Consider the following 57671-nt stretch of genomic DNA (forward strand, 5'->3'; position numbering starts at 1 on the left):
AACCGGATGATCGAGGCGGGGCTGCGAGGGGTCGAGTTCATCGCGGTCAACACCGATGCGCAGGCACTGCTGATGTCGGATGCCGATGTCAAGCTGGACATCGGTCGCGAGTCGACCCGTGGACTGGGTGCCGGGGCCGACCCCGCGAAGGGACGTCAGGCCGCGGAGGAGCACGCCGAGGAGATCGAGGACGCCCTCAAGGGGGCCGACATGATCTTCGTCACCGCGGGTGAGGGGGGTGGCACCGGAACCGGGGCGGCGCCCATCGTGGCGAAGATCGCCCGTTCGCTTGGAGCCCTGACCATCGGTGTGGTGACCCGTCCCTTCTCCTTCGAGGGACGTCGACGTGCCACCCAGGCCGACTCCGGCATCGAGCAGCTGCGCGAGGAGGTCGACACCCTCATCGTCATCCCCAACGACAAGCTGCTCCAGATGACCGACCACCAGATCGCCATCGTCGACGCCTTCAAGCAGGCCGACCAGGTGTTGATGCAGGGTGTCTCGGGCATCACCGACCTCATCACCACGCCGGGTCTGATCAACCTCGACTTCGCCGATGTCAAGTCGATCATGAGCCAGGCAGGCTCCGCCCTGATGGGCATCGGTTCCGCCCGTGGCGAGGACCGGGCGAGGGCCGCTGCGGAGATGGCCATCAGCTCCCCGTTGCTGGAGGCCAGCATCGATGGTGCCCACGGCGTGCTGCTGTCCATCGCCGGTGGGTCCGACCTCGGGCTGTTCGAGGTCTCGGCCGCCGCGCAGCTCATCGAGGAGGCCGCCCACGACGAGGCCAACATCATCTTCGGCACCGTCATCGACGATGCCCTGGGTGACGAGGTGCGGGTCACGGTCATCGCGGCCGGGTTCGACGGTGGCACCCCGCACCACACCCGCCTGCCCCGGGTGGAGCACACCCGCGGGCAGCAGCGCACCCCGGCGGCACCTCCCGTCGCCCCGGCACCGGTGGCGCCCCGCGCACCCCAGGCCGCGCCGATGCCGTCCGCGCGTCCCGAGCCGCAGCCGCGCCCTGCACCCAGGATCGATGACGACGAGCTGGATGTTCCCGACTTCATGAAGTGACGGCGTGTCGGCTCCGTCAAAACGGTGCCGCCCCTTCGGCACCGGGTAGTCTTCTTCCGAGACGAAAGGGAGGGAGACACGTGGGCGTTCGCAAGATTGCCGAGTGGATGGGCCTCGTCGAGGACGGTCGTTACAACGACGTCAGGGACGAGTTCTCCGAGGAGTACGTGGCCGAGGAGTACGAGGAGTACGAGCCCTCCGAGGCCAAGCCGGTCTCGCGCTCCGTGCAACGCCGTCCCCAGGCACAGCCTCAGACCCAGTCACAACCCGTGGTCACCGAGACCCCCAGCACCCCCCAGGTGGCAGACATCAGCCGAATCGTCAGCGTCCGTCCGCGCAGCTACAACGAGGCCCGCGCCATCGGTGAGAACTTCCGCGACGGCATTCCGGTCATCATGAACCTCTCCGACATGGAGCCGGGGGAGGACAAGCGTCTCGTCGACTTCGCCGCGGGTCTCATCTTCGGTCTGCGCGGCAACATCGAGCGCGTCTCCAGCCAGGTCTTCCTGCTGTGCCCCCACAACTTGGTGGTGGGGCCGGAGGACAAGGAACGTCTCGCCACCGGCGGCTTCTTCAACCAGAGCTGACCGTTGATCACGCTCATCCTGGTCTGGATTCTCAGGATCTACCTGCTGGTGCTGCTCGGCCGGGTGATCCTGTCGTGGGTGCCCCTCCTGGCCCCACAGTGGACCCCGAGGGGGCCGGTGCTGGTCCTGGTCGAGGGCATCTACTTCCTCACCGACCCGCCGGTGAAACTGCTCCAGCGTCACATCAAGCCGGTGCGCATCGGGCACGTCGGCCTCGACCTGTCGGTGCTGCTGCTGTTCCTGCTGGTCCAGCTGCTGATCTGGGTCGTCATCCTGCTGCCCCTGTAGAACTGGGTCACCATCCCTTGAGTTCACCTTGAGGTTCCGTTGGACGTTCGGGAACATTAGAGTAACCTGAACGTTGACCCCAATGTTTCTCAGCATTGGGCCCGAAGGTATCTACGACTGGGAGATGAGAATGAGCCTGACCCTGGAAGAGGTTCGCCGAGTCCGGTTCCGGATGGCACGGCGTGGGGCCACCGGTTACGAAGTGGGGGATGTCGATACTTTCATCGACAAGGTGGAGGAGTCCTTCGCCCAGTTCGAGAACGAGCGTGATGTCCTGCGGCGCGAGGCCGAGGCCGCCCGCAACGCCAGTGTTGCCCCCGGTTTCGACGACCGTACGATCGCCGTCAAGGACCAGGAGATCGAATCGTTGCGCGCCGAGGTGGAGCGGCTGCGCGCCGAGGCCAGCAGTCACACGCAGACGCAGGTGATGGCGCCGCTCGCCCCCACCGATGACGGTCGGGTGCAGCAGCTGTCGCAGGACAACCAGCGACTGCGTTCGGAGAACGACCGGCTGCGCCGTGAGCTCGACGAGGCGCGCACGGCCCAGGTGAGCCAGATCTCCGGCAAGGCCGAGACCCTCACCGTCGCGACCCGCGAGGAGGCCACCCCGGCCGTGGTCCGGCTGGTCTCCCTGGCCACCGAGCAGGCCGAGAAGCTGGTCGAGGAGGCCAACACCGAGGCACAGCGCAAGCTGGACGAGGCCAAGCGCCAGGCCTCCGAGATCACCATCGACGCCCGGACCAAGGCGGAACGGGTGGAGTCCGAGGCCCGCGTCAACGCCGAGCAGATGACCCGTGACGCCCGCGACCGTGCGGAGCGGGTCAACGGGGAGGCCGATCGCCGTCGCGCCGAGCTGTTCGCCGACCTGGAGCGGGAGCAGGCGATCCTCACCCAGAAGGTCGCCGCGTTGCGTGGCTTCGAGGCCACCTACCGCGACAACCTGCGCACCTATGTTGGCCGCCATCTGGAAGGGCTCGACCGTGACCTGCCGGAGCCGCTGGACGTTCCGGAACTCGCCGAGCGTTCCCGGACCCCGCGTCTCGACGCACTCGCAAACCAGGATCTGCGCGCCTGAACCGCAGCTGGCTCACTGTCCGGTGGAGGTGTAGTCTCCACCGGACAGTCTTTCCTTCCGCACTTCAAGGATGAACATGGCAACCACGACAACCGAGGAGCCGAGGGCTCCGAAGTCGCTGCCCGTCAGGGATGGCGAGGACCCCTGGACCGATGAGGAGATCCAGGAACAGCGAGAGGCCCTGGCCGAGGAGCTGGAACGTCTCGAGAAGAAGGTGGCTGCCTCGGATCAGGAGTTGAGTGACCTGCTGCTGCAGGGCAACGACGGGGCGGGGCGGGACCCGGCGGATGTCGGCTCCTCCAACTTCGAACGTGACCAGGAACTGTCCCTCGCCCAGAACGCCCGGGAGATGGCGGATCAGGCACGCCTGGCGCTCCACCTGTTCGACGAGGGCAACTACGGTCTCTGTGAGGTCTGCGGGGAGCCCATCGGCAAGGGACGTCTCCAGGCGTTCCCCAGGGCCACCCTCTGCGTGGCCTGCAAGCAGCGCGAGGAACGACGCTGAGTCGTCGTGGGTTGATCCTGCTGGCCGCCGGTGTGGGGCTGCTCGGACTCGGGATCGACCAGGCCACCAAGGAGGTCGTGCTGGCCGCGTTGACCCCTGCCGTTCCCCACGAGGTCCTGGGGGTCCTGCTGCGGTTCACCCTCGTGTTCAATCCCGGGGCGGCATTCGGGCTCGGGACGTCGTTCACCGTCGCCCTGAGCATCTTCGCCGTCGTGGCCCTCGCGGCCTGCCTGTTCGTCGGGTTGCCGAGGATCCGCACCGGGTTCCAGGCCGTGGTGCTGGGACTGCTCATGGCGGGCATCTCGGGGAACCTCCACGACCGGCTGCTCCGACCACCGGGCGTGTTGCGCGGTCATGTCGTGGACTTCATCCAGCTGCCGAACTTCGCGATCTTCAACGTGGCGGACATCTGCATCACGTTCGCCGCAGGACTCATCATCCTCAGCTCACTCCGGAGCCCGCGGCCCCAGGACCAGGGTGAGCGGGTCGAGGAGTTGTCATGAGCGTCTTCCTGGTGCCCGAGGCACTCGCGGGGGAACGCGTCGACGTCGTGGCGGCGAGGATCACCGGGCACAGCCGCTCCCGCATCGCCGAGCTGATCTCGGAGGGGGGAGTGCTGCTGGACGGGGTGCCGGTGACCAGGGCCTCCCGGAGTGTGACCGCCCAGGCGATGCTGGAGCTGGTCACGGCTCCCCGGCCCGACCACGTGGTGGTGCAGCCCCGACTCGCCGACGGGCTGGCCGTCGTGCACCAGGACAACGACATCGTGGTGGTGGACAAGCCGGCGGGGGTCGCCGCCCACCCGAGTCTCGGCTGGGACGGGCCCTCGGTGACGGAGCACCTCGCGGCCGCGGGGATCACCATCGCCACCTCCGGGGCCCCGGAGCGACAGGGGGTGGTCTCCAGGCTCGACGTCGGCACCTCGGGTCTGATGGTGCTGGCCCGTTCGGAGCAGGCCTACTCCGTGCTCAAGCAGGCGTTCCGGGACAAGACGGTGGACAAGACCTACCAGGCACTGGTGCAGGGGCACCCCGACCCGTTCGTGGGCACCATCGACGCCCCGATCGGAAGACATCCGGGGCACGAGTGGAAGATGGCCATCGTGCAGGGGGGACGCGAGAGCGTCACCCACTACGAGGCCCTCGAGGCACATCGTGCCGCAACCCTGCTCGAGGTCTCCCTCGAGACGGGACGGACCCACCAGATCCGGGTCCACATGGCAGCCATCGGTCATCCCTGCTGTGGCGACCCACTGTACGGCGGAGATCCGGAACTGGCACGACGACTCGGGCTCGACCGGCAGTGGCTCCACGCCACGGAACTGGGGTTCCAGCACCCGGTCTCACGGGAGTGGGTGAGCTTCGGATCGCCCTTGCCGCCAGACCTTGCGGAAGCGTTGCGCGTCGTACGGGAGGGGTAGCTTTTCGCGATAGGCTGTCCTCGTGCGCAAAGCTAAGATCGTATGTACCCTGGGGCCGTCCGCGAACACGACGGACCGCCTCGTTGAGTTGATCAACGCGGGAATGAACGTCGCCCGCCTCAACATGAGCCACGGCGACTACGACGAGCACGAGGGCCGCCTCAATGCCGTCCGCGAAGCTGCCATGCTCACCGGTCGTACCGTCGGTGTCCTCGCTGATCTGCAGGGGCCCAAGATCCGGCTCGGCAAGTTCGCCGGTGATCAGAAGTACTTCCTGGAGCGCGGTGACAGGTTCACCATCACCATCGAGGACATCCTCGGTGACAAGGAGCGCTGCTCCACCACGTTCAAGGGACTCCCGGGGGACGTCAAGCCCGGGGACCACATCCTCATCGACGACGGCAAGGTCGGCCTCCGGGCCATCCAGGTCAGCGACACCGACGTGGTGTGTGAGGTCACCGTCGCGGGCACCGTCTCCAACAACAAGGGCATCAACCTGCCCGGTGTCGCGGTCTCCGTGCCCGCGATGAGCGAGAAGGACGAGCGGGACCTGCGCTGGGCCCTGACCAAGGACATCGACCTGATCGCCCTGTCCTTCGTCCGCTCCGGCGACGACATCAAGCGTGTCCACGAGATCATGGACGAGGTCGGCAAGCGGCTGCCCGTCATCGCGAAGCTGGAGAAGCCACAGGCCATCTCCAACCTGCAGGACATCATCGACGCCTTCGACGCCTTCATGGTGGCACGTGGTGATCTCGGCGTGGAACTTCCGCTGGAGGAGGTGCCGCTGGTCCAGAAGAAGATCATCCGTGCTGCTCGCAAGTGGGCCAAACCGGTCATCGTCGCCACCCAGATGCTGGAGTCGATGATCTCCTCGCCGCGCCCCACCCGCGCGGAGGCCTCCGACGTCGCCAACGCCGTCCTCGACGGTGCCGACGCCGTCATGCTGTCGGGTGAGACCTCCGTCGGTGACTACCCGGTCATCACGGTGCAGACCATGGCCCGGATCGTGGAGAACACCGAGCGCGAGGGACATGCGGAGATCAACACCATCGAGTGGGACCCGCACACCACCGGTGGCGTCCTTGCCAAGGCCGCCGTCGAGGTGGCCCAGCGGGTCGGTGCCCGCTACCTGGTGGCGTTCACCAAGTCCGGTGACACGGCTCGTCGACTGTCCCGACTGCGCCCCTCGATCCCGCTGCTGGTGTTCTCCCCGGAGAAGTCCACCCAGCAGAACATGACCCTCACCTGGGGTGTGGAGGCCCACATCACCCCGAACTTCACCGAGCAGGAGCAGATGGTCGAGACCGTCGACTCCTACCTGCGTGATCGGGGGATGATCGAGGTGGGGGAGCGCATCGTGATCCTCTCCGGTTCGCCGATGGGTGTGCCGGGCAAGACCAACAACCTGCGTGTCCACAAGGTCAAGGTCAAGGGCGAGATCGATCTCTGATCCCGACCGTGGTGACGGGGGAGGGCCTGCGGGCCCTCCCCCGTCGGTCGTGCCACGGAGCCTGTGGCAGGACCGCAACTTCCTGACGTTCTGGAGCGGTCAGGCGCTGAACCAGTTCGCCTCCCAGGTCACGCCCGTGGCGATGTCAACCCTGGCGATCCTCACGCTGGGGGCCAACGAGGCCCAGGTGGGACAGCTCAGGGCGGCATCCGTGCTGGCATTCCTGCTCATCGGGCTTCCGGCGGGGGCGTGGATCGACGGGATGCGGAAACGTCGGGTCATGATCGTCGCCGACGGTGTGGGTGCGCTGCTGCTGGGGCTGGTCCCCGTGCTGTTCTTCCTGGGACGGCTCGAGTTGTTGCACCTCTACGTCATCTCGTTCCTGCTGGGTGTCGGCTCGGTGTTCTTCGACGTGTCGTACCAGAGCTACGTGCCCGGACTCGTCGGACCTGCACGGATCCCCGAGGCGAATGCGAAACTCGAGACGAGCCAGCAGCTGTCGCGCATCGCAGGGCCGGCCGTCGCGGGGTGGCTCGTCGCCCTCCTGGCTGCTCCCGTGGCGTTGCTCGCGACCATCGGAGGCATCCTCGGGTCGCTGGTCGCGTTGTCCCGGACCCGGGACGATGAGCGCCCCAGGCCACGACGCGAACGCCCCTCGGTCCGGGCAGCCATCCGGGAGGGTCTGGTCTGGGTCTTCGGGGATGAACGGCTGCGGCGGATCGTGGCGACCTCCTGCCTGTTCAACTTCGGTCAGACCATGGTGGGCACACTGGTGGCGGTGCTCATCCTCCGGAACCTCGGAGCCGGGCCACAGATGATGGGGCTGTTGTTCGGACTGGGCGGTCTCGGTGGGCTCGTCGGGGCGGTGACGAGCAGGCAGCTCTCGCTGCGTCTCGGTGAGGGACGCATGATCGTGGTGGGTGTGAGCGGTGCGGCACTCCTGCTCACGTTGCAGCCCTTGGCCGCGGTGACGGGTGGGCGGGGCGCCCTGGTACTGCTGGCGGTCCAGAGTTTTCTCGGCAGCGTCTTCATGCTGCAGTACAACATCGCCCAGGTGAGCTACCGCCAACGCATCACCCCCACCGATCTGTTGGGGCGCACCAATGCGAGTGTGCGTTTCGTCGTGTGGGGGATCGTCCCACTGGCCGCCCTCGTCGGTGGCGGGCTGGCGGGCTGGGTGGGGATCGCCCCGACCATGGCCATCGGCGTCTTGTGTTGCCTGGTCGGGGTGCTCCCCGTCGCGACGGGCCCGTTCTGGGGTTCGGGGAAACCGCTCAGCGGATCCGCGTCGCCCTGAACTCCATGGCGGGTTCGGCGAAGGCGTCCTGGGAGGCGATGAGCTGCAGTTCCCGGGTGTCGGCCCTCAGGGTCCGCTCGAGCATCGTGAAGACGCTCGAGGTCGTGCGTTCCAGTGCCTCCGCCAAGGAACCGGTGCGCAGCCAGTGTGCGGTGAACAGGGCCGCCGTGACGTCGCCGGAGCCGTTGCGCTTCATCGGCAACCGCGGCGTGGTGATGAGCCAGGCCTCGTCCCGGTCGGCAGCGATCATCGAGAGCTTCTCCTCGCCGAGGTCGGGAAGCTCGACGGAGGTCACCAGCACCGTGCTCGGACCGATCCCGAAGGCCGTGTCGACGGCGGCGAGTGTGGAGTCCAGGTCGAGGGGGGTGGTGCCGGTGACGAAACCCAGCTCGAACTGGTTCGGCGTGATGAGGTCGGCGCGGGGTACCACACGGTCACGGATCAGGTCCTGGACCTCCGGGGCGACATGGCACCCCGATCTCGCGTTGCCCAGCACCGGGTCACAGGCATAGACCGCGTCAGGGCTGTGCTGCTTGACCTTCTCGACGGCCTCGAGGATCGCATCGCCGATGTCGTTGCCGCCCTGGTAGCCCGACAGCACCGCGTCGACGTCGGTCAGAGCACCACGTTCCTCGATCCCGGTGACGATCTCACGGATGTCGTCCCCCTTGAGCATCGGGCCGCGCCACGCACCGTACCCGGTGTGGTTGGAGAAGCAGACCGTGTGGACGGGCATCACCTCGACACCGAGCCGTTGGAGAGGGAACACTGCTGCGGAGTTGCCGACGTGGCCGAAACTCACCGATGACTGGATGGAGAGAAATCTCATGGTCACATCGTGCCACCTCCGGTGACCGCGTGTTCAACCCGGTACCCGGCAGGGGACTTGAACCCCTACGACCCTGCGGTCAGTTGAGTTTGAGTCAACCGCGTCTACCATTCCGCCAGCCGGGCAACGCCGACCATTGTGCCACACGGATGTCCCTCAGGGCACCTTGTCCGATTGGCCGAAAGTAGACATTTCGGTGCTGCGGTGGTGTATGGCGTGGTCAGGCGCGCTAGGATGCTCCACGAGATTCCCTATCAAGTGACCTGAGGGTCCACTCAAAGGAGATTGGAGCTTGGACATGGGCCAGACCCGGCCAACCAAGGTGCTCGTCGCGGAGGACGAGGCGCTGATTCGTCTCGACCTGGTCGAGCTCCTCACGGACGAGGGATTCGAAGTGATCGGACAGGCGGCTGATGGCGAGGAGGCCGTGAAGCTGGCCCGTGAGCTCGAACCCGATCTCATCATCATGGACGTCAAGATGCCGAAGCTCGATGGCATCACCGCTGCGGAGGCCATCGCGGAGGAACGGATCGCCCCCATCGTCATGCTGACGGCGTTCAGCCAGCGTGATCTGGTGGAGCGGGCCCGCGACGCCGGCGCGATGGCCTACGTGGTCAAACCGTTCGACGCCACTGATGTCGTGCCGGCCATCGAGATCGCGATGGGCCGGTTCGCCGAGATCAAGGCCATCGAGGAGGAGCTCGCCAACCTGGAGGATCGCTTCGAGTCGCGCAAGATCATCGATCAGGCCAAGGGCATGCTGCAGGAGGGGCTCGGGCTGTCGGAGCCGGAGGCATTCCGTTGGATCCAGAAGACCGCCATGGATCTGCGCAAGTCGATGCGTGAGGTGGCCGAGGGTGTCATCTCACACAAGAAGAAGGGCTGACCCTCACCGGGGGAGCAACTGGCAGGTCAGCCGTCCCACGGCCGTGGGACGGCCCTGCTCATCGGTGACCTCGACGGTGTAGACGGCGGTCCCGGACCCGATGCGGACCGCGGTGGCAACCCCGGTGACCACGCCGCCGCGGGCGGGACGCAGGTGGGTCACGTTGAGATCCACCCCCACGGGCAGGCGGTCCGGCTGCCCGGCGAGCCACGCCGCCACCGACCCCAGACCCTCGACCAGGGCGGCCGTCGCCCCGCCATGGAGGAGACCAGCGGGTTGTCGGTTGCCGACCACCGGCATCCGGCCGACGACACGCTCGGCGTCGGCCTCGAGGATCTCGATCCCGAGACGACGATGGAACTCGGCATCGGGCGGCAGGTCTGTCATGGATGTCAGTCTCGCACAGTAGATTGGGGGGCGTGAACCGACTGCTGCTCATCGACGGACATTCCATGGCCTACCGGGCCTTCTTCGCCCTGCCGGCCGAGAACTTCACGACCTCGACGGGTCAGCACACCAATGCGGTGCACGGTTTCACCTCGATGCTCATCGGGCTGCTCACCACCGAGCAGCCCACCCACGTCGCCGTCGCCTTCGACGTCGGGCGGGAGTCCTTCCGCACCGAGTCGTACCCGGACTACAAGGCCACCCGGAGTGCCTCCCCGGTGGAGTTCCGGGGCCAGGTGGAACTCATCAAGGAGGTGCTCGACGGGCTGCGGATCACCCACCTGGAGATGCCCGGCTACGAGGCGGACGACATCATCGCGACCCTGGCCACCGAGGCCGGTGCCAAGGGGTTCGAGGTGCTCATCTCCTCCGGTGACCGGGACGCCCTGCAGCTGGTCACCGACGCGGTGACGGTGCTGTACCCGCGCAAGGGGGTCAGCGACCTGGTGCGGATGACCCCGGAGGCGATCCAGGACAAGTACGGTGTGCCGCCCCACCGATACCCGGAGCTGGCGGCGCTGGTGGGGGAGACCAGCGACAACCTGCCGGGGGTGCCCGGGGTCGGACCGAAGACCGCGGCGAAGTGGATCGCGAACTTCGACGGGCTGGACAACATCCTGGCCCGGGCGGAGCAGGTGCCGGGGAAGGCCGGCGAGTCGCTGCGGGCACACCTCGACGACGTACGCCGGAACCGTCGGCTCAACCACCTGGTGCGGGACCTGGGGTTGCCGGTGCCGGTGGAGCGGATGGGACGCCGCGACTGGGACCGTGATGCCATCACGCAGTTGTTCGCCGCCCTGGAGTTCCGTACCCTGCGGGACCGGCTGGCCCAACTGTACGGTGGCCAAGCGGTGAAGGACCCGGCAGGACAGGCCCCGGCCTTCCGGGTCGACGGTGTGGAACTGGGGGAGAACGAGGTGCAGGGCTGGCTCGAGGCCCACGCCGCGGGTGGGGCCGCGCTCGCCTTCGTCGGCACCTGGGGTTCCGGGACCGGGGACCTGCAGGGCATCGGGGTGGCTGCCCCGGACGAGGTCGGCGCGTGGATCGACTGCGCGCGGTTGTCACCCGGGGACGAGTCCGCACTGGTGGCATGGCTGGCCGATGCGGACATCCCCAAGACGGTCCACGCCGGGAAGGGACCGCTGCTCGCCGTCTGGGAGCGGGGCTGGGAACTGGCCGGTGTGGTTCTCGACGTGGCCCTGGCTGCCTATCTGCTGCGTCCGGACGTGCGTGGGCAGGAGCTGACCGATCTGGTGCAGCGACACCTCGGCCGGGAGCTGTCGGCCGAGGGCGGTGGTGCCCAGGAGTCGCTGTTCGACGCCGATGAGTCCACCACCGCGCGGGACGCGATGCTGCGTGCCCGTGCCGTCCTCGAGCTGGCCGAGGTGCTGCGTCCTGAGCTCGACACCCAGCCCGCCGGGGAGCTGATGCAGAGGATCGAGCTTCCGCTGCAGGTGACCCTCGCCCGGTGTGAACGCAGTGGCATCGCCGTGGACCGGGACGTGCTGGACGAGCTCCGGCAGGAGTTCGACGCCGCCGCACTGACGGCACAGCAGGCCGCCTGGGACTCGATCGGGCACGAGGTGAACCTCGGTTCCCCCAAGCAGTTGCAGACCGTGCTGTTCGATGAGCTCGACATGCCGCGGACGAAGCGGACCAAGACCGGCTGGACCACGGACGCCGAGGCGTTGGAGTCGCTGTACGCGAGGACGGAGCATCCGTTCCTGGCTGCCCTGCTGGCGCACCGGGACCGGATCAAGCTGCGGCAGACCGTCGACACCCTGCTGGCGGCGATCCGTGACGACGGACGCATCCACACCACCTACGCCCAGACCATCGCCGCGACCGGTCGGCTGTCATCACTGGACCCGAACCTGCAGAACATCCCGATCCGCACGGAGCTGGGACGCAGGATCCGCTCCGCCTTCGTGGCCGGTCCCGGGTATGAGTCCCTCATGAGTGCGGACTACTCGCAGATCGAGATGCGGCTCATGGCGCACTGCAGCGCCGACGAGGGACTCATCGCCGCCTTCGCCTCGGGACGGGACTTCCACGCCGAGATGGCCGCCACCGTGTTCGGGGTCGATCCCGGGGAGGTGACGGGTGAGATGCGGGCCCGGATCAAGGCGATGAACTACGGGCTGGCCTACGGGCTGTCCGCCTACGGGTTGGCCGCGCAGCTCGGGATCTCCACGGCGGAGGCGAGGACGCTCATGGATGACTACTTCTCCCGGGTCGGGGGAGTGCAGCGGTACCTGGCGGAGGTGGTCGAGGAGGCCCGCAGGGTCGGCTACACCGAGACCCTGCGGGGGCGTCGTCGTCACCTGCCGGATCTGGCCTCGACGAACCGGCAGCGTCGCGAGATGGCGGAGCGGGCAGCGCTCAACTCGCCGATCCAGGGGTCGGCGGCCGACATCATCAAGCTGGCGATGCTCGGTGTGGAGGGCGCCCTGGGCAGGGCGGGGCTCAGCAGCCGGATGCTGCTCCAGGTCCATGACGAGCTGGTGCTGGAGATCGCTCCCGGGGAGCAGCAGGCGGTGGAGGAACTGGTTCGGACGGAAATGGGCACCGCCATGGAGTTGGCGGTGCCCTTGGAGGTCTCCGTCGGGGTGGGTGACTCCTGGTTCACGGCCGCCCACTGAGGGGCGGCCGTGGGTGGGGATCAGGAGGCGTCCGTGACCGGCTTGAAGCGGAAGAAGACGCGGGAGTCCCAGTCGTCGGTTCCTTCCTTGTGGTCCCAGCAGATGATGATGGCCAGGGCCGGGTCACCCTCGAGACGCACCATGAGGTCGGAGTCCGGGTTGTAGTCCTCGACCATGATCTTCTCCGCGTCGACGTACTCGTAGCAGGCGGTGCGCCCCTCGGCGTCCCACAGCTTGATGGTGTCCCCGGGCTTGAGCTGGGGCTCACCACCCTCGTAGAGCTGGTTGCCGACGGCACCGCCGTTGCGGTAGGTGTGGATGGACATCACGACCTGACCGGCATCCGATGCCGGGGCGGGGCCACCGTTCCACCAGGAGGCGGTCTTCGGCTGGTTCTTCGGCGGGGCCGCGATGAGGCCGGCGTCGTCGACGTTGAGTGAGAGCACATCGGCATCGACGCCGAGGGACTCGATGGCGTAGCGGACCGGGATGAACCCGGTGCCCTCCGGTGGGATGCACGTACCGTCCGAGGTCGGGGTGGGGTCTTCGGCCGCCGGTTCGGTGGCGGGGGTGCTCTCCTCGGGGGTGGCCACCGCGGTCGTGTCGTTCGTGGAAGGGGTGGACGACTGCGAGGTCGGTTTGAAGATGAACAGGAGGGCCACGATCATGACGATGGCCAGGGCAGCGGCGGCCAGTCCGATCTGGACCTTGCGGTTCTTGAAGGCTTCGGCGAGATTCACGGGACCAAGGGTAGTAGTTGGGGGCCGCACGACAAACCGCTGGAGTGTCCTGACGGTCGTTTGACCCGCCTTGCCGGAGCGGATAGGCTGAGCCTGCACTGTGGCCTGCCTACCCTCGGACAGAGGGGGGTCGGCGTGTCCGAGGTCCCCGATCGATTCCCAGCGGGGAGTTCGACGGGGCCCGGGTGCGACACGTCCATTGCGAAAGCCCTACTACATGTCCTCCTCCTCCACTGAGGCATCGACCGTCGTGGTCGACGATTTCGGCACTCCGGAAGCCTTCCTGGCCGCCGTTGACGCCACCATCAAGTACTTCAACGACGGCGACATCGTCTCCGGCACCGTCGTCAAGGTCGACCGGGACGAGGTCCTGCTCGACATCGGTTACAAGACCGAAGGCGTCATCCCCTCCAAGGAACTCTCCATCAAGCACGACGTCGACCCCTTCGAGGTGGTCCAGGTCGGCGATGAGATCGAGGCCCTGGTTCAGCAGAAGGAGGACAAGGAGGGTCGCCTGATCCTGTCCAAGAAGCGCGCCCAGTACGAGCGCGCCTGGGGCACGATCGAGAAGATCAAGGAAGAGGACGGGGTGGTCTCCGGCTCCGTCATCGAGGTCGTCAAGGGTGGCCTCATCGTCGACATCGGCCTGCGTGGCTTCCTGCCCGCCTCGCTGGTGGAGATGCGCCGCGTCCGCGATCTCCAGCCCTACGTCGGCATGGAGCTCGAGGCGAAGATCATCGAGCTGGACAAGAACCGCAACAACGTGGTGCTGTCCCGTCGTGCCTGGCTGGAGCAGACCCAGTCCGAGGTGCGTCAGACCTTCCTCAACCAGCTGCAGAAGGGCCAGATCCGCAAGGGCGTCGTGTCCTCCATCGTCAACTTCGGTGCGTTCGTGGATCTGGGCGGGGTCGACGGTCTGGTCCACGTCTCCGAGCTGTCCTGGAAGCACATCGACCACCCGAACGAGGTCGTCGAGGTCGGCACCCCGGTCACCGTCGAGGTGCTCGAGGTGGACATGGACCGCGAGCGAGTGTCCCTGTCGCTGAAGGCCACGCAGGAGGATCCGTGGCAGACCTTCGCCCGGCTGCACCAGATCGGTCAGATCGTGCCCGGCAAGGTCACCAAGCTGGTGCCGTTCGGTGCGTTCGTCCGGGTGGGCGACGGCATCGAGGGCCTGGTCCACGTGTCCGAGCTGGCCGAGCGTCACGTCGAGATCCCCGAGCAGGTGGTCACCGTCGGCGATGACGTCATGGTCAAGGTCATCGACATCGACCTGGATCGTCGTCGGGTCTCCCTGTCGCTGAAGCAGGCGAACGAGGGCTTGGACGTCGCGGCCGACGAGTTCGACGCCTCGCTCTACGGCATGGCCGACAGCTATGACGAGCAGGGCAACTACATCTACCCCGAGGGCTTCGACCCGGAGACCAACGAGTGGAAGCCCGGCTACGAGGAGCAGCAGGCCGCGTGGGAGCAGCAGTACGCCGAGGCCCAGGCCCGTTGGGAGGCCCACAAGCGGCAGGTGGCCGAGGCCGCCGAGGCCGAGCGTCAGGCCGCGACCGAGGCGGGTACCGGCTATGCCTCAGCAGCCGAACCCGGTGAGGGTTCGCTGGCCTCCGATGAGGCGCTGCAGGCCCTGCGTGACAAGCTGACCGGCAACAACTGATCTGCTGGAACTCTGCGGCCCCACCCGAAAGGGTGGGGCCGCAGTGACTTCGGGCCAGATTTTTGCAATGACGCACAGCAGGAAACTCGACTGGCCATGGCTTTCTCATCCCCACGGCGAAAGGAGAATTGAGGTGTGTTCTCGCGTCATCTCGCTCGTTCTCCTGGTCAAGGCGACCTCGGGAACCGGTATGGCCTGTTGGCCGGCTGGGGCCGCGGGCGTCGGCCTGCAGCGTGGGCTCCTCAGTCCTGTTCCCGATCAACTGGAATGATGCGTGCAGGAGGAATGGCTCATGAACTGTGCCAGGAAAACCCGGATGCTCTGGCCTGAGACCTTCGGGCGATGACTGCTCTTCGCGATGGCCATCCACCAGCCGCTGGCCTTCCTCTCCTCGATGCTGGTGGGCTGGGTCAAGCAACTCCCACTCGCGGTGACGATGCTGGAGGTGTGGCTCTGGGCCTTCGTCATCGCCACCGTCACCTCGGTGGGGCAGGCGGCTGCGGCCGGCCGGGTGTCTCGTTCTGGGAACTCCTCTTCGGTACCTCGCCCACTGACTCCCGGTGATGCCGCCACCATGACTTCAAGGGGTCCCGCACCAGATGGTGCGGGACCCCTTGGTCCTGTCAGGTCGTCGTGCCCTCCCAGGGCGGGCAGGAGCACATCAGGTTGCGATCCCCCCAGGCGTTGTCGACCCGGCCGACGGGGGGCCAGTACTTGTCCACCCGGAACGCACCCGCCGGGAAGCAGCCCTGCTCGCGGGAATACGGTCGGTCCCACTCGGCGACGAGGTCCTCCACCGTGTGCGGTGCCCGGCGAAGCGGCGACTCCTCGGCGCTGACGGCCCCGGAGACCACCTCGTTCGCCTCGCGGGCGATGTCCAGCATCGCCGTGACGAAGCGATCCAGCTCGGCCAGGGTCTCGGACTCGGTGGGCTCCACCATGAGGGTGCCTGCGACGGGGAAGCTCATGGTGGGGGCGTGAAAGCCGTGGTCGATGAGCCGTTTGGCGATGTCGTCGACACTCACCCCGTGCTTGGCGAAGCCTCGGGTGTCGACGATGCACTCGTGGGCCACGCGGCCATTCTGGCCGGTGAACAGGATGGGGTAGGCCTGTGCGAGTCTCGTCGCCAGGTAGTTGGCGCTGAGGATGGCCACCTTCGTGGCCTGGGTGAGGCCAGAGCCACCCATCAGTCGGATGTAGGCCCAGGAGATGAGCAGGATCGAGGCGGAGCCCAGCGGGGCCGCCGAGACCGCGCCGGGTTCACCGGTGCCGGGATCGCTCGGCAGGTGTGGCCGCAGGTGCTCCTTGACCCCGATCGGGCCCATGCCCGGCCCGCCTCCGCCGTGGGGGATGGCGAAGGTCTTGTGCAGGTTGAGGTGGCTGACATCACCGCCCAGATCGCCCGGCCGGGCCAGCCCGACCAGCGCGTTCATGTTCGCGCCGTCGATGTAGACCTGCCCACCGTGCTGGTGGGTGATCTCGCACACCTGTCCCACCGTCTCCTCGAACACCCCATGGGTCGAGGGATAGGTGATCATCACCGCGGCGAGCCGGTCCCCGGCCTCGGCGGCCTTGACGGCGAAGTCGTCCAGGTCGATGTCGCCGTTGTCCCTCGCCTTCACCGCCACCACCGTCATCCCGGCCATCGCGGCGGAGGCCGGGTTGGTGCCGTGCGCGGAGGTGGGGATCAGGCAGATGTCACGATCCTCCCCGTTGCTGCGGTGATACGCGGCGATCGTCATCAATCCGGCGTACTCGCCCTGGGCCCCGCTGTTCGGCTGCATCGAGAAGGCGTCGTAGCCGGTGATCCGACACAGCTTCTCCTCCAGGTCCGCCACCAGCAGCTGGTATCCCGCGGCCTGCTCGGCCGGGGCGAACGGGTGCAGGCCGGAGAACTCCGGCCACGTGATGGGCAACATCTCCACCGCTGCGTTGAGCTTCATGGTGCACGATCCCAGCGGGATCATCGCCCGGTCCAGCGCCAGGTCCCGGTCGGAGAGGCGGCGCATGTAGCGCATCATCTCGGACTCGGCCCGGTTCATGTGGAACACCGGGTGGGTGAGGTAGTCGGAGGTGCGCAGCAGCTCCTCCGGGATCGCGGGGGTCGTCGCCAACTCGGTGACCGGCTCGATGCCGAAGGCATCCAACACCCGGCCGAGGATCTCCAGGGTGGTGGTCTCGTCGACGCTGATGCCCACCTTGTCGCGGCCGACCTTGCGCAGGTTGATGCCCCGCTGCTCGGCGGCGGCGAGGATTCCCGCCTGTCCGACCCCGACGGTCACCGTGACGGTGTCGAAGAAGTGGTCCGGCTCCACCGTCGCCCCACCCGCCCTGAGCGCCTCGGCCAGGGTCACCGCCATGAGGTGGACGCGCTGTCCGATGGCCTTCAACCCCTCGGGGCCGTGGAAGACGGCGTAGAAGGAGGCCATCACGGCCAGCAGCGCCTGCGCGGTGCAGACGTTGGAGGTGGCCTTCTCCCGACGGATGTGCTGCTCCCGGGTCTGCAGCGCCAACCGGTAGGCGCGGTTTCCCGCCGTGTCCTTCGAGACCCCGACGATCCGGCCGGGCATGGAACGCTTCAGTGCGTCCCGGCAGGCGAGGAAAGCGGCGTGCGGGCCGCCGAACCCCATCGGCACCCCGAACCGCTGTGCCGACCCGATGGCGATGTCGGCCCCCATGGCTCCCGGTTCCTTGATGAGGGTGAGGGCCAACAGATCCGTGGCGACGATGGCCAGGGCCCCGGCCTCGTGCAGGGCCTGACACCGTGCGGTGTGGTCGCGCAGGTGGCCGTGGGTGCCGGGGTGGGGGAGCAGGGCGGCGAACAGGCCGGTGGGGTCGAGCTCCGTCACGTCGCCGACCACGAGCTCGATGCCGAGAGGTCGGGCCCGTGTGGCCAGCACACTGAGCACCTGGGGGTGCAGGTCAGCCGCGGCGAAGAACCGGTTGCGTTTCCGCTTCCCTGCGGCGTGGGCCATGTTCATCGCCTCGGCGGCCGCCGTCGCCTCGTCCAGCAGGGAGGCGTTGGCCACCTCCAGACCGGTGAGGTCACTGACCATGGTCTGGAAGTTGAGCAGCGCCTCGAGGCGTCCCTGCGCGATCTCCGGCTGGTACGGGGTGTAGGCGGTGTACCACGCCGGGTTCTCCAGGATGTTGCGTTGGATCGCCGGGGGAGTGACCGTGCCGTGGTACCCCTGCCCGATCAGCGAGGTGCGGACCTGGTTCGCCGCTGCCATCCTGCGCAGCTCCTTGATGACGGCGCCTTCGGTCAGCGGGTCCCAGTCGAGGTCATCCTGCTGTCTGAGGTGCGCGGGGACGCACTGGTCGATCAGCTCGTCCAGACTGGTCACGTCGAGCACGTCCAGCATCGTCGTCATCTCCGCCGGACTCGGGCCGATGTGACGGCGGTTGGCGAAGTCGTCGGGGTCGTACGAGGTGGGGTTCCAGGCCGACATCAGCCGATCAACGCCTCGTAGGCCGCAGCATCCAGGTACTCCTCCAGCACCGAGGGATCGGTGACGGTCATCGTGAAGAACCAGACGTTCTCCGGGTCGGCGATCACGGACTCGGGATCATCGGTCACCGCCTGGTTGACGGCGGTGACCACGCCGTCGGCCGGGGCGTTGATGCCGAAGGTGGCCTTGGTGGAATCCAGCACCACCAGCTCCTCCCCCTTGGTCACCTCGGCATCCACCTCGGGAAGTTCGACGTAGACGATGTCCTGCAGCTGCTCGGTGGCGTGGGGGGTGAGGCCGACCGTCACGCGGTCCCCCTCGATGGCCAGCCACTCGTGTTCCTCGGTGTACTTCAGCATGGTTCTCCTTCAACCTCAGCGTTTGTAGGAATGGGGGATCAACGGCAGATCGGTGACGGTCATCGGGATGCGTCGTCCTCGGACCTCCGCGTGGACCACCTGCCCGGGAGCGTACCTCGTGGGCAGCATCGCCATGGCGACCGGGCCGCCGACGCTCGGACCGAAACCGCCGGAGGTGATCTGGGCGATCGGTGTCGTCGCCTCGGTGTCCGGGAAGACCGGGGTGCCCTCGCGCACCACGGCCCGCCCCTCAGGGCGAAGCCCGACCCGGAGTCGCGTCGGGCCGTCGGCGAGCTCGGCCAGGATCACCTCGGAGCCGGGGTAACCGCCCGCCCGGGAGCCATCTGATCGGCGTACCTTCGGGATGGCCCACCCGAGACCGGCCTGGACCGGGGTGATCTCCGGTGCGAGTTCGTGTCCGTACAACGGCATCCCGGCCTCCAGGCGCAACGAGTCACGGGCCCCGAGCCCGGCGGGTGCCACCCAGTCCAGGGCCAGCAACGCGCGGGCCAGGGGGATGGCATGATCGTCGGGGACGGAGATCTCGAAACCGTCCTCGCCGGTGTAGCCGGAACGGCTGACCCACAGCTCCACACCGTTCCAGGTGAGGGGGAGGGAATCCATGAACACCAGCTCCGTCGCCTGGGGAACCAGGGTGGCGAGTGCCTGCTCGGCGCGTGGCCCCTGCAGTGCCAGCAGGGCACGATCCGTGAGGTGCTCGACCTCGATCCCGGGCAGGGTGCGCAGCAGGGCGAGATCGTGCTCGGTGCGGGCGGCGTTGACCACCACGTGGAATCGGTCCTCGTGGTTGGCGAACATGAAGTCGTCCAGCACGCCGCCGTTGTCATCGGTGAACAGCCCGTAGCGTTGCCGCCAGGTCTTCAGCCCCAGCACGCTCGCCGGGGTGAGTCGTTCCAGAGCGGTGGCGACCTCGGCCAGGTTCCCGGAGGTGGGGCGCAGCCACACCTGACCCATGTGGCTGACGTCGAACAGCGACGCGGCCTGTCGGGTGTGCTGGTGTTCGGCGATGACGCCGCTGTAGCTGACCGGTAGCTCCCACCCGGCGAAGTCCACCAGACGAGCCCCGAGCTCCACGTGCAGTGGGTGGAGGGCTGTGGTGATCGGTGACATGCGAACCCCTTTGATCGATGTGTGGCCAGCTTAGACCCTGGGGCGGGGTAACGCCACGACGCAGCCCCCCGAGTCGGGTCGGGGACCCGCGGACCTCGCCCACCGTCCGGGAGCAATCACAGCGCTGATCCAGCCCTCATGGCGCACGAAATTTTTTCAGGATTGTTCTCGAATACCCCTTGTTCTCGAATCTCTCATCGATTATAATGGGGGCATGACCACCCCCCTTCCCGTCACTGTCGCTGAGGCCTTCGACGTCCTGGCCGACACCGAGGCGCAGTTGCGTGCGGTGGAGGTGGCGCAGGTGATCGCGATCGCCCGGGTGGTGGAGCTGTACCGGGTGGACCAGGCAGCAGTGTTCGAGGCATTCGAGGAATGCCTGTCGGCTCATGTGGATGGCTCGTCCGGTGTGGGGGAGTTCCTCGCCCTCGAGGTCGGAGCGATCCTCGGCATCAGCCCCAGGGCGGCGATCTGCCGGATCGCCGATGTGGTCACCGTCAGGGACCGGTTCCCGTCGTCGTGGGATGCCTTCCTGGCCGGTGAGGTGCGGTGGTGGCAGCTCACCGAGGCGATCCACCACCCCGGTGTCTCGGGATTGGGTGCCGAGGGATCCCGCTGGTTGGACCACCAGCTCAGCATCGCGTTGCGCACGTCGTCGTGGCAGCAGGTCCGCAGACACCTTCCCCGATGGGGTGGTGCAGGCCGACCCGGCTGCGGCTGCAGAACGGGAGGCCGTGGCGCGGGAGGATCGGCACGTGTGGGTCAGCGGGATCCAGGATGGCCACTGTGCCCTGTCGGGTCGTCTGGCCGCGCGCGATGCCGTGGATCTGGACCACGCATTGACCAGTGTGGCCGGGACCATCCCCGAGGAGGCGGGAACCTTGAGGCAGCGACGCGCCGCCGCGTTGGGTGTCCTCGCGCGGCAGGCCGCCGGGCAGGACACCCTGCCCGCTGCCACGGTGATCGTCCACATCGATGCTGATGATCCGGTGCTGACCGGTGAGGGTGAGGCGTGTGGGGTCGCGGAGATCGAGCACTGGGGTGCGGTGCTGAGCAACCGGTTGCCGGAGTTCCTGAAGGACACGCGGGTGACGGTGCGTCCGGTGATCGACCCGTGGCGGCTCCCACCGCAGGATGGGCACGACCCGTCGGTGGCGTTGTGGACGGCGGTGACCGCACTGATGCCCACCGACATGTTCCCCTACGCGGCCAGCACGTCCCGGCGCTGCGACATCGACCACACCATTCCCCACGACGACCACACCCCGGGCCTGACCCGGTGGGGCAACCTCGCGCCGTTGTCACGCAGGACGCACCTGGGCAAGACCTTCGGTGGCTGGTGGATGAAACGTCAGCGTCCCTCGAGGGCAAGAGAGGGTAACTGGCCGATGATCCGGTTGGTCTCCAGGGAGAGGGTCACCACCCGTTTCAGCAGGTCGATGACGTAGCGCGGGTTGCGCTGTTCCCGGCACCAGTCGTTGGGGTCGTTGACGATGCCCGAGGACTTGTCGGTCTTCACCACGTAACGATCCATCACCCACTCCAGCGCCGAGCGACTGCCCAGTTGGTAGGCGAAGACCTCCCCAGGGATGCCGCCCAGCCTGACATGGGAGTTGTAGATGAGCGTGCTCCGGTCAGTCTTCGAGGCAAATTTCATCTTCGTCGTCGTCACGGCGAACAGCTCGTAGGCATCCAGCCCGGCCCGGGCGGAGATCGTCTCCTCCAGCGGGTACGGGTCCACCTCCTCGTAGCCGATGTGGAGCTCCAGCAGCTCCTGCCCGGTTGCGGCGAAGGCGTGAAAGTCGTCCCCGCTGGCGGCGAGCGGGATGCGGGGCAGCATCTTCCTCAGGTCGGCTGCGAAGCGTTCCCGGTACTGCGGCGAGTGCAGCACGGCGTAGACGTAAGCGAAGATGTCATCCTTGGTCACCGCGCCGAAGGCCTGCTGGAAGTGGGCCAGGGCCTCATCGGTGATGTTGTCGATGCGGCGGTACCCGCCCACCAGGTCGGCATCCAGGTTGAACAGCATCTCTGATTCCGCGCGCTTCGGTCCCGGCTCGTAGGTCCATCGCGGGAAGAACTGGGAAGTGATGACAAAGGTCGCGCAATCCACCAGATCCTCTGCTGCCAGCACTGAGAAGTGAGCTTGGGCATGTGGGGAGATGACCTGGAACCCGATGTTGGGGACATCGGGGGCCGGGAAGATCGAGTGCATCCGGTAGACCATGTCGTTCATGGAGCGGCTGAAGTAGCTGTGCTGTTTCGTGAAGGGGCGATAGCTGGACAGCCGCAGAGCGGCGGGGTCAAAGCTGTGGCGCACACCACGCTGATGATCCTTGAGCAGGCCTCGGCTCCAGGAGATCCTTGACGGATCGGAATCAGCCTCCGCGCCGAGACAGGCGTTGTAGGCCGCGATCATCCGGGACATGTTGTCCTCGAGTCCGGGCTGGCTGAAGTTGTAGCACCATGTGTCGCGGCTTGTCGCGAGTCCTCGGGAATGGAGCTTGAAGATGGCTGGTTCTCCGCTCTTCGAGCCGATCGGCATGAAGGAACTGAACAGGTCGTCGCGCTGGTTGAGCCAGTCGCCGTGCGCATTCGGGGTGATCTGTTCCCAGCCCTCGTCGTCCAGGGTGGCCTCGGCCAGGAGCGCCAGTTTCTCCTCCCGGGAGAGGAAGTCGCCGATGTCGCGGTAGTGAATGGTCGGGGGGGGGGGGGGGGGGGGGGGGTTTGCCGTTTTCTTCACACCGAGCACGATGGCGACGGTGTTGCGACTGCCGGAACCGAAGATCTTTCCGCCCTCCTTGCGGGACAGCTCACCAGCGGTGCGCTGGTTGCCCCGCAGGTTGAACACCCACAGCTCGGAGAACTCCTCGGCCAGGGACAGCCGCATCCCGTCGGCGGTGTTGCCGTCCAGCCAGCCGCCGTTGGAGACGAAGGCCATGATGCCGCGCTCGGCCAGCCGGTCGGTGGCCCATCGGTAGGCCCGGATGTAGGAGTCGTAGAGGTTGTTCTTGTTCGTGGCGCTCGAGCGCGCCGCATAGGTGTCGCGAATCCTGCCGTCCAGGCTCGGGTACCTGAGGTTGGCGTTGTTGTCGTTGGCGCTGCCCTGGCCCACCGAATAGGGTGGGTTGCCGACGATCACCTGGATCGGGGTCTGCAGCTGCCTGGTGATGCGCTCATTGTTGGCAGGCAGCAGCGAGGTGTCCGCGCGATCACCGGTCTCACTGATCTGGAAGGTGTCGGTGAGGGTGGCCCCGGGGAATGGGACATAGCTCTGCTCCCCGGTGATGGACTCGTAGGTGCTCTCGATGTTCACGCAGGCGATGTAGTAGGCCAACAGCATCAGCTCGTTGCACCACAGCTCGTGCGCGGCATCCGTCGCCCCGTACTTGCGGGGCAGGTCCTCTGGCGCGATGATCCCCGATTCCAGCAGCCGCACGATGAAGGTCCCCGTCCCGGTGAACGGATCGAGGACCTGGACCCCCTCATCGCTGAGACCCTGCCCGAAGTGGCGACGGCTCAGTTCGTCGGCAGCACGCAGGATGAAGTCCACCACCTCGACGGGGGTGTAGACCACGCCCAAGGACTCGGCCTGCTTCGGGAAGGCGTTCTTGAAGAACTTCTCGTACAGGTCGTGGATCACGGTCTGCCTGCCAGCGGCATCGGTGACCGCTGCGGCCCGGGTCCGCACCGACCGGTAGAACCGCTCCAGGTGCTTGGTCTCCGCCTCCAGACCCTGCCCTTCCAGGACATCGAGCATGGCCTGCATCCCGATGCTCACCGGGTTCGACTGGGCGAAACCGGACCCGCCGAACAGCGCATCGAAGACCGGTGCTGTGATGAGGTGCTGGCTCAGCATCGAGACGGCGTCATCCCGGGTGATCGAGTCGTTGAGGTTGCCACGAAGACCTGCGAGGAACTGCTCGAACCGAGCGGTGACCTCCTCATCCGCCTGAGCCAGCAACGCATTGATACGGGCCACCTGGGCGGCTGACATCTCGGCCACGTCGGCGGCCCACCGGTCCCAGTACTCCCGGGACCCGACGCGGCTCACGATCCGGGAGTAGATGGCGTCGCGCCACTGCTCCAGGGCGAACAGCGGGAGCTGAGCCGCCCCGGAGGCCGCCCCCGAGGTGTCGACGATCACAGTGCCGGAAGGGTCCTTCCCGCCGTTCAGTTCGATGGACTGGATCACCGACTCGAACCGGTCGTCATGGGCGCGCAGCGCGTTGAGCACCTCCCAGACCACCTTGAACCGTTTGTTGTCGCTCAAGGCCTGTTCCGGGGCCACCCCTGCAGGCACCGCGACCGGCAGGATGATGTAGCCGAACTCCTTGCCGGGGGCCTTGCGCATCACCCGTCCGACGGACTGCACGACGTCCACGGCCGAGCTGCGAGGACTGAGGAACATCACCGCATCCAGGGCGGGAACATCCACCCCCTCGGACAGGCAGCGGGCATTGGTCAGGATGCGGCACTCACCATCGGGGACATCAGCCTTGAGCCAGCCCAGTTCCCTCGCGCGGACCAGCGCGTTCATGGTCCCATCGACGTGCCGGGCCTGGCAGCTCAGCAGACGTGCTTCTTCAGCCCCGGCGGTGGCGGTCACCACGTCGTCGAAGACCCTCGCCACCTGCTGGCTGGAACGGATGTTCTCCAGGAAGGCGACGGCCCGTTTCATGGGCGTGGCGTCCGGCGGGAAGGAGGAGCTGGGATCACCGGTCGCGGAACGCTTCGCCAGCGAGTTCCAGCACCCCATGATCCGGGCCGCGTCATCGAGCGGGATCTCCAGTTCCTGCCCGGCCTGCATCTGCTGCATGGGGGCGGCCATCTGCTCCTCGGAGACCACGAGCACCAACACCTTGTAATCGGTCAGCAGGTCCTGTTCCACGGCCTCACCGAAACCCAGCCGATGGAACACCGGGCCGAACCGGGTGTGGTCATCCATCGAGGTCAGCTCGGCGGAGTGGGCCTCGGCCCTGTCCTTGACGGCGTCGCTGAACAGGCGTGGGGTGGCGGTCATGTACAGGCGACGCCTGCCCTTCAGGTACTGGGGGTCATGAACCCGCACGAAGTCCGATTCCGTCGTGCCCGCCAACGTGACACCGGTTGTGCGGTGAGCCTCATCACACAGGATCAGGTCGAACTCAGGGGCACCCAGATCCTGGGCCTTGGAAACCACGGCAGCTGACTGGTACGTGGAGAAGGTCACCGTCAAACCGGCACCACGACGGCCAGCCGTCAGACGACGGTGCAGCTCGGTGGGGTCGGTGGTGGCGGGCAGTGGCAGGTCGTGCAGTGCGATGTCCTCCGCGGCACGGGAGGCCTTCGTGTCCGAGCACACCACCGTGGCGCGAAGATCGAGTTCAGCCTGGGCGGACCACTCCCTGAGGGTCTGGGCCACGAGTTGGATCGAAGGGGCCAGGAAGAGTACCCGCAGGCTGCCGCCCTCCGCCTCGGCCAGCTGCTCGGCCAGCTTCAGGGAGGTGAAGGTCTTGCCGGTGCCGCAGGCGCTGATCCACTGGCCCCGATCATGCTCGGCGAAGCCAGCGAGGATCTTCGTGATGGCCAGGTCCTGGTGAGGGCGGGTGCGGTAACGACGAGCAGGCCTGAGATCGACGGTGATTCGGGCTCGGTCGGCGAACACCCAGTCGATGGGAGAGGACTGCAGCTGTTCGAGCCCGATGCGAGTGACCGGGATCTGCTGGTCCGAGAGGGCTTCCTCGGCGTGCCTGGACCAGAGATCAGTGGTGGAGATGATGATCCGGTTGGAGAACCCCACCCCGTCCCAACGTTTCCCGGAGGCCGTGAAGAAGGAGTCGATGTCCTTCTTCTGCAGCACCTGAGCGCGGGAGTAGAACTTGCACTGGATGGCGGTCCACTCCCCGGTGGCACGGTGCTGCGCCACCAGATCGATACCGACATCGGCCGTCCCCGCCCGGTGGGCCCAGTCATTCCACCGGGAGACGTTCTCGTAGGTGTCACGGAGCAGGGGATCGTGTTCGAAGTAGCTCACCATGAGTTCTTCGAACCGGGTGCCCCGTTCACTGTTCGACGCTGCGTCGTCGAAGGCCTGGATCACATCGAGAACAGTTGTGGTCACGTCGCTCCTCGCCTGCTGGGACCTCGCCTGTCGGGTCAGGGTTCATCCTGACAGGAACGACATCGTGACGTCACCTCACCGACACGAATGGGAATCAGGCGGCCTCGGCGGAGCGCCTGCGGGAGCGCAGCCGCAGCACCACCCACACCACCAGGGCGACGGCACAGGCGACGAGGACGATCTTCGAGAAGAGGTTGACGTAGTCCTCCGCGACGTGCCAGTTCGATCCCAGCATGTACCCGGCGGTGATGAGGACGGTGTTCCAGATCGCGGCACCGGCCGTGGTCAGCAGGGTGAACCGCAGGAAGTTCATGTGGGTCACCCCGGCCGGGATCGAGATCAGGGACCGGAAGATCGGCACCATGCGGCCGAAGAACACCGTCAGGCTGCCACGCCGATGGAAGAAGGCCTCGGTCTTGTCGATGTCCTCGGTGTTGACCAGCGGCAGTTTGCCGAGGATGGCCCGGGTGCGTTCCGGACCCAACCACCAGCCGAGCCCGTAGAGGGCCCAGGCGCCGACCAGAGAACCACCGGTGCACCAGATGATGGCGCTCCACAGGGTCAGCCCCGCCTGCCCCGTCCCGGCCGAGAAACCGGCGAGCGGCAGGATCACCTCCGAGGGCAGGGGGGGAAACAGGTTCTCCAGCGCGATGAGCAGGGCGGCACCGAAGCCACCCAGCATCTCCATGATGCCCACGGCCCACGCTGCGATCCCCGTCAGCTCGGCTCCGGTCTCCAAAAGCACGCTCGTTCCTTTCCTTCGGCCCACCCATGATGCCCCGGGAAACCTGAGGAGAAAAACCGAAGACCCTGTGGAGCGCCTGTGGAACGCTCAGCCCAGGTCGATGATGCGCTGCAGCTCGCGCAGCCGAGGGACCGCGACGGTGCGCAACTTCTCCCTGCGCTGCTGCGGGTCCGACGACAGGGCGTCCTTCCACAACGAGCGTCCAGCCATGGCCCCGGCCGCCCCGTGCCGAACCGCCGTGCCGACCTGCGTGACGAAGGTCTCGTGGTCCACCCCGGCGGACAGCACCGCCCACGGCACCTCGGCCGCTGCCCTGGTCACCGCGTCACATCCCGCCGCCGACCCCGGGTAGGGCAGCTTGAGCATCTTCGCCCCGCAGGCGACGGCGAAGGCCGCCGCCTGTTCGATCAACCCGGGGAAGACCGCCGCGTACTCCTCGGGGGACTCGCCGTCCAGCCGGTAGGTGAGGATCTCGACGATGAGCAGCAGCCCTACCGCCTCACATCGTTCCACCAGATCCCGGACCTCCTGCGCCACCGGCGAGTCCAGACCCTGCCGGTCCGGCCGCAGGTGGAACAGCATCTTCGCCGCATCCGCACCCAGCCGACGGACGTGCTCCGGTGTGGCCCCTGGCACGCAGCGGGCGTACCGCAGACCGTCGACCACGTCGTGTCCTGAGGCGTCCATCCCCACGACCAGGGCGGTGGCCCGTCCCAGGTGCCCCCTCATCGATCACCCAGGGCAGGGCCACCTCCGCATCCAGCAGGATGGCCGGGGCCGCGGCCCCCAGGAGACGGGCCAGATCCCCCTTCGCATCCCGCAACTGCTCCGTGGTGACGGCCCCGGCATCGCCCATCACCGCCTTCATGCTGGTGCGCTGATCGGCGGCGACGATCAACACCCCTCGTCCCGGGGTGCTGATCCGCTGCAGTGCGCGACGCTCGAGTGTGGTCAGTTGATTCATCCTCGATTCCTCACAGGTTCATGTGGTGATCAGACGACGTGCGAACGCTGCCGCTCCATTGGCGGTTCCCTGCCGGTGCGGCGAGACGGTGAGTCCCGGCAGCACCTCGGACCGGGCGCGAACGACACATCCCATGTCGGTCCAGCCGCCGGAGAGTCGGGACGCCACCGCCGGGGGCAGCTTCTCGTGGATGATCCCCAGCAGACGCCGGATCTCGTCGTTGCCGTGCTCCAGGGTGGCCAGGAAGAGCTCCTGCGGGGTCACGCCGTCGCTCACGATCCGGATGTGCAACTCACCGTCGTCGTTGCGGGCCCCGGAGATCTCCACGGCCCCGGTCGGGAGTCCGGACCCGTCCAGCTCGAGCACCGCCCGGTCAAGCCGTTCCCGGCCTGCGGCATCGGTGATCCCGATCAGCTGCAGCACCCGTCGCAGCAGGAGCCCGCTCTTGACCCCGGCGACGAGAACGCTCCGGCCCGGCAGCACATGGGGCACGCAGTTGATCAGCGCCCTCCCCAGGTGCTGCCTGGCCCGGAAGTCGAGGGGGCTCTCCAGGACCCGGAGCAGCACCTCGGCGGTGCCGAACGAGACCAACCAGGTGTCGGGCTCCAGCCCGAGACCGGCCGCAGCGACCAGATGGTCGTGACCGGCGACGGTGACCCGGGCGTCATGGAAACAAGGAGGGAGCCAGGAGCTCCGGGTCACCCCGAGCAGTTCCCCCGCCACCAGCCGCGGTGGGATGAACGCCGGGGTGAGCCCCAGCCAGGTGAGGAGTTCCGCCCACGGAGCCCCGGTTCCCTGATCGATGAGCCCGGTCCGGGCGATGAGCGACGGTTCCGCCACGAGGGGACACCCGAGTCGGGTGGCCACCCACTCCGGCAGCGAGGCCCAGGTGGTTCCGGCCGGTGAGATGTCGTGGTCGCGCAGCCAGGCGAGCTTCGCCGCCGTGACCTGCACCCCCCACGGGAGCCCCGTGTGTCCCGCACACTCCTCGCGGAGTGTGCGGGGCAGTTCCGCCACCTGCTGCGCACCACGTGGATCGAACCATGCCATTCCCGGTGTCCGGGGCCGCCCCTTCGCCATGACGAATCCCGTCTCACCCATGCCGGCCAACGCGATGGCCGCCACGTGGGCATCGTCGGGAAGCAGCTCCGCCGCCTGGCGGAACAGCTCGGCGACGGCGTTCCCGAGGTCCTCGGGATGGAGGTCGGTCCTGCCCCGGCCCCCCGTGCGCCACGGGGTCGGGACCCGGGTCTCGGCCACGGGGTGGGCGTCCTCGTCCTCGACGACCATCTTCAGGAAGGTGCTGCCGAGATCGACACCGGCCACCAGGTGGGACATGGCATCGCTCACGAACACTCGGAGGCGTACAGGGCCTGCTGGCCCTCCTCCGTCTCCAGGGTCTCCGGGGTGATGATGGTGAAGCCCGTCTGGATCTTCTTCTCGGTCGCCTCCCCCTTGATCGCGGCGAGCGCCTGCCGGACACCCTGCTGTCCGATGTCGTACGGCTGCTGGGCGATGATCGCCTGGAGCGTGCCGTCCCTGAGGGCCTCCACCTGGACCGGACCCGCGTCGAAGCCGACGACCTGGACCTGCCCCTTCACCCCGGCCTGCTCGATACCGGTCGCGGCACCTCGGCGCTGAACAGGTTCGTGGCGAACACGGCCTTGAGATCCGGGTGCTTCTGCAGTGTCGCGGTCACGATGTTCGCGGCCTCAGCGGGCTGGTTCTTCGCGTACTGCACCCCGACGTACTCGTACGTGCCGTCCTTCGCCGCGGCCTCCTCGAAGCCCTTGACCCGGTCGTCACTGGTGGAGATGCCCGGCTGGTTGTCGATCACCAGCACCTTCCCGCCTCCCGGGACGAGCTGTTGGATGGCCGTGAACGCCGCGGCCCCACCGCCGATGTTGTCGGATGCGATCTCGGAGACCGCGAACGACGGGTCCTCCACCGTGGTGTCCACCAGCACCACCTTGGAGTCCTTCGCGGCCTCCTCCAGCGGACGTTGGAGGGCGCTGACGTCGTTGGGTGCGATGAGGATGGCCGATGGTCTGGTGGCGGCCACGGAGGCCACGATGGGTTGCTGCAGCGCCGGGTCCCATTTCTGCGGACCCTGGACCGAGACCTCGGCCCCGAGCTCGGCAGCGGTATCCCTGACCCCACACTCCATGGAGATGTAGAAGTTGTCACCGATCACCCCTGGATGAAGGTGATGGTGGGCCTTCCTCCACCGGAGCCCGTACCGTCGCCGGAGTTGCCCGCACCACTCTGGTTCCCGGTCGTGCAGGCCGCCATGCCGGTGGCCACGAGCAGCGCCGCGCTGACGAGAACGACTCTGTTCCTGCGCATCTCACTTTTCCTTTCGGTTGGTTGACAGGAGCCTTGCGAGCAGGCCCCGCTGGTCCTGACCGCGACTCGCGGCGGCGCGTCGCTGCTGGCCGAGGTAGACCGCAGCGACCAGGAAGGCGCCGACCACCACCTGCTGCCAGTACGGCTGCACGCCCAGGATGACGAAGCCGTTGCGGAGGGTGGCAGGGATCAGCAGACCGATCACGGTGCCGAAGACGGTCCCGAAGCCGCCGAAGAGGCTGGTACCGCCGATCACCACACCTGCGATGACATCGAGATTGGTGAGGCTGTGACCGGCGATCGTGGTGGAACGGTAGAAGGCCAGGTTCAACAGTCCGGCCACCCCTGCCAGGAAACCGGCGAACATGTAGACCTTGATGAGTTGCCGATCGACGTTGATGCCGACGCGACGTCCTGCCTCCGGGTTGGAGCCGATGGCCTCGGTGTGGAGACCGAACCGGGTGTGTCGTAGCAGCACGATGCCGACGGTGACGACGACGGCGGCGATGATGACCAGCACCGGTACGCCCAGCACCCTGCCGAAACCGATGCTGCGGACCAGGACCTCCGGCATCGAATGACTGATGAGGACGACCCCGACCCCCTTGTCACGGATCCGACGGATGAGGTCGAGAACTCCCTTGGTCTGCACCACCCCGAGAGCCGCGGTCGGTTCGTCGAGGAAGATCACCTTGCTGGCCCACGCGGCGGCGCGGGCCACCGCGATGGCCTGGCGCTGTCCGCCGGACATCCCGGCGACGGGTTTCCCGAAGTCCCGGACCGTCGCGCCCAGATCCTCGAAGGCCTCGATTCCCTGCTGTCGCATGACGGAGCGCTGCATGAAACCGAGACGTCCGAGCCAGCCGCGTCGCATCACCTCCCGGCCGAGGAACATGTTCTCGACGGGATTCAGGTGATTGGCCAGGGCGAGATCCTGGAAGACGGTCTCGACACCGCGCTCCCGCGCCTGGGTCGGGTTCGCGAGGGTGATGGGGAGCCCCTCGAAGAGGAGGGTTCCCGCATCGGGCGCATCGGCACCTGCCAGGATGCGCACCAGGGTGGACTTGCCCGCCCCGTTGTCACCGATGAGGGCGGAGACCTCCCCGGGGCGGACGTCGAAGTCGGCCCTCTGCAGGGCGGCGACGTTGCCGAACGTCCGCACGATCCCCAGGGCCTCGTAGAACCGGTTCGGTTGCTGTACTGGTCATGATCCTCCTTGATCCGACGTGAGGGCGGGGGACAGTTCGCCCGATCCCCGGGGGATCAGACGACACGGGACGTGCTGGATGCCGCCGCCTCGCGGTGTCAGACCCTGCATGCGGGGCAGGAGCGCGGCCACGGCGGCCTCGCCGATGGCGGTGGCACTGTGGTCGATCACGGTGATGGCGGGGGAGAGGCTCCCGGCCAGGGGGAAGTCGCCGTAGGAGATCACGGCGATGTCGGTGCGGTGGAACTGGTGCAGCACCGGGACCACGCCCAGGGTCAGCCGTGAGTTGGTGGAGATGATCGCCGTCGGGGGCGCGGGCAGTTGCAGCAGACGGGTGAGTGCGGGTGGGACGTCGGCCGCCTGGGGCAGGTCACAGCAGATGAGGTCCTCGTCCACGACCAGGCCGTGTTCGGCCATGGCCTGCCGATATCCGTGCTGACGGAGCCGGGTGGTCTCCATCGCCGGGGTGTCACTGATGACCGCGATCCGGGAGTGGCCGTGCGCGATGAGGTGTTCGGTCGCCCGACGGCTCAGGGCCACGTCGTCGACCACGACGGACAGGGCCGTCGGCACCTCACCGATCCGGTCGACGAAGACCAGCGGGGTGCGACGCAGTTCAGCGGAGGCCAGGGAGTCCGCGGCCAGTGGTGCGACGATCATCCCGGCGCATCGTCGTGCGATGAACATCTGGACGGCGTCGAGCTCCCTGACCCGTTCCCGGTTGCTGGAGACGATCAGGCAGGTGTAGCCGTGTTCGGCGAGACCGCGCTCCACCGCAGCCGCCAGTTCGGCGAAGAAGACGTCCCCGATGGAATCGACCAGCACACCCACGCACCGTTCCACCCCGAGGCGCAGGGAACGGGCGGCCTCGTCCGGGGTGTAGTTCAGCTCCGTGATGGCGGCGGCCACCAGGGCGCGGGTCTCCGGTGCAACGCTGGGGTGGTCGTTGAGGACCCGGGAGGCCGTCTTGATGCTGACCCCCGCACGCTGCGCCACGTCCTTCAGCGTGACGGAACCATCGTGGGTCATGGTGCCTCCGTCGCCGCTGCGGGGAGTGCCGTGAACACGGTGGTGACCTGATCGGTCACCGGGAGCAGGGCGTCGACGGCGAGGTGGGGGACACGCGGTGGGCCAAGGTCCCAGGTCGGGGGACGACCGTCGCTGCGGCGGAGGATGGCCTCATCGCGCGTGGACTTGCCGACCCCGGCGGGCCCGGAGATGACGACGGCGTGGTGCACCGGGGTGCTCATGGTGCGAGCCTCGCCACGGCACCTGCGGCACCCGACTCGGTGAGGCTGGCCAGCGCGCAGACGTAGGCCTCGCGCAGCCGCGGATGACCGCCCAGGTCGTCGAAGACCTCGCTGAACTCGAGGAAGGTGCCCGGAGCCTGTTCGTCGCGCCCGGCCCAACGGCGCAGCTCCTCGGCCCGCCGATCGGTGAGGTCGGCGACGGTGAGGATGCGGGTGCGCCAGGCCGTCAGCACGAGGGCGGCGATCCCGACCGGGCCGTTCGTGGCGAGCTGGTCCCGGACCACGGGCATCAGGAACTTCGCGATCCGGTCCGATGAGTCCACCACCTGTCGGGCCAGGGTGTCGGCGAGGTGTGTCCCTCGGAACCGCTCCATCAACTGGTCGCAGTAGTGCTCGAGGTCTGTCCCCGGAACCGTTCCCAGCGTCGGGACGGCCTCCTCCAACATGTAGCGGCGGATGAACCGTGAGAACCTCTCGTCACGGCAGGTCTCGTGGACCATCGTGAAACCGGCGAGCAGGCCCAGGTGGCTCATCACCTGGTGGGAGGCGTTGAGCAGACGCAGTTTCATGCGCTCGAACGGTGCGACATCGGGCACCAGCTGCGCCCCGACCCGCTCCAGCGGTGGTCGTCCGGCCGGGAAGTGGTCCTCGACCACCCAGTGGATGAACGTCTCCGCGCGCACCGGCCAGGCATCGACCAGACCCAGCCGGGCCAACAGGTCAGCGGCGAGCTCCGGGGGCACCACCGGGGTGATCCGGTCCACCATCGAGTTGGGGAAGGCGACGTGCTCGGCCACCCAGTCGGCCATCCCGGGGTCGTGGCCCCGGGCGAAGCCGGTGAGCGCCCGCCGCGCCGCCTCGCCGTTGCCCTGGATGTTGTCGCAGGACAGCACCGTGAAGGGGGGGCAGCCCTGCCTCGCGCCGTCGCCGCAGTCCTTCCAGCAGGAACCCCCAGACACTGCGTGGTGGTTGCTCCCCGGCCGTCCGGAGTGCATCGGTCAGTTCGTAGCCGCCCTCGGTGATGGTCAGTGAGACGATCCTGACCCCGGGGGAGGCCAGCAGGTCCAGGATCTGCCCGGTGTCCTCGGGGGCGTGGAGGTGGTCGAGGATGCTGCCGATGACCCGGGTGTGTTCCTGACCGTCGGGATCGACGGTGGTCAGGGAGTAGCGGCAGTCCTGGGCACGGGCACGGCGAACCGTCTCGGCATCCCCGGGCAGGAGTCCCACGCCGACGATGCCCCAGGTGAGGTCCCCGAGTGCCAGGACGTCGTCGATGAACACCGCCTGGTGGGCCCGGTGGAATCCACCGACCCCGATGTGGACGATGCCGGGAGTCACGGCCGAGCGGTCGTAGCCGGAGACGTCGAGATCCATGGTTGCCTCCTTCAGGACGTGAGGTCGACGATGAGGTCGGCGTGCTCGCGGGTCGCCTCGACGCGCTCGGCGTTCGCCCGGTCGACCCCCAGCACCCAGGCCGTGGCCCGTTCCTCGGACTCCCCACCGGACATGCGCCGGGCGACGAGCCGTCGTACGCGCTCCTCGGCGGGCACGTCCAGGAACCACACCTCGTCCAGATGGGCACGGACCCGGTGCCACCCGTGCTCGGTCTCCAGCAGGTACAGCCCCTCGACGATCACCAGGGGAGTCGCACGGGGCACCGGGACCGCGCTGCCCACGGCGGTCTCCAGGCCGCGGTCGAAGCGGGGTGCGTAGGTGACCTCCTCGTCGGCTGCGGCCAGTCGTGCCAGCAGGGAGACGAACCCTGCGACGTCGAAGGTGTCGACGGCTCCCTTGCGGCCCCGACGGCCCAGGTCCTCCAGCACCGGGTTGTCCAGGTGGAAACCGTCCATCGGGACGATGACCGCCTGGCCGTGCAGCCGGTCGCGCAGTTGTGCGCTGAGGGTGGACTTGCCCGATCCGGGGCAGCCGACGATGCCGATCAGACGGCGTTCCCCGGGGGTGAGCAGGCGGCGGGCACGCTCTGCCAGGGAGTCGAGGTCGGCGGTTGTTCTTCGAGGGGTCACGGCTACCTCCACCATGTGGTCGAACGCATCGTTGCATTCACATGGAGACACCGTAGAATCGTCATGACATCGTTGTCAAGGGGTCTGCGCGATCTCGGCAACACCCAACCCACGTCGTCAGGGGCGGTGAGGCCCGCGGCGGGAAGGAGAGCAGGCATGGACATCAGGTTCGACGGCAGGCCGGTGCTGGTCACGGGTGCCACGGGTGGGATCGGCGCGGAGATCGTCCGGCAGCTGGTCGCCGCGGAGGCCGAGGTGATCGCGGCGGGGCGGAACCGGGAACAGCTCGATGTGATCCGGGCCGAGACCGGGTGCCGGAGCGTGGCCTTCGACCTCACCTCACAGGAGGAGGTCGAGGCGGCGGTGGGTGACCTGGAGCTGTGGGGAGTGGTGAACTGCGGTGGTTTCGGCGGCGAGATCGCCACCCCCATGGACACCGACATCGAGGTCTTCGACAAGGTGATGGCCGTCAATGCCCGGGGGACGCTGCTCGTGACGAAGTACGCCTCGAGGTCCATGATCCGGGCGGGGGTGGGTGGGTCGATCGTCAACGTCTCCAGTCAGGCGTCACTGGTGGCGCTGCCGAACCACGTCTCGTACGGCTCGTCGAAGGCCGCCGTGGACAACATCACCCGCGTCAGTGCCCTGGAGCTGGGCAGGTACGGCATCCGGGTCAACAGTGTCCACCCCACCGTCGTGATGACCGAGATGTCGGCCTTCTACTGGGGACGTCCTGAGATCGGGGACCCGTTCCTGGCGCAAATGCCGCTCGGGCGGTGGGCCACCCAGGCGGAGGTGGCGGCACCGGTGCTGTTCCTGCTGAGCGATCAGGCCTCGATGATCATGGGTGCACACCTGCCGATCGACGGTGGCTACACCTGCTGCTGAGCACCGCCTCGCGGTCGGGACGACAGGACTCGAACCTGCGGTCTCCTGCTCCCAAAGCAGGCGCGCTAGCCACTACGCTACGTCCCGGTGCCCTCATCGGGCTCATAGAGTCTAGAACACCTCAGGGGTGATCCACCAACGCACCCGCCCCGGGTCAGTGCTCATCGACCCCGAGCACACCCGTGACCAGGGAGGTGACGAGACTGATCACGAGGCTGCCGAACAGCGCGGACCAGAAACCGTCCACGTGGAAGGGCAGCCCGAACTGCTGGCCCAGCCACGCGGTGAGCGTGAGCATCGCGGCATTGATGACCAGCAGGAACAGCCCGAGGGTGAGCAGGACCAGACAGCACGACAGGGCTGTCGTGATCGGTCGGACGACCGCGTTGACCAGGCCGAGGATCCCCGCGACCACGACCAGGGTGATCACGTACTGCTGATCGCTGTCGGCCGTGATCCGGACACCCGGCACCAACCAGACGGCCGCTGCCGTCGCGAGGGCACCGGCGATGAGCCGCAGAACCATCTTCATGACCTCCACGGTAACCGCAGCACGGAAAAGGCCCCCACGCTCGTGGGGGCCGATGGAGCGGATGACGGGAATCGAACCCGCGTAGCTAGTTTGGAAGACTAGGGCTCTACCATTGAGCTACATCCGCGCAACTCGAGCGAGTCTAGCAGCAAGTCGTCGGTGTGCCCACTTCGCGGCGGGCGCTAGACTGACGCGCGACCATTTTCAACTTCCAGGAGTCCGCACGTGCCCAGCACCTTTGAGAAGCTCAGCCCCACCCGGGTCAAGCTCACCGTCGAGATCCCGTTCGCCGATCTGAAGCCCCACCTCGACAAGGCATACAAGGAGATCGCGCAGAGCGTCAACATCCCCGGTTTCCGCAAGGGCAAGGTGCCTGCCGCAGTCATCGACCAGCGCTTCGGGCGTGGCGTGGTGCTGCAGGAGGCCATCAACGAGGCCCTGCCCATCGCCTACCAGCAGGCCGTGACCGAGGCCGGGGTCGTGCCCCTCGCGCAGCCCGAGATCGATGTCACCAGGCTCGAGGACAACGAACTCGTCGAGTTCGTCGCCGAGGTCGATGTCCGTCCCGAGTTCGACCTGCCGGACTTCAGCGCGATCAAGGCCGAGGTCGACGCCCTGGGTGACCAGGAGGAGCAGGTGGAGGAGCGGATCAACCTGCTCCGCAAGCGTTTCGCCACCATCACGGAGGTCGACCGCAAGGCCAAGAAGGGCGACGTGGTGACCATCGACCTGACGGCGTCCCAGGACGGCGAGGAGCTCGACGAGGCCGCGACCACCGGCTTCAAGCTCACCATCGGTGAGGACCAGGGCATGATCGAGGGTCTCGACGAGGCCGTGCGGGGACTCAAGGCCGGCGAGTCCGCGACCTTCACCTCCACCCTGGTCGGTGGCCCACAGCGTGGCCAGGAGGCGGAGATCACCGTCACCGTCACGCAGGTGGCGGAGGAGGAGCTGCCCGCCCTCGACGAGGAGTTCGCCCAGAACATCTCCGAGTTCGACACGGTCGAGGAGATGCGTGAGGACCTGGCCCGGGCCGTCGAGGCCCAGGCGAAGGCCGAGCAGCTGGCCGAGGCCCGCGACAAGGTGCTGGAGGCGGTGCTCGAGAAGGTCGAGATCGAGCTGCCCGAAGGGGTGCTCAGCCGTGAGCTGGAGGCGCGTCGCGCGCAGATCTCCGAGCAGCTGGCCCGCGCAGGGCTGGATGTCGAGACCTACCTCGCCCAGGCCGAGGACGAGGACGCCAAGGACGCGGAGGAGTTCTGGGCCCAGGTGGACGAGCGTTCCACCCAGGCGCTCAAGGCGCAGCTGCTGCTCGACAGGTACGCCGACGAGAACGAGGTCCCCGTCGCGCAGCAGGAGCTCACCGAGCTGATCCTCCGTCGTGCAGCGGAGTCCCAGACCACTCCGCAGGACGTGATGAACCACATGATCGAGCACAACCACATGGGTGAGTGGATGCAGGAGATCCGCCGGGGCAAGGCGCTGGCCGCGATCTGCGAGGCCGCCACCGTGGTCGACTCGGAGGGCAACACGATCGAGATGGCCCCCGAGGCCCCGGCCGATGTCGAGGTCCTGGAGGAGGCCGAGCCGGTCGAGGACGGCGAGCCCGAGGTCGACGAGAAGGAGTGAGTGATGGGGGCGAATGAGCAGGGACGGTCCCTCGGCCTGCCGAAACTCGCGATCGCCGCCCTCGTGCTGGGTGCCATCGCATTGAGTCTCGGGCTGCTGAAGGAACTGAGCGCCGTCATCGCCCCCACCTTCCTCGCGGTCAACCTGCTGATCGCCTCGTTCCCGATCTACACGGCCCTGACCGGACGCAGGGCTCCCAGCCCGGTGGCGGCCATCGTCACCGGGCTGGTGGTGCTGCTGATCTTCCTGGCCTCGCTCGGGGCCATCGTGTGGTCCGGCACGGCGATGGTCCAGTCACTGACGGCCTACGGTCCGCAGTTCACGAGTCTCTACGCGCAGTTCATCGACTGGCTGGCCGGGCTGGGCTTCGACCAGACCGCACTGCTCAACCAACTGAAGTCCATCTCCCCGAGCAGCGTGATCGGGCTGGTCGGCAACGTCGTCTCCGAGATATCGAGCGCCACCGGGCTGGTGCTGGTGGTCCTCATCGCCATGGTCTTCATGGTCATGGACCTGCCCTCGGTGGGGCGTCGCTTCGCCGTCACGGATCGGCTGCACCCGGACTTCACCGACGCGCTCGACTCCCTCACCCACGGCATCCGTCGGTACTGGCTGGTGACCACGCTGTTCGGCCTCATCGTGGCGCTGGCCGACGGTGTGGTGCTCGTCTCGGTGGGGGTGCCGCTGCCCCTGGTGTGGGTGATCCTGAGCTTCATCACGAACTACATCCCCAACATCGGGTTCATCATCGGACTGCTGCCGCCGGCCCTGCTCGCGCTCTTCGAGAAGGGGCCCTGGGCCGCCGTCGTGGTGGTGGTCGCCTACAGCGTCCTCAACTTCGTGATCCAGTCCATCATCCAGCCGAAGTTCACCGGTGACGCGGTGGGCATCTCCCCGACGGTGTCGTTCCTGTCCCTGTTGCTGTGGACCGCCGTGTTCGGGGCTCTGGGTGCGCTGCTGGCCCTCCCGCTGACCCTGACGGTCAAGGCCCTGCTCATCGACAACGACCCGAAGGCCCGGTGGGTCGGTGCCTTCCTCGCCTCCGACCCCGACTCGGTCGACACCAGCGACTGTGCGGACCACAACTGAGACACGACGGTGCGCATTGGGCGGGCCACACTTGGTTTGTCGGGGACAGTCGGTAACTTTGTCCTCGTGACCGACAAGCGAAACGAGATCTCCATGGCTGCGCCGCAGGGGCCGGGCCTGGGGTTGACTGACAACGTCTACGCCTCCCTGCTCGCCAACCGCATCATCTTCCTGGGCTCCGAGGTGCGTGACGAGAACGCCAACGCCATCTGCGCCCAGATGCTGCTGCTCAACGCCGAGGACCCGCACTCGGACATCTACCTCTACATCAACAGCCCCGGCGGTTCCGTCGACTCCGGCATGGCCATCTTCGACACCATGCAGTGGATCAGCAACGACGTCGCCACCGTCGCGATGGGTCTGGCCGCCTCGATGGGACAGTTCCTGCTGTCGGCGGGCACTCCCGGCAAGCGGTACGCGCTGCCGCACAGCCGGATCATGATGCACCAGCCGTCGGGTGGCCTCGGTGGCACCGCATCCGACATCCGCATCCAGGCGGAGCAGTCGTTGCACATCAAGAAGACGATGGCTGAACTCATCGCCCAGCACACGGGGCAGAGCATCGAGCAGATCGAGGCGGACTCGGACCGTGACCGGTGGTTCACCGCCGAGCAGGCACTCGAGTACGGCTTCATCGACCACGTCTACGAGCGCGCGTCCCAGATCAACGAGAAGGCCCCCAACCAGTGAACATGAACTACTACATCCCGCAGTGGGAGGAGCGCACCAGCTACGGGCTGCGCCGCGTCGATCCCTACACCAAGCTCTTCGAGGACCGGATCATCTTCCTCGGCACCCCCATCAACGACGAGATCGCCAACGCGGTCATGGCACAGCTGCTGTGCCTCCAGTCGATGGACTCCGAGCGTCAGATCTCCATCTACATCAACTCGCCCGGTGGCTCGTTCACGGCACTGACGGCGATCTACGACACGATGCGCTACATCAAGCCGGACATCCAGACGGTCTGCCTGGGACAGGCGGCCTCGGCCGCCGCCGTGCTCCTGGCCGCAGGGACCAAGGGCAAGCGGCTGGCGCTCCCGAACAGCCGCATCCTGATCCACCAGCCCGCCACCGAGGGGGGCTACGGTCAGTCCTCGGACCTGGAGATCCAGGCCAAGGAGATCATGCGCATCCGCGAGCTGATGGAGCACATGCTGGCCTCCGACACCGGCCAGGACGTGGCGAAGATCAGCCGTGACATCGAGCGTGACAAGTACCTGACGGCCCAGGAGGCCGTGGAATACGGCATCGTCGACGACATCCTGCCGTCCCTGAAGGAAATGAATCCCTGATCACGGTGACCGGTCCGGGTGTTGTGTCCCCGAGGGACCCCCCGGACCGGTACTGTGGTGGACGACCGCGGCGCGGTCGGAAGGAGTGGGCGGCGTGCCAAGAATCGGAGAGTCCAGCGAGATCTTCAAGTGCAACTTCTGCGGCAAGTCGCAGAAGCAGGTGAAGCGTCTCATCGCAGGGGCCGGTGTCTACATCTGTGACGAGTGCATCGGGCTGTGCAACGAGATCATCGAGGAGGAGTTTCCCGAGAGCACCCCGTCCCTGCTCGAGGAGGACCTGCCCAAGCCGCGCGAGATCCGCGACTTCCTCGACCAGTACGTGATCGGACAGGACGCGGCGAAGAAGGCGTTGGCTGTCGCGGTCTACAACCACTACAAGCGCATCCTCGCGGAGAGCTCCAGGCCTGCCCGTCATCGTGGCGGGGACACCGTCGACGTCGGCAAGTCCAACATCCTGCTCATCGGCCCGACGGGGTGCGGCAAGACCTATCTGGCGCAGACCCTGGCCAAGATGCTCAACGTACCGTTCGCGATGGCCGACGCCACCGCACTCACCGAGGCCGGTTACGTGGGGGAGGATGTCGAGAACATCCTGCTGAAGTTGATCCAGGCCGCGGACTTCGACATCAAGAAGGCCGAGACCGGCATCGTCTACATCGACGAGATCGACAAGGTGGCGAGGAAGTCCGAGAACCCGTCGATCACCCGTGACGTCTCCGGCGAGGGGGTGCAGCAGGCGCTGCTCAAGATCCTCGAGGGCACCGTCGCCTCGGTCCCGCCCCAGGGAGGACGCAAGCATCCCCACCAGGAGTTCCTCCAGATCGACACCACCAAGGTGCTGTTCATCGTCGGTGGGGCCTTCGCCGGACTCGAGGAGATCATCAACACCCGCATCGGCAAGCGGCCAGTGGGGTTCAGCACCGATTCGAAGCGTCCCGAGGAGCTGGAGGAGCCCTTCTCCGCGGTCCGCCCGGAGGACCTCCACAAGTTCGGGCTCATCCCTGAGTTCATCGGTCGGTTGCCGATGATCACCACGGTCTCCCCGCTCGACCGCGAGGCCCTGGTGCGGATCCTCGTCGAGCCTCGCAATGCACTGACCAAGCAGTTCGCGCGACTGTTCGAGCTCGACGGGGTGCAGCTGGACTTCACCGACGACGCCGTCGAGGCCATCGCCGACCTGGCGCTGGAACGCGGCACGGGGGCCCGAGGACTCCGGGCCATCCTGGAGGAGCTGCTGCTCGACGTCATGTTCGAGGTGCCCTCGGCGGAGGACGTGGCCCAGGTCGTCGTCACCCGTGAGGCTGTGCTCGGCCAGGCCGTCCCGGAGCGGGTCCCGAGCGAACTCGTCGCCCGTCGTCGCGACCTCTCCGCCTGAACGTTCGCAGCTGTTCCCGTGGGGCGGAACTCCGGTAGGTTTGGCCCATGACTTCCGGCTATCTCCGCTTCCCCCACATCCATGGTGATCAGGTGGTCTTCGTCGCCGACGACGACCTGTGGTTGACGACGGTGGCGGGCGGTCGGGCACATCGACTCACCGCAGAACACGTCCCGGTCCGATCACCTCGTTTCTCCCCGGACGGGACCAAGATCGCCTACGTGCTGGGCGAGCCCGGCAACCAGGACCTGTGGGTGCTGGACCTCGACGGTGGCCGTCGTCGGCTGACCTGGCTGAGTGCCCGACGGATGCAGGTCTCCGGGTGGGCCGATGACAAGCACATCCTCATGGCCTCCATGCACAACGAGGCACTCAGGGCACTGTCCTGGGTGTACTCGGTCTCCCTCGACGGGGACGTCGAACGCAAGCCGTGGGGTCCTGCGATGAGTGCAGCCATCCACCCTGACGGACGTGTCGCCGTGGTGTCGCCGAACTTCCGGGGACCGGAGCACTGGAAGCGATACCGGGGCGGGATGGCGAACCGGGTGTGGGTCTCCATCGCCGACGGCAAGGACTGGAGTCGGGTCCTCCCGCAGGAGACCGCGAGCCTCACCGGCGCCACCTGGTGGCGGGACCGGCTGATCTTCACCTCGGACCTCGGGGCGAGGCTGCCGAAGAGCGTCAAGGACCAGGGGCAGGTCTGGAGCGTGCGTCCGGATGGCACGGACCTGCGCAACCACACCCATCACACGTTCGAGCAGGGTTACTGCCGGGATGCCACCACCGATGGTCAACGGGTGATCTATCACGCCCGTGGCCAGATCTACTGGATGCAGAACCTCGATTCGAAACCGAGACGGCTCAACGTCAAACTGGCCCTGGGGGCACCGGACCAGCAGACGGTGGAGGGCACCGATCGGCTGGACGGCATCGCCCCGGACCACGGCGGCGACGGCTCACTGCTCGTGTGGCGTGGCCAGGCCTGGTTCCTCACCCACCGCTCCGGTCCGGCCAGGGCGCTGTCCGATCTGCCCGGGGTGCGGATCCGGGAGGCGATCCCGCTGGGCCGCAGTGGAAAGGGCATCTGGGCCACCGATGCGGAGGGCGAGGACTGCCTGGAGATCGTCCAGCTCGACGGGGACGGCGACCCGCGTCGGATCTGTCACGGTGCCGTGGGCCGGGTGCTCGCCCTGGCCGCGTGCCAGGACGGCAGTCGCGTGGCCGTGGCCTCGCACGACGGGGCCATCCACGCCGTGGACGTCGCTGCGGGCACGGCACGCAGGGTGGGGCTCTCGGCCGGGGGCGAGGCCACCGGGTTGACCTTCAGCCCTGACGGTCGTTACCTGGTGTGGCGGGAGGCCTTGCGGGGTGAGGGGGCCGTCGGGAGGCTGGTCGGCCACGACTTCTCCGAGAACAAGGGATTCACCCTGACGCGGGGACGGTTCAACGACTTCAGCCCCACGTTCAGTCTCGACGGGAAGTACCTGTGGTTCCTCTCCAGTCGCAACATCGACCCGGCCTACGACGAGCTCGGTTTCGACCTGGGGTTCACCAACACGGTCCGCCCCTACGTCATCCCGTTGCGGGCCGAGGACCCGGCACCGTTCGGGCCGTCCGCGGACGGCTGGGCCATCAGCGATGGCGATGACGCGGACAAGAAGGGGGCAGCCCACGACAGGTCCGAGGGCGAGGAGACGAAACAGGAATCGCTCGTCCTCGAGGTCGAGGGTGCGGAGGACCGGATGGTCCCGCTGCCGGTGCCGGCCGGACGCTATGACCAGTTGATGCCCACCTCGGGTGGCATCGCATGGCGCAGGCTGAACCCGTATGCGGGAGTGCTGGGCAGTGGTCGTCCGCCCGGCTCGGAGTCCAAGGACACCGTCGAGGCCTTCGACCTGTCGCGCCGGAAGAGCACGGTGCTGGTCGAGGCCTGTGATGACGCCGCCGTCAGCGGGGACGGCAAGCAGCTGATCGTGCGCAACGGGGACGAGCTGTGGGTGCAGGGCAGCGACGCCAGGCCCGAGGACGACGAGGCGAGGATCACCGTGGACCTGGGACGTCTGCGTCGTACCCAGCAGCCCCGTGACGAGTGGCGGCAGATGTTCGACGAGAACGCCCGTCTGATGCGGGACCACTTCTGGCGTGAGGACATGAACGGGGTGGACTGGGCAGCCGCGTGTGCGGCGTACCGGCCACTGATCGAGGAGATCACGACCCACGACGACCTCGTCGACGTGCTGGAGGAGACCGTCGCCGAGCTCAACACCTCTCACGCCTACGTCATCCCACCCCACGGTGAGGGGGACCAGCGGGTCGCGTGGCTGGGGGCCGAGTTCCGCCGCAACAGCAAGGGTGAGATCGTCATCGCACGGATCCTCGACGGGGAGTCCTCGGACCCGATGGCCCGTTCACCGTTGCGGGCCGCCGGGGTGGCGGCCAGACCCGGGGACGTGATCCTCGCCGTCGATGGTCGCCTGACCGCCGAGGTCCCGGACATCAACGCCCTGCTGCTGGGGGCGGCGGGCAAACCCGTCGAGCTCACCCTGGTGCGGGGACGGATGAAGCGACGGGTCGCCGTCGTGCCGGTCGAGTCCGAAGGGCCGCTGCTCTACCACGAGTGGGTCGCGGCCCGGGCGGCCCGGGTGGAGAAGAAGTCCAACGGCCGGGTCGGCTACCTGCACGTGCCGAACATGATGGCCCAGGGCTGGGCCGAGTTCCACCGACTCATCGACGAGGCCAGCCGCAAGGAGGCCGTCGTGGTGGACGTGCGCTACAACGGGGGCGGCCACACCTCCTCACTGGTCCTGGAGCGATTGAGCCGCAAGGTGGTGGCCTGGGGGATGGGGCGTCACCACCAGGACGCGGAGCCCTACCCGTTCCAGGGCATGCGTGGCCCGGTGGTCTTCGTCACCAACCCCTACGCGGGATCCGACGGCGACATCATCACGGCTGCGGCGCAGAACCTGAAACTGGGCCCGGTGGTGGGGGAGCGCTCCTGGGGTGGGGTGATCGGGATCGACGGTCGTTTCGACCTGGTCGATGGCACCGTGGTGACCCAACCGCGGTACGCGTTCGCGTTGGACAAGCAGGGTTTCGGGGTGGAGAACCACGGCACCGTCCCGGACATCCCGGTGGAACTGTCACCCGCCGACTGGGAGGGTGGGGTGGACAGGCAGCTGGACGTCGCTGTCGCCGAGGCCCTGGCCCGGCTGCAGAAGAAGGCCGCGGCCAAACCCCCGGTGCTCCCGCCCCCCGCGTTCCGCTGATCCCGGTCAGCTCGCCGATCGGGCGCAGGACTTCGCCAGGGCGCGTTGCAGGCACTGGGCGAATCCCCGGGCCGCACTCGGGGTCAGCGCCCCGTAGTGCAGCAGCAGGGCGTGGTGGCGGGGCCGCATGGCGAAGTCACCCAGGGCAGAGACCTGGTACCCCGAGCGTTCAAGCTGCATCTGCACCGCCAGCTCGTCCGCCCCATCGGGCAGCTGCAGCACGATCTCGGTGCCGCTCGGCTCCCCGAGGGCCTGGACCTCGGGCACCACTTTCGTGAGTTGCTTGAGCAGGGCGTCCCGGCGTTCCTGGCACAGTGACAGGGCACGGTTGCGGTGTCGGTACAGCGCGCCGGAGCTGATGAAATGGGCCAGGGCGCGTGCGGGGAAGTCCGAGACGGGGGCGAGGTCCTCGGCGCGTCGGTGGAACCCGGGGTTCGTGATGAGCCAGACCACGGCCAGCTCGGAGCTCAGCAGCTTGGCCGGGGACCCGAGGTAGACCACCTGGGCCCCCGGCGGTGCCATCGAGAACAGGGTGGGTTCCGGGGCACGTCCGAAGACGAACTCGGCATCGAGGTCGTTCTCGATGATGAGGCCACCGGTGCGCACCGACCAGTCGAGCAGCTCCCGGCGACGCTGCTCGCTCATGGTCACCCCGGTGGGCCACTGCCTGGCCGGGGTGACGTGGACGGCACGATCGGTGCCGGTCAGCATGTCGATCCGGAGCCCGTGCTCGTCGACCGGCAGGCATCGCACCCGGCAGCCGTGGTCGATGAAGTGACGTTGGATGCGGGGATAGCCCGGGTCCTCGACGACGATGCCCTGTCCCCTCAACTCGGCGCTGTGGACGATGTCGGCGACCACGCTGCCGATGCTGGGACGCAACACGACCTGTTCGGGGGCGAAGGTCATGCCCCGGAAGGAACGCAGGTGCTTGTGGAGTGCGGCGATGAGGTCCTGCGGTCCGCTGCGGGAGCAGTCCGGGGCGATGGCACGTCGCCAGGCCCGGTTCCACTCGCGTTGGTCGAGGGCGGCCTCGTGCATGTCGGCGGGGACCGTCAGGTTGAGTGTGCGTTTCGTGCTGTCGGGCTCACTCGTGGGGGCGGGCGAGGGCGCGGCACCGGAGTCCAGGAGACTCCGCGCTCCGGGGCACACCGTGGTGCCACTGCCGTGGACGGAACGGACCACACCCAGACCGGCCAGTGTCTCGTAGGCCTGCACGACTGAGGAACGGGAGATCCCGTGGGACTCCGCCAGGCTGCGGGAGGAGGGCAGTGGGTCGTCGTCGAGGAGACTGCCGTCGGTGATCGCGGTGAGGATGGCTGAGACCACCCGCTGGGCGATCGGGTGGATCTCGGGGTCCATGATGAGACGTGGGTGCAGCTCCGGTGCTCTCCTGGCCATGGGGGAAGGCTACCCGGCACGTGGGCTGCAGGACACCGGTTCACCCGGGTGTCGGGTCACCCAGGTGGTCACCTGTCACGGGCCAAAGTGGTCTGGGCTGAGTGGGTGACGCCGCGCAAAACTGGCCACTGCAAGGCCAGTTGGCAGGCCTCGGGGATGGTCCCGGGGTGGTCGGCTCCAGGAGAAGGAAGTCAAGGTGGACATCAACACGATCATCATCTGGATCCTCATGGGATTCATGGTCTTGGGTGCTCTGGACCGCGCCATCGGGAACAAGTTCGGTCTGGGGGAGCAGTTCGAGGAGGGCTTCAACGCCATGGGTCCCCTCGCCCTGGCCATGGTCGGTGTGATCTCCTTGGCCCCGGTGCTGGCCAAACTGCTGAACCCCGTCATCACCCCGCTCTACTCACTGGTGGGGGCCGACCCGGCGATGTTCGCGGGCACCCTGCTGGCCTGTGACATGGGCGGTTGGCCACTGGCGGAGCGGCTGGCGCAGACCGAGGAGGCCGCGAAGCTCTCCGGCTTGGTGCTCGGCTCCATGATGGGTGCCACCGTCGTCTTCACCATCCCGGTGGCGCTCGGCATCATCGACAAGAACGACCGTGGCTACCTGGCCAAGGGCATCCTGGCCGGCATCTGCACCATCCCGATCGGGGTGCTCATCTCCGGACTCGCCGCAGGTTTCCCGATCCTCATGATCCTGGTCAACCTCATCCCCATCGTCGTGGCCGCCCTGCTCATCGCCCTCGGGCTGTGGAAGTTCCCCGACGCCATGACCACGGGCTTCGAGTGGTTCGGCAAGTTCCTGGTGGCGCTCATCAGCATCGGCCTCATGATCGCCGTCTTCGAGGCGAGGACCGAGGTCAAGATCATGCCCGAGGGCTGGGAACTCGACCCGGCCAGTGAGGGGATCGAGACCGTCGGTGTCATCGCGATGATGCTGCTGGGTGCCTTCCCGGCCGTCCACCTCATCATCAAGTTTGCCAGTCGCCCCCTCGGCAAGGTCGGTTCCCTGCTCGGGATGAACGACGCCGCCGCCGGTGGCATGATCGCCACCCTGGCCAACAACATCCCGATGTTCCAGATCATGAAGAACATGGATCCCCGTGGCAAGGTGCTCAACGCCGCCTTCGCGGTGAGCGCGGCCTTCGCGCTGGGCGACCACCTGGGATTCGTCGCCGCCTCCTCCCGGGAGATGATCGCCCCGGTCATCGTCGGCAAGCTGGTGGCCGGATTCGCCGCCATCGGTCTGGCCCTGCTGCTGTTCGGTCGTTCCCTGCCCAAGGCCTCCGAGGCGGCTGCGGCTGTCGAGGCAGAGGCAGAGGGAGCCTGAGGCATGAGGATCGCTCGAGTGGTCGGTGTGGCCGTGTCGACGGCCAAGGTGGAGAGCCTGCGGGGCAGCAAGTTGCTGGTGCTGCGTCCGGCCACCCCCTCCGATGAACCGCAGGGAGAGTTCTTCGTCGCCGCAGATGCCGTCGGTGCCGGGACCGGGGAGCTGGTGCTGGTCGCCAGCGGCAGTGCCAGCCGTCAGACCGAGTACACCGACGACGCGCCGGTCGATGCTGTCGTGATGGCGATCCTGGACTCCCTCGAGGTGGACGGCGAGATCACCTTCAGGAAGCAGTGACGATGACGACGGGGACACGGGAGATGCTGAGTGTCGGCATCGACATCGGGACCACGACGAGTCAGCTCGTGGTGTCCCGGCTCACCGTGTCCAACCAGGCCAGGGTGGGGCTGGTGCCCCGCCTCGACGTCGACGAGCGGGCCGTGCTCCACCAGAGCGAACCGCACCTCACCCCGCTCAGCTCCCCCGAGGAGATCAACGTCACCGCGCTGGTCAGGATGATCCACGAGGAGTACATCCGAGCCGGTATCGACTCCTCCCAGGTGGAGACCGGGGCCGTGATCATCACCGGGGAGACCGCGCGTACCCGCAACGCCGAGGCCATCCTCCAGGGGCTGTCGGACCTGGCCGGGGACTTCGTGGTCACCGTCGCGGGGCCGAGCCTGGAGTCCCAGATCGCCGGGCGTGGCTCAGGTGCCTCCGACTGGGCCGCTGACCACTACGCGACCATCATCAACGTGGACATCGGTGGCGGATCGGCCAATGCCGCCATCTTCCGCGCTGGCAAGCACGTCACCTCCGCAGCCGTCATGGTCGGCGGCAGGCAGGCCATCATCGACCCCGACAGTGGTCGTCTGGTCCACCTCAAACCTGCGGGCCGGGACATCGTCGAGCACCTCGGGCTGGACATGCGCGTGGGCGAGCAGGTGTCGCTGCAGGTGCTGAGACAGTTCACCGACGCGATGGCCGACGTGGTGGTGGATCTCGTCCTGGGCCAGACCTCCCCGCTGGGGGAGAAACTCGCCCTGACCCCGCCGTTGGCCGTGGACGGCCCCGTCGCCGCGTACTTCGTCTCCGGGGGAGTGGGGGCGGCCTACTACGACGACGTGCCCTCCGAGACCGTCGCCGAGGTGGCCCGGTACGGCGACGTCGGGCCGCTGCTCGCCGCCTCGTTGCGGGAGAATCCCCGCTGGCGGCAGCTCCGGGTGGAACGACCAGCACAGACGTTGCGTGCAACCGTGCTCGGTGCCGCCAGCCAACAGGTCACCCTCTCCGGTTCCACGATCTGGGCGGAGCGTTCCCACCTGCCGCTGAAGAACCTTCCCGTCATCGAGCCCAGGATCCTGGAACACGTCCCCGCCTACCGGGACCCGGAGGCCGTCCGGCGCGCCGTCGCCCAGGCCGTGCAGCGGTGGGACCGAGGAGAGAGCGATCCCGGCAACTTCGTCATCGCCCTCGACCTGCCGGCACTCATGGTCTACCCGCAGGTCATCGACCTGGCCGCAGGACTCGCGGCCTTCGCCAGCGACTACCTGCCGGCCGACAAGCCCCTGGTGCTCGTCACCGAGCAGGACTACGCCCAGGTGCTGGGCCAGACCCTCAAGTCCAAGGCCCCCGATCGACCGGTCATCGTCGTTGACCAGATCGGGTTGGGCGAAGGCGACTTCATCGACATCGGTGAACCGCTGTTCGACGGCCGTGTCGTACCCGTGTCAGTCAAGACTCTCGTCTTCTACCAGTGAGGACCGAAGGAAGGAACACCATGCAAGCAGAGATCGAGGAGGTGGCCTGATGTTGCTGCGCACCAAGCTGTTCGGCGAGACCTACGAGTTCAAGGATCTCAAGGAGCTGCTCGCCAAGGCCAACGAGGAGAAGTCCGGCGACCAGCAGGCCGGTATCGCCGCACGTTCCTCGGCGGAACGGGTGGCGGCGAGACTGGTCCTCGCGGAGGTGCCGCTCTCCGCGCTGCGTGAGAACCCGGTGATCCCGTACGACGAGGACGAGGTGACCCGCGTCATCGACGATGCGGTCAACGAGACCATCTACAACGAGATCAAGAACTGGACCGTCGGTGAGTTCCGGGAGTGGATCCTCAGCAACAACACCACCAGCGACATGATCAAACGGGTGAGCAACGCGCTGACCGGTGAGATGGTCGCGGGCGTCACCAAACTGATGAGCAACCTCGACCTCGTGCTGGGCGGCCGCAAGATCACCGTCGTCAAGCACTGCAACAACACGATCGGGCAGCCCGGCAGGCTCGCCTCCCGCAACCAGCCGAACCACCCGACCGACTCCGTCGACGGCATCCGGGCCACCGCCTACGAGGGACTGTCCTACGGTTCTGGTGACTCCGTGATCGGGATCAACCCCTCCGATGACTCGGTGAGCAGCGTCAGCCGCCTGCTGGAGATGACCAAGGAGATCATCGACCGCTGGGAGATCCCGACCCAGAACTGCGTGCTGGCCCACGTCACCACACAGATGGAGTGCATGAAGCGGGGCGCCCCGGTGGGGCTGTTGTTCCAGAGCCTCGCCGGATCCCAGAAGGCGATGGAGAGCTTCGGCGTCAGCGTCGGTCTGATGGACGAGGCCTACGAGATGGCGAAGAAGTACTGCTGGACCGAGGGGCCCAACTACATGTACTTCGAGACCGGGCAGGGCTCGGCACTCTCGGCCGATGCCCACAACGGTGCGGACCAGCTCTGTCTGGAGGCCCGGATCTACTCGATGTGCAAGCGGTGGGACCCCTACCAGGTCAACACCGTCGTCGGTTTCATCGGTCCCGAGTACCTCTATGACGCGACGCAGATCACGCGGGCCGGTCTGGAGGACCACTTCATGGGCAAGCTCACCGGCATCTCGATGGGCTGCGACGTCTGCTACACCAACCACGCCAAGGCCACCCAGAACGATCTGGAGAACCTGGCGGTGCTGTTCGCCTCCGCCGGTGGCAGCTTCATCATGGGCGTGCCCCAGGGTGATGACGCGATGCTGTCCTACCAGTCCACGAGCTACCACGACGCACCTGCACTGCGTCAGGCCCTCGGGCTGCGTCCTCTGCCCGAGTTCGAGGCCTGGCTCGAGGACATCGGGTTGTGGCGCAACGGTCAGCTCACCGATCTCGCCGGTGACCCCTCCTTCTTCCTCAAGAGGTGATTGACATGACTGAGAACCTTGAGCAGATCGTCGCCCGCGTCATCGCGGAACTGAAGCGGGAGGGGATCACCGCTCCCGCCACCACACCGGCTCCTGCCGTACCGACAGCGCAGGGCGACCTGGTCATCGACCTCCCTGACCCCACCGTCCCCGAGGAGCGTCACAAGCTGCGGGTGGACAACCCGTACGACGCCGACGGCCTCCGCAACCTCTGCGCCACCACGAATGCCAGGATCGGGGTCGGTCGGGCCGGGGCCCGTCCCAAGACCCCGAACCTGCTGCTGTTCCAGGCCGACCACGGGGTGACCCAGGATGCCATCTACGGGGTGGTGGAGGAGGAGACCAAGGATGCGCTGGGCCTGTTCAGCGTCTCCAGCCGGGCCCAGGACCGCGCCGAGTACCTGCTGCGGCCCGACCTGGGGCGGCTCCTCACCGATGAGGCCAAGGCGACGATCACGGAGCGTTGCAGGAAGAACCCCGATGTCCAGATCTGCGTCGGTGACGGCCTGTCGGCGGCGGCGATCACCAACAACCTGGCGAACATCTACCCGGTCATCGAGCAGGGCCTGACCTCGGCCGGATTGACGCTCGGCACGCCGTTCTTCATCGAGAACTGCCGCGTCGGGGTGATGAACGACGTCAACACCATCGTCCAGGCCAAGGTGCTGATCCTGCTCATCGGGGAACGCCCCGGGCTCGGCATCGCCGATGCGATGAGCGTCTACATGGGCTTCGACCCGCAGCCCGGCAAGAACGACGCCGACCGGGACCTGATCTGCATGATCACCACCCACGGCGGCACCAACCCCCTCGAGGCCGGTGCCTACGTCGTCGAGGTGGTCAAGAAGATGATCCAGCACGGTGCTTCCGGGGTGAAGCTCCGCGAACTCGCAACCGGTGCCTGAGGAGGAGACCATGGCCATTCTTGAACCCATCAAGCCCACGATCCTGGCGGCCCGCATCATCTCCAACGTCGACCGCGGTTTCGCCAAGCACCTGGAACTGGGGGACGAGCACCGGGCCCTGGCCCTGGTGACCTGCGACATCGACGATGCGCTGTACGTCTCCCTCGACGAGGCGACCAAGTTCGCCGAGGTCGACGTCGTCTACGCCAAGAGTTTCTACGCCGGTTCGGCCCACGCCTCTGGACCGCTGTCCGGTGAGATCATCGGCATCCTGGCGGGGCCGACCCCTGCCGAGGTCCGGTCGGGTCTCGACGCCTGCATCGCCCACTGCGAGGAGGAGGCCTTCTTCTACGCTGCCGACGAGGCCGGGGAGCTCGCCTTCTTCCCGCACCTGATCAGCAGCACCGGGACCTACCTGTCGAAGGAGGCCGGGATCCGTCCCGGCGAGGCCCTGGCCTACCTCATCGCACCCCCACTCGAGGCCACCTACGCCCTCGATGCGGCGATGAAGGCGGCCGAGGTCGAGATGAAGGTCTTCTTCGCGCCGCCCTCCGAGACGAACTTCGCCGGTGGTCTGCTGACCGGGTCGCAGAGTGCCTGCCGTGCCGCGTGCTCCGCGTTCCAGGACGCCGTGCTGGACATCGCGGCCAGCCCTCGGAGGTACTGAGGTGACCGACAAGCTCCATGACGCTGATCTGTTGTCCGTGCAGCAGGCCCGGGACCTGTGCACGAATGCGCGAAAGGCCATGCGGCAGTTCCAGTTCGCCTCCCAGGAGGAGGTGGACCAGATCTGTGAGGCCATGGTCGCCGCCGCGATGGCGGAGGCCGGACGGCTCGGCCGGATGGCCCACGAGGAGACGGGCTTCGGGTACCCCGCCCACAAGAAGCTGAAGAACGAGTTCGCGGCCTCCAACGTGTGGGAGTCCATCAAGGACGTCCCCACCTGCGGGATCCTGCGGCACGACGAGGAACGCCGGATCGTCGAGATCGGCTGGCCCGTCGGGGTGATCGTCGCACTGACCCCCTCGACCAACCCCACCTCCACGGCGATCTTCAAGATCCTCATCGGGGTCAAGGCCCGCAATGCGGTGGTCGTGGCCCCCCACCCCTCGGCGGCCAAGTGCACGGCCGAGGCCGTGCGCATCATGATCGAGGCGGGGGAGAAGGCAGGGATGCCGCCCGGCCTGGTGGGATGCCTCACCGACATCACCATCGACGGCACCAATGCCCTGATGGATCATCATGCGACGTCGATGATCCTCGCCACGGGTGGCCCCGGCATGGTCAAGGCCGCACACAGCAAGGGCAAGCCGGCACTGGGCGTGGGACCGGGCAACGTCCCGGCCTACGTGGACCGCAGCGCCCACATCGTCAAGGCCGCCCAGATGATCGTGGAGTCGAAGTCCTTCGACTGCTCCACCATCTGCGCCACCGAGCAGGCGGTGATCGCGGATGCGCCCATCGCCGAACGGCTCAAGGCGGAGATGCAGGCCCGCGGTGCCCACTGGTTGACCAGGCAGGAGGCGGACAAGCTCGCTGCGAGGATGTTCCGTCCCAACGGGATGATGGTGGCGGACCTGGTGGGGCGCACCCCCCAGTACATCGCTTCCAAGGTCGGGATCGAGGTGCCCGCCGACGCGCGCATCCTCGTCGCCGATCTCGACGGGATCGGTCCGGAGCATCCGCTGTCGAGGGAGAAGCTCACCACCGTGCTCGGCTGGATGGTCGAGGACGGGTGGCGTGCCGGATGTGCCAGGGCACTGGAGATGCTGACCTTCGGCGGCGACGGGCACACCGTGGTCATCCACTCCCGTGACGAGGAGTCCGTCCTCGCCTTCGGGATCGAGAAACCCGCCTTCCGGGTCATCGTGAACACCTGGGGATCCCTGGGGGCCGTGGGCTGCACGACGGGGTTGATGCCGTCGCTGACCCTGGCCCCGGGTGGCATCGGTGGTGCCGTGGTCTCCGACAACATCACCATCCACCACGTGCTCAACATCAAGCGCGTGGCCTATCAGCTGCACGACGCCCCCGCCGTGGCGCGGGCACACGGTGGCGGGGATGCCGCCTCGACCAGGGCAGCCGCCCCGATGGCGGCGACCCATCAGGATGCAGCTGATGTGATCGAACGCATCGTCGCCAAGGTGCTCGCCGAGATGCAGGACCGGGGCGGGAGTTGACCGGGGAAGGAGATGTGAGTGACGGTCCAGACAACCGACAGCGCCTCCACCGAAAAGGTGGAGCCCCGTGGGGGCGCGACCAAAGCGGTTCCACCAAGCAAGGCCGAGGCCGCATCCGCGGCAACGGCAACCACCAGGAAGAAGCCAGCAACCAACACAAAGAGGAGTACTCCCATGGCTGATGTCCAGATGATCGCTCTCGGCATGGTCGAGACCAAGGGCCTCGTCGGCGCCGTCGAAGCGGCGGACGCGATGGTCAAGGCCGCCAACGTCCGCCTCATCGGCAAGGAGCAGATCGGTGCCGGTTACGTCACCGTCATGGTCCGTGGCGATGTCGGTGCGGTCAAGGCCGCCACCGATGCCGGTGCCGCTGCTGCCGGTCGCGTCGGTGAGCTCATCAGCGTGCACGTGATCCCGCGTCCCCACGGTGACGTCGAGATCATCCTGCCCGGCGGCAAGGCCTGAGATCGATGGGTGGTCGCCTCGTCATCACTGCTGACCGGGTCCGCGACGCTGTTGGAGGCAGCCTCGAGGTCCCGGCGGGAGCGGTCGTCACGCCGCTGGCGCGGGACGTGGCGGCGGATCTCGGGGTCACCCTGGTGGAGGGCACCGGAACGCAGGCAGCCGCCCCGGCCAAGGGGCAGGGTGCTCTCGCTGACCAGGTGCGCGACATCGTGACGAAACTGCTGGCCGGAACAGGGCTCGGGACCGGGGTGAACGCCCCGGCCCCGGCCCATCCGGTCAAGCTGTGTCGCGGTGACCAGGTGGTGACCGAGCCCTTCCCGTACCCCGGGCCGCAACCCGGCCAGCAGGTCAGGACCGCTGATGTGGTCACCGGTGAGGACGGTTCCCCGATGGCGGCGGGATACATGTCGCTGACCAAGGGTTCCTTCCCCTGGCACTTCAGCTACGACGAAGTCCAGATCGTCCTCGAGGGGGAGCTCCACCTCGGGACCCCGGACGGCGTCCGTGTCGGTCGTCCCGGGGATGTGCTCTACGTCCCCAAGGGCTCCGACATCACCTTCGGCACTCCCAGCTGGGCCCGTTTCGTCTATGTGACGTTCCCGGCTGACTGGGAGGCCGGACTGTGACCGTGATCTCCGAGGCGGACCTGCGCGCCCAACTCCGTCGTCCCACCCGAGGGGCCGTGATCGATGTTCCTGCCGGGGCCAGTCTCACGCCCTCGGCACGGGACTTCATCAAGGAGTGGGGGCTGCAGGTCCGCGAGATCCTGACCGAGGACGTGGCCGCTGGTCGCCCCGGTTGGTTGCGCGAGTCGGTCTTCCCCGTGGTCAAGGCCGAGCAGCCGCCGCGCTGCGGGACCTGTCAGGGGGAGATCACCCGTAAACCGGATGCCCTGACCCAGCTCAACGCCACCCAGTTCGTCCACAAGACCCATCCCAGGATCAGGTTGCGAGGGCAGGCGGACAGCCTCCACGCGTTGGTGCTCATGGCCCAGGCGCAGAGCACCGTGTCCGGTCCGCGGTGGCTGACCGAGGCGTTGGGGGTGCTCGCCGCGTACTGCAGGGAGCTGACCAGCGCCGAGTACAACGAACGTCCCGCGGCTGCACTCGAGCTGCCGGGCTGGGACGAGAAGGCGATCCACAAGGCCACCCATGATCCCGACGGGGTGCTGGGGGTGCCGCACGCCACCATCGACGGTACCTCTCCCGTCCTGATGCACTGGCTCAACCTGTGCCGCACCCACTGCCGGGAGCTGGAACTGACGGCCCTGGACACCTTCCCGGACCCGGAGCATCCCTACGGACCGTCGTTGAACCACGCCCTCAATCGCCTCTCCAGCGCCTTCTACCTGCTGCAGCTCAGGCTCGGTGAGGGGGAGGAGTGAAGGGAGTCAAGAAGCTGATGGCCGCGGCCAAGGCATCGATGAAGGCCGCGACACCGCTGCCGGCGAGTCTGCCCATCAAGGTGGGGGTGGATCTCGGCACCGCGTTCACCGTCATCATGGTCACCGATGCCGACGACCGGCCCCTGGCGGGGGCGAGCGTCTTCGCCGACGTGGTCCGCGACGGCGTGGTGTGGGATTTCGCCGGGGCCCGGGAGGTCGTCGCCGGACTGAAACAGGACCTGGAACGGCGTATCGGCCGTACCCTCGTCTCCGGGACCGTCACCGTCCCTCCGGCCGTCCATGACAGCGATCACCGCGCTCACCGCTACGTCATCGAGGGGGCAGGCATCGACTGCACCCGGGTGATCGACGAGACCACGGCCGCCAACGCGGTGCTCAGGATCAACGACGGTGCCGTCGTCGACATCGGCGGTGGCACCACGGGAATCGCTGTCATCAAGGGCGGCGAGGTGGTCAAGGTCGTCGATGAGCCGAGCGGTGGTACCCATCTCTCCCTCGTGGTGGCGGGAGGGCTCGGGATCAGCTTCGAGGAGGCCGAGAAGCTCAAACGCAAGCCCGCCCAGCAGGCCCGGATCGCCCCGATGGTGGCCCCGGTGCTGGAGAAGATGTCCACCATCGTCGCCCGCGCCATCGAGGGCCACGACGTCCCTCACATCCACTTGGTCGGAGGAACCAGTGCCTTCAAGGGTGTCGAGGAGATCATGACCCGGATCACCGGGGTGAAGGCCACGGCTGCCCCCCATCCCATGCTCGTCACACCGCTCGGCGTCGCCAGCTGGGCAGAACCCACCACCGACTGAACCTGAAGGAGACCACCATGGCACGCCAGATCGTCACCCAGGACCAGATCATCCAGCTCCTGGCCGAGGGGGCCTGCGAGCTGCGCGTCGATGCCGATGCGATCATCACCGATGTCGCCGCCGAGCTGGCCCAGGACCGGGGGCTGCGGATCATCCGCGGCACCGACACCGTCTCGGGTGCACCGAGCACACGGTCGACACCGACGCCGACATCGCAGTCAAGCGGTGCAGTGCCACCCCCGCGTGATGAGGTCCGACGTGCCGTCGTGGCGGCGCTCGGCGCCGAGCCGGAACAGCTGGATGCCGTGCTGGACCGAGTCCTCGAGGCCTGAGATGAGCGTTCGGACACATCTCATCCCGATCGCGGCGTCGGGGGACAGCAACGCGGCCGTGCGGGTGTTGACGCAGGTGTTGCGTGGTGCCGCCACCATCGACCTCGGTCCGGCCTTCACGGCTGACCCGACTGCGGTGGCGAAGGACCCCGATGCGGCGTTGGGCCGGGCCCTCGACATGGTGGAGGCCGCGGGGGAGGAGGTCATCAGCCACACCACACTGCCCGCTGCGCTGCAACCGCTGACCCTCGAACTGGGGGCGAAGCTCGCCGCGACGCTCGGGGCCGGGGTCGTGCTGGTGCAGGACTGGGAGGACGCCGCTGCGCTCGAGGTGGCGACCACCGTCTGCCGGGCCCACGGGGCCGAGGTCGTCGCGACCTTCGACGGCCGCAGTCTCCGGCTCGCCGAGTTGCCCGACCTGGCCGCTCCGAACGGACTCGGTGTGGCGGACATCCTGCGGGACCTCGTCGCCGGGAGCCGCCCGGTCGTTCCCGCTGAACGTGACGATCTCCTGCTGGGGCTGCTCATCGGGCTGGCCTCCGGTCAGTTCCCGCTGCCCGCCTCCGTCCTGGTCGACGGCGAGCCCCGTGGCAGTCTGGCCGAGATGTGGCGCAGCCTGCTGCCCCAGGTACCGTTGCGCCGTCGCGGCGAGGTGACCGCACCCCAGCCGACGAAACAGCAGCTGGTCACCGTGCTCGACAGGCATCACGAGAAGGCCGTCACCCCGGTCCGGTTCCAGCGAGGACTGCTGGCCGAGGCCAGGGCGGCGAGTTCCCACATCGTCCTGCCGGAGGGTGTTGAGCCGCGCATCCTGCGTGCCGCGGATCAGCTGTTGCAGGACGGGGCCGTGAGGCTGACCCTGCTGGGTGATCCCGATGAGGTCGCTCGTCTGGCGGCAGCGGAGGGGGTCGACATCGACGGTGCGGAGGTGGTCGATCCGCTCACCCATCCGTGGCGGGACCGGTTCGCCGACGAGTACGCGGAGCTGCGTGCGAAGAAGGGGGTCACCCGGGAGCAGGCCTTCGAGAGGATGGCCGACGTGTCCTACTTCGGCACGATGATGGTGCGTGATGGCCTGGCCGACGGGATGGTCTCCGGTGCGATCCACACCACCGCCC

The 57671-nt window shown here is 67.5% G+C and carries 55 protein-coding genes, 3 tRNA genes and 1 pseudogene (2 of these 59 cut by a window edge); 33 read left to right on the forward strand and 26 right to left on the reverse strand.

The window, feature by feature from the left end:
* The 9 genes from ftsZ to EII34_RS08485 all read left to right on the forward strand — a co-directional run.
* A protein-coding gene (gene ftsZ / locus EII34_RS08445) for a cell division protein FtsZ (protein ID WP_124844724.1) crosses the window boundary here: on the forward strand, positions 1-1077 show its 3' portion. The gene continues 75 nt to the left of window position 1, outside the view; only the last 1077 of its 1152 coding nucleotides appear in the window; its start codon lies beyond the left edge, outside the window; the stop codon is at positions 1075-1077.
* A 107-nt stretch (positions 1078-1184) separates the two neighbouring features.
* Complete coding sequence (locus tag EII34_RS08450) at positions 1185-1664, forward strand: cell division protein SepF (protein WP_124844797.1); 480 nt, start codon at positions 1185-1187, stop codon at positions 1662-1664.
* Positions 1665-1667: 3 nt separating this feature from the next.
* On the forward strand, positions 1668-1952 hold the full coding sequence (locus EII34_RS08455) for a YggT family protein (RefSeq protein ID WP_124844725.1): 285 nt from the start codon (positions 1668-1670) through the stop codon (positions 1950-1952).
* Between the two features lie 130 nt (positions 1953-2082).
* Complete coding sequence (locus EII34_RS08460; RefSeq protein ID WP_185711245.1) at positions 2083-3027, forward strand: DivIVA domain-containing protein; 945 nt, start codon at positions 2083-2085, stop codon at positions 3025-3027.
* 76 nt (positions 3028-3103) lie between these two features.
* Positions 3104-3532 (forward strand): TraR/DksA family transcriptional regulator, encoded by a 429-nt coding sequence (locus EII34_RS08465; protein ID WP_124844727.1) that lies wholly within the window; start codon positions 3104-3106, stop codon positions 3530-3532.
* Positions 3533-3543: 11 nt separating this feature from the next.
* Positions 3544-4035: a signal peptidase II gene (locus EII34_RS08470; RefSeq protein WP_185711246.1), complete on the forward strand. Its 492-nt coding sequence runs from the start codon at positions 3544-3546 to the stop codon at positions 4033-4035.
* Positions 4032-4952: an RluA family pseudouridine synthase gene (locus tag EII34_RS08475; RefSeq protein ID WP_124844729.1), complete on the forward strand. Its 921-nt coding sequence runs from the start codon at positions 4032-4034 to the stop codon at positions 4950-4952. The genes EII34_RS08470 and EII34_RS08475 overlap by 4 nt, the downstream gene beginning before the upstream one ends.
* Before the next feature lie 22 nt (positions 4953-4974).
* A complete protein-coding gene (gene pyk / locus EII34_RS08480) occupies positions 4975-6405 on the forward strand; it encodes a pyruvate kinase (protein ID WP_124844730.1) in 1431 nt (476 codons plus the stop codon).
* Between the two features lie 49 nt (positions 6406-6454).
* Positions 6455-7702, forward strand: a complete 1248-nt coding sequence (locus tag EII34_RS08485) for an MFS transporter (RefSeq protein WP_185711247.1) — start codon at positions 6455-6457, stop codon at positions 7700-7702.
* Here EII34_RS08485 and pdxY read toward each other — a convergent pair.
* Together pdxY and EII34_RS08495 are read right to left on the reverse strand one after the other, a co-directional pair.
* Positions 7680-8531, reverse strand: a complete 852-nt coding sequence (gene pdxY / locus EII34_RS08490) for a pyridoxal kinase PdxY (RefSeq protein WP_124844732.1) — start codon at positions 8529-8531, stop codon at positions 7680-7682. The genes EII34_RS08485 and pdxY overlap by 23 nt on opposite strands.
* A 42-nt stretch (positions 8532-8573) precedes the next feature.
* Positions 8574-8656 (reverse strand) — tRNA-Leu (locus tag EII34_RS08495).
* A gap of 173 nt (positions 8657-8829) precedes the next feature.
* Between EII34_RS08495 and EII34_RS08500 the strand changes: the two genes are divergently transcribed.
* Positions 8830-9417, forward strand: coding sequence for an ANTAR domain-containing response regulator (locus EII34_RS08500; protein ID WP_124844733.1), 588 nt, complete (start codon positions 8830-8832; stop codon positions 9415-9417).
* Positions 9418-9420: 3 nt separating this feature from the next.
* On the opposite strand, the gene EII34_RS08505 is transcribed toward EII34_RS08500, so the two are convergent.
* Positions 9421-9804, reverse strand: coding sequence for a PaaI family thioesterase (locus EII34_RS08505; RefSeq protein ID WP_124844734.1), 384 nt, complete (start codon positions 9802-9804; stop codon positions 9421-9423).
* Between the two features lie 2 nt (positions 9805-9806).
* Between EII34_RS08505 and polA the strand changes: the two genes are divergently transcribed.
* Positions 9807-12506 carry a DNA polymerase I gene (polA, locus tag EII34_RS08510; protein ID WP_185711248.1) on the forward strand — a complete coding sequence of 900 codons (2700 nt, stop codon included), beginning with the start codon at positions 9807-9809 and terminating at the stop codon, positions 12504-12506.
* Positions 12507-12526: 20 nt separating this feature from the next.
* Here polA and EII34_RS08515 read toward each other — a convergent pair whose 3' ends face one another.
* On the reverse strand, positions 12527-13246 hold the full coding sequence (locus tag EII34_RS08515) for a class F sortase (RefSeq protein ID WP_124844736.1): 720 nt from the start codon (positions 13244-13246) through the stop codon (positions 12527-12529).
* Positions 13247-13463: 217 nt separating this feature from the next.
* On the opposite strand from EII34_RS08515, the gene rpsA reads away from it, so the two are divergent.
* Positions 13464-14909 (forward strand): 30S ribosomal protein S1, encoded by a 1446-nt coding sequence (gene rpsA / locus EII34_RS08520; protein WP_124844737.1) that lies wholly within the window; start codon positions 13464-13466, stop codon positions 14907-14909.
* 258 nt (positions 14910-15167) lie between these two features.
* On the opposite strand, the gene EII34_RS08525 is transcribed toward rpsA, so the two are convergent.
* From EII34_RS08525 to EII34_RS15945, 5 genes are all read right to left on the reverse strand, one after another.
* Positions 15168-15485 (reverse strand): hypothetical protein, encoded by a 318-nt coding sequence (locus EII34_RS08525; protein WP_124844738.1) that lies wholly within the window; start codon positions 15483-15485, stop codon positions 15168-15170.
* Between the two features lie 47 nt (positions 15486-15532).
* On the reverse strand, positions 15533-18361 hold the full coding sequence (gene gcvP / locus EII34_RS08530; RefSeq protein ID WP_124844739.1) for an aminomethyl-transferring glycine dehydrogenase: 2829 nt from the start codon (positions 18359-18361) through the stop codon (positions 15533-15535).
* Positions 18361-18720, reverse strand: a complete 360-nt coding sequence (locus tag EII34_RS08535) for a glycine cleavage system protein H (protein ID WP_124844740.1) — start codon at positions 18718-18720, stop codon at positions 18361-18363. The genes gcvP and EII34_RS08535 overlap by 1 nt, the downstream gene beginning before the upstream one ends.
* 15 nt (positions 18721-18735) lie before the next feature.
* Positions 18736-19851: a glycine cleavage system aminomethyltransferase GcvT gene (gene gcvT, locus EII34_RS08540; RefSeq protein WP_124844741.1), complete on the reverse strand. Its 1116-nt coding sequence runs from the start codon at positions 19849-19851 to the stop codon at positions 18736-18738.
* Between the two features lie 136 nt (positions 19852-19987).
* Positions 19988-20530 carry a hypothetical protein gene (locus EII34_RS15945; protein ID WP_185711249.1) on the reverse strand — a complete coding sequence of 181 codons (543 nt, stop codon included), beginning with the start codon at positions 20528-20530 and terminating at the stop codon, positions 19988-19990.
* A gap of 16 nt (positions 20531-20546) precedes the next feature.
* Between EII34_RS15945 and EII34_RS08545 the strand changes: the two genes are divergently transcribed.
* A complete protein-coding gene (locus EII34_RS08545) occupies positions 20547-21299 on the forward strand; it encodes a DUF222 domain-containing protein (protein WP_185711250.1) in 753 nt (250 codons plus the stop codon).
* Here the strand turns inward: EII34_RS08545 and EII34_RS08550 are convergent.
* The 13 genes and pseudogenes from EII34_RS08550 to EII34_RS08595 all read right to left on the reverse strand — a co-directional run bounded on the left by EII34_RS08550 (position 21203) and on the right by EII34_RS08595 (position 34487).
* A complete protein-coding gene (locus tag EII34_RS08550; RefSeq protein ID WP_260425097.1) occupies positions 21203-25951 on the reverse strand; it encodes a DEAD/DEAH box helicase in 4749 nt (1582 codons plus the stop codon). The two genes, EII34_RS08545 and EII34_RS08550, sit on opposite strands and share 97 nt — an antisense overlap.
* 94 nt (positions 25952-26045) lie before the next feature.
* Positions 26046-26696, reverse strand: coding sequence for a DedA family protein (locus EII34_RS08555; RefSeq protein WP_260425098.1), 651 nt, complete (start codon positions 26694-26696; stop codon positions 26046-26048).
* An 87-nt stretch (positions 26697-26783) separates the two neighbouring features.
* A complete protein-coding gene (locus tag EII34_RS08560; protein WP_221620240.1) occupies positions 26784-27425 on the reverse strand; it encodes a hypothetical protein in 642 nt (213 codons plus the stop codon).
* Between the two features lie 253 nt (positions 27426-27678).
* Complete coding sequence (locus EII34_RS08565; RefSeq protein WP_124844743.1) at positions 27679-28998, reverse strand: FGGY family carbohydrate kinase; 1320 nt, start codon at positions 28996-28998, stop codon at positions 27679-27681.
* A gap of 8 nt (positions 28999-29006) precedes the next feature.
* The gene (locus EII34_RS16260; RefSeq protein WP_221620241.1) at positions 29007-29261 is read right to left on the reverse strand and encodes a substrate-binding domain-containing protein; all 255 of its coding nucleotides are present in this window, start codon (positions 29259-29261) and stop codon (positions 29007-29009) included.
* Entirely contained in the window at positions 29258-29854 is a 597-nt protein-coding gene (locus EII34_RS16265; protein WP_221620242.1) for a substrate-binding domain-containing protein, read from the reverse strand. Before EII34_RS16265 ends, EII34_RS16260 begins: the two co-directional genes overlap by 4 nt.
* On the reverse strand, positions 29851-30006 hold the full coding sequence (locus EII34_RS16270) for a hypothetical protein (RefSeq protein WP_221620243.1): 156 nt from the start codon (positions 30004-30006) through the stop codon (positions 29851-29853). The genes EII34_RS16265 and EII34_RS16270 overlap by 4 nt, the downstream gene beginning before the upstream one ends.
* A 1-nt stretch (position 30007) precedes the next feature.
* Positions 30008-31168, reverse strand: a complete 1161-nt coding sequence (locus tag EII34_RS16525) for an ATP-binding cassette domain-containing protein (RefSeq protein ID WP_260425099.1) — start codon at positions 31166-31168, stop codon at positions 30008-30010.
* Positions 31169-31210: 42 nt separating this feature from the next.
* Positions 31211-32242 (reverse strand): LacI family DNA-binding transcriptional regulator, encoded by a 1032-nt coding sequence (locus tag EII34_RS08580; protein ID WP_124844745.1) that lies wholly within the window; start codon positions 32240-32242, stop codon positions 31211-31213.
* Entirely contained in the window at positions 32239-32463 is a 225-nt protein-coding gene (locus EII34_RS08585) for a hypothetical protein (protein ID WP_124844746.1), read from the reverse strand. The genes EII34_RS08580 and EII34_RS08585 overlap by 4 nt, the downstream gene beginning before the upstream one ends.
* Positions 32460-33356, reverse strand: coding sequence for a mannitol dehydrogenase family protein (locus EII34_RS16280; RefSeq protein WP_395858081.1), 897 nt, complete (start codon positions 33354-33356; stop codon positions 32460-32462). Before EII34_RS16280 ends, EII34_RS08585 begins: the two co-directional genes overlap by 4 nt.
* 64 nt (positions 33357-33420) lie before the next feature.
* A pseudogene (locus EII34_RS16815) lies at positions 33421-33837 on the reverse strand (mannitol dehydrogenase family protein); the annotation flags it as partial.
* Positions 33838-33848: 11 nt separating this feature from the next.
* Entirely contained in the window at positions 33849-34487 is a 639-nt protein-coding gene (locus EII34_RS08595; RefSeq protein ID WP_260425100.1) for a nucleoside/nucleotide kinase family protein, read from the reverse strand.
* A gap of 156 nt (positions 34488-34643) precedes the next feature.
* On the opposite strand from EII34_RS08595, the gene EII34_RS08600 reads away from it, so the two are divergent.
* Positions 34644-35375, forward strand: coding sequence for an SDR family oxidoreductase (locus EII34_RS08600; protein WP_124844748.1), 732 nt, complete (start codon positions 34644-34646; stop codon positions 35373-35375).
* A 14-nt stretch (positions 35376-35389) separates the two neighbouring features.
* Here the strand turns inward: EII34_RS08600 and EII34_RS08605 are convergent.
* The 3 genes from EII34_RS08605 to EII34_RS08615 all read right to left on the reverse strand — a co-directional run bounded on the left by EII34_RS08605 (position 35390) and on the right by EII34_RS08615 (position 36034).
* Positions 35390-35462, reverse strand: a tRNA-Pro gene (locus tag EII34_RS08605).
* A 67-nt stretch (positions 35463-35529) separates the two neighbouring features.
* A complete protein-coding gene (locus EII34_RS08610) occupies positions 35530-35907 on the reverse strand; it encodes a phage holin family protein (protein ID WP_124844749.1) in 378 nt (125 codons plus the stop codon).
* A 53-nt stretch (positions 35908-35960) separates the two neighbouring features.
* Positions 35961-36034: transfer RNA gene (locus EII34_RS08615), tRNA-Gly, on the reverse strand.
* Between the two features lie 98 nt (positions 36035-36132).
* Between EII34_RS08615 and tig the strand changes: the two genes are divergently transcribed.
* From tig to EII34_RS08645, 6 genes are all read left to right on the forward strand, one after another.
* On the forward strand, positions 36133-37533 hold the full coding sequence (gene tig, locus EII34_RS08620; RefSeq protein ID WP_124844750.1) for a trigger factor: 1401 nt from the start codon (positions 36133-36135) through the stop codon (positions 37531-37533).
* Positions 37534-37536: 3 nt separating this feature from the next.
* Positions 37537-38622 (forward strand): AI-2E family transporter, encoded by a 1086-nt coding sequence (locus tag EII34_RS08625; protein ID WP_124844751.1) that lies wholly within the window; start codon positions 37537-37539, stop codon positions 38620-38622.
* A 93-nt stretch (positions 38623-38715) separates the two neighbouring features.
* On the forward strand, positions 38716-39312 hold the full coding sequence (locus EII34_RS08630; RefSeq protein ID WP_124844800.1) for a ClpP family protease: 597 nt from the start codon (positions 38716-38718) through the stop codon (positions 39310-39312).
* Between the two features lie 2 nt (positions 39313-39314).
* Positions 39315-39917 carry an ATP-dependent Clp protease proteolytic subunit gene (locus EII34_RS08635; RefSeq protein WP_124844752.1) on the forward strand — a complete coding sequence of 201 codons (603 nt, stop codon included), beginning with the start codon at positions 39315-39317 and terminating at the stop codon, positions 39915-39917.
* A gap of 94 nt (positions 39918-40011) precedes the next feature.
* Positions 40012-41292, forward strand: a complete 1281-nt coding sequence (gene clpX, locus EII34_RS08640; protein WP_124844753.1) for an ATP-dependent Clp protease ATP-binding subunit ClpX — start codon at positions 40012-40014, stop codon at positions 41290-41292.
* 47 nt (positions 41293-41339) lie between these two features.
* Positions 41340-44558: a S41 family peptidase gene (locus tag EII34_RS08645; protein ID WP_124844754.1), complete on the forward strand. Its 3219-nt coding sequence runs from the start codon at positions 41340-41342 to the stop codon at positions 44556-44558.
* 6 nt (positions 44559-44564) lie between these two features.
* On the opposite strand, the gene EII34_RS08650 is transcribed toward EII34_RS08645, so the two are convergent.
* A complete protein-coding gene (locus EII34_RS08650; RefSeq protein WP_124844755.1) occupies positions 44565-45959 on the reverse strand; it encodes an aminotransferase-like domain-containing protein in 1395 nt (464 codons plus the stop codon).
* A gap of 196 nt (positions 45960-46155) precedes the next feature.
* Between EII34_RS08650 and eutH the strand changes: the two genes are divergently transcribed.
* From eutH to pta, 13 genes are all read left to right on the forward strand, one after another.
* Positions 46156-47292, forward strand: coding sequence for an ethanolamine utilization protein EutH (gene eutH, locus EII34_RS08655; protein WP_124844756.1), 1137 nt, complete (start codon positions 46156-46158; stop codon positions 47290-47292).
* A 3-nt stretch (positions 47293-47295) separates the two neighbouring features.
* Positions 47296-47586: a EutN/CcmL family microcompartment protein gene (locus EII34_RS08660; RefSeq protein WP_124844757.1), complete on the forward strand. Its 291-nt coding sequence runs from the start codon at positions 47296-47298 to the stop codon at positions 47584-47586.
* 2 nt (positions 47587-47588) lie between these two features.
* The gene (locus tag EII34_RS08665) at positions 47589-49049 is read left to right on the forward strand and encodes an ethanolamine ammonia-lyase reactivating factor EutA (protein ID WP_221620246.1); all 1461 of its coding nucleotides are present in this window, start codon (positions 47589-47591) and stop codon (positions 49047-49049) included.
* 49 nt (positions 49050-49098) lie between these two features.
* Positions 49099-50466, forward strand: a complete 1368-nt coding sequence (locus EII34_RS08670; protein ID WP_124844758.1) for an ethanolamine ammonia-lyase subunit EutB — start codon at positions 49099-49101, stop codon at positions 50464-50466.
* 5 nt (positions 50467-50471) lie between these two features.
* Positions 50472-51371 (forward strand): ethanolamine ammonia-lyase subunit EutC, encoded by a 900-nt coding sequence (gene eutC / locus EII34_RS08675; RefSeq protein ID WP_124844759.1) that lies wholly within the window; start codon positions 50472-50474, stop codon positions 51369-51371.
* A 10-nt stretch (positions 51372-51381) separates the two neighbouring features.
* Positions 51382-52038 carry an ethanolamine utilization microcompartment protein EutL gene (gene eutL, locus EII34_RS08680; RefSeq protein ID WP_124844760.1) on the forward strand — a complete coding sequence of 219 codons (657 nt, stop codon included), beginning with the start codon at positions 51382-51384 and terminating at the stop codon, positions 52036-52038.
* A 1-nt stretch (position 52039) separates the two neighbouring features.
* Positions 52040-53551 carry an aldehyde dehydrogenase family protein gene (locus EII34_RS08685; RefSeq protein ID WP_124844761.1) on the forward strand — a complete coding sequence of 504 codons (1512 nt, stop codon included), beginning with the start codon at positions 52040-52042 and terminating at the stop codon, positions 53549-53551.
* A gap of 174 nt (positions 53552-53725) precedes the next feature.
* Positions 53726-54016, forward strand: coding sequence for a BMC domain-containing protein (locus tag EII34_RS08690; protein WP_124844762.1), 291 nt, complete (start codon positions 53726-53728; stop codon positions 54014-54016).
* A 5-nt stretch (positions 54017-54021) separates the two neighbouring features.
* Positions 54022-54642 carry a cupin domain-containing protein gene (locus tag EII34_RS08695; protein WP_124844763.1) on the forward strand — a complete coding sequence of 207 codons (621 nt, stop codon included), beginning with the start codon at positions 54022-54024 and terminating at the stop codon, positions 54640-54642.
* A complete protein-coding gene (locus EII34_RS08700; RefSeq protein WP_185711251.1) occupies positions 54639-55400 on the forward strand; it encodes a hypothetical protein in 762 nt (253 codons plus the stop codon). The genes EII34_RS08695 and EII34_RS08700 overlap by 4 nt, the downstream gene beginning before the upstream one ends.
* On the forward strand, positions 55397-56221 hold the full coding sequence (eutJ, locus tag EII34_RS08705) for an ethanolamine utilization protein EutJ (RefSeq protein ID WP_260425101.1): 825 nt from the start codon (positions 55397-55399) through the stop codon (positions 56219-56221). Before EII34_RS08700 ends, eutJ begins: the two co-directional genes overlap by 4 nt.
* 17 nt (positions 56222-56238) lie before the next feature.
* Positions 56239-56553 carry a hypothetical protein gene (locus EII34_RS16530; protein WP_185711252.1) on the forward strand — a complete coding sequence of 105 codons (315 nt, stop codon included), beginning with the start codon at positions 56239-56241 and terminating at the stop codon, positions 56551-56553.
* A 1-nt stretch (position 56554) separates the two neighbouring features.
* Positions 56555-57671, forward strand: the 5' portion of a protein-coding gene (gene pta, locus EII34_RS16290) for a phosphate acetyltransferase (RefSeq protein WP_260425102.1). 590 nt of this gene lie beyond the right edge of the window; only the first 1117 of its 1707 coding nucleotides appear in the window; its start codon is at positions 56555-56557; the stop codon falls past the right edge of the window.

The organism is Arachnia propionica (assembly GCF_003859805.1).
Taxonomy (GTDB): domain Bacteria; phylum Actinomycetota; class Actinomycetes; order Propionibacteriales; family Propionibacteriaceae; genus Arachnia; species Arachnia propionica_C.

Excerpts from the sequence above, each read along its gene's own strand:
- eutC (WP_124844759.1), top strand. The coding sequence starts at position 50,472 with ATGACTGAGAACCTTGAGCAGATCGTCGCCCGCGTCATCGCGGAACTG.
- EII34_RS08690 (WP_124844762.1), top strand. The coding sequence starts at position 53,726 with ATGGCTGATGTCCAGATGATCGCTCTCGGCATGGTCGAGACCAAGGGC.
- EII34_RS08625 (WP_124844751.1), top strand. The coding sequence starts at position 37,537 with ATGGGGGCGAATGAGCAGGGACGGTCCCTCGGCCTGCCGAAACTCGCG.
- EII34_RS08695 (WP_124844763.1), top strand. The coding sequence starts at position 54,022 with ATGGGTGGTCGCCTCGTCATCACTGCTGACCGGGTCCGCGACGCTGTT.
- EII34_RS08610 (WP_124844749.1), bottom strand. The coding sequence starts at position 35,907 with ATGAAGATGGTTCTGCGGCTCATCGCCGGTGCCCTCGCGACGGCAGCG.
- EII34_RS08665 (WP_221620246.1), top strand. The coding sequence starts at position 47,589 with ATGACGACGGGGACACGGGAGATGCTGAGTGTCGGCATCGACATCGGG.
- EII34_RS16530 (WP_185711252.1), top strand. The coding sequence starts at position 56,239 with ATGGCACGCCAGATCGTCACCCAGGACCAGATCATCCAGCTCCTGGCC.
- gcvT (WP_124844741.1), bottom strand. The coding sequence starts at position 19,851 with ATGTCACCGATCACCACAGCCCTCCACCCACTGCACGTGGAGCTCGGG.
- EII34_RS08465 (WP_124844727.1), top strand. The coding sequence starts at position 3,104 with ATGGCAACCACGACAACCGAGGAGCCGAGGGCTCCGAAGTCGCTGCCC.
- EII34_RS08670 (WP_124844758.1), top strand. The coding sequence starts at position 49,099 with ATGTTGCTGCGCACCAAGCTGTTCGGCGAGACCTACGAGTTCAAGGAT.
- polA (WP_185711248.1), top strand. The coding sequence starts at position 9,807 with ATGTCAGTCTCGCACAGTAGATTGGGGGGCGTGAACCGACTGCTGCTC.
- EII34_RS08630 (WP_124844800.1), top strand. The coding sequence starts at position 38,716 with ATGGCTGCGCCGCAGGGGCCGGGCCTGGGGTTGACTGACAACGTCTAC.
- rpsA (WP_124844737.1), top strand. The coding sequence starts at position 13,464 with ATGTCCTCCTCCTCCACTGAGGCATCGACCGTCGTGGTCGACGATTTC.
- EII34_RS08660 (WP_124844757.1), top strand. The coding sequence starts at position 47,296 with ATGAGGATCGCTCGAGTGGTCGGTGTGGCCGTGTCGACGGCCAAGGTG.
- EII34_RS08525 (WP_124844738.1), bottom strand. The coding sequence starts at position 15,485 with ATGGTGGCGGCATCACCGGGAGTCAGTGGGCGAGGTACCGAAGAGGAG.
- EII34_RS08635 (WP_124844752.1), top strand. The coding sequence starts at position 39,315 with ATGAACTACTACATCCCGCAGTGGGAGGAGCGCACCAGCTACGGGCTG.
- EII34_RS08650 (WP_124844755.1), bottom strand. The coding sequence starts at position 45,959 with ATGGCCAGGAGAGCACCGGAGCTGCACCCACGTCTCATCATGGACCCC.
- EII34_RS08560 (WP_221620240.1), bottom strand. The coding sequence starts at position 27,425 with ATGAGGGGGCACCTGGGACGGGCCACCGCCCTGGTCGTGGGGATGGAC.
- EII34_RS08460 (WP_185711245.1), top strand. The coding sequence starts at position 2,083 with ATGAGCCTGACCCTGGAAGAGGTTCGCCGAGTCCGGTTCCGGATGGCA.
- EII34_RS08580 (WP_124844745.1), bottom strand. The coding sequence starts at position 32,242 with ATGACCCACGATGGTTCCGTCACGCTGAAGGACGTGGCGCAGCGTGCG.
- EII34_RS08585 (WP_124844746.1), bottom strand. The coding sequence starts at position 32,463 with ATGAGCACCCCGGTGCACCACGCCGTCGTCATCTCCGGGCCCGCCGGG.
- EII34_RS08645 (WP_124844754.1), top strand. The coding sequence starts at position 41,340 with ATGACTTCCGGCTATCTCCGCTTCCCCCACATCCATGGTGATCAGGTG.
- EII34_RS08600 (WP_124844748.1), top strand. The coding sequence starts at position 34,644 with ATGGACATCAGGTTCGACGGCAGGCCGGTGCTGGTCACGGGTGCCACG.
- EII34_RS08505 (WP_124844734.1), bottom strand. The coding sequence starts at position 9,804 with ATGACAGACCTGCCGCCCGATGCCGAGTTCCATCGTCGTCTCGGGATC.
- EII34_RS08500 (WP_124844733.1), top strand. The coding sequence starts at position 8,830 with ATGGGCCAGACCCGGCCAACCAAGGTGCTCGTCGCGGAGGACGAGGCG.
- eutL (WP_124844760.1), top strand. The coding sequence starts at position 51,382 with ATGGCCATTCTTGAACCCATCAAGCCCACGATCCTGGCGGCCCGCATC.
- EII34_RS08565 (WP_124844743.1), bottom strand. The coding sequence starts at position 28,998 with ATGTCCCACCTGGTGGCCGGTGTCGATCTCGGCAGCACCTTCCTGAAG.
- EII34_RS08450 (WP_124844797.1), top strand. The coding sequence starts at position 1,185 with ATGGGCCTCGTCGAGGACGGTCGTTACAACGACGTCAGGGACGAGTTC.
- EII34_RS16270 (WP_221620243.1), bottom strand. The coding sequence starts at position 30,006 with ATGCGCAGGAACAGAGTCGTTCTCGTCAGCGCGGCGCTGCTCGTGGCC.
- EII34_RS08475 (WP_124844729.1), top strand. The coding sequence starts at position 4,032 with ATGAGCGTCTTCCTGGTGCCCGAGGCACTCGCGGGGGAACGCGTCGAC.
- gcvP (WP_124844739.1), bottom strand. The coding sequence starts at position 18,361 with ATGTCGGCCTGGAACCCCACCTCGTACGACCCCGACGACTTCGCCAAC.
- EII34_RS08535 (WP_124844740.1), bottom strand. The coding sequence starts at position 18,720 with ATGCTGAAGTACACCGAGGAACACGAGTGGCTGGCCATCGAGGGGGAC.
- pdxY (WP_124844732.1), bottom strand. The coding sequence starts at position 8,531 with ATGAGATTTCTCTCCATCCAGTCATCGGTGAGTTTCGGCCACGTCGGC.